Here is a 57,671-nt window from a genome sequence, read left to right as displayed (position 1 = left end):
GCAACCCGTTCTTCACGGCCGTGGGGCGCGGCGTCGAGGATGCCGCCTACCGGGCCGGCATGCGCGTGCTTTTGTGCAATACCGATGAGAACGTCGAGCGCGAGCGCATGTATCTGCGTCTGATGCAGGAGGAGCGTGTGACGGGCCTCATTCTCGCGCCGACGCTCGCCATGCTCGATCAGTTGCAAAAGAACCCGTTGCAGTTTCCCGCCGTCCTCATCGACCGGGCTGGCGCGGGTGGCCTTTACGATTCCGTCGTTCTCGACAACCGCGAGGCTGCGAACACGCTCGTGGAGCATCTTTTCGAAGAGGGCTATCGGCGCATCGGCGGTGTTTTCGGCCAGACGAGCGCGACGGGCTTGGAGCGCCGCGACGGCTATTGCGCCAGCATGAAGGCGAGGGGCCTCACCCCGGATCCGCGCCTCCTCCCGCCGACCGTCGACGCGGGCGAGAAGGCGATGAGCGAATGGCTGGCGGGGCCGGATGCGCCGGAGGCGATCATCGCCAGCAATGGCCTGCTGCTCATGGGTGTGGTCAAGGCAGCGCAGCGGCTGGGGCGTGCCATCCCGAGCGATCTCGCCGTTGCCGGCTTCGACAACGAGGACTGGACGGAAGTGGTCGGGCCGGGGCTGACGGTGATCGAGCAGCCGGTGCACGACATCGGTCGCAATGCCATGTCGCTTCTCTTCGACCGTTTGCAAAATCCGGGGCTGGCGCCTCGCAAGGTGGTCCTGTCCGGTCGCTGTATCGTGCGTGGTTCGACCTTGGCGTCAAAACCGGCGGCTCTCGCAGAAAACAGGTCCGCGCCGTTGACGGGCGCGGCTGCGATGAACCCTTGAGCTTCGTTTGAGCGCGAACTCAGGCGGGTTTGCGGACCACGAGGTCGATCAGGGCCGAGAGGCCTGAATGTCCCTTGCCCTCGTGGATTTCGCTGTCGTGCTCTGCAAGGCGGATGATCTCGAAATCGGCGAAAGCGGCCTCGATCAGCGAGCGCGTATAGAGGTGTTCGGGGTTGGGCGGTCCGCCCGTGCCGTAGTCGATCTGCTCGGGCCGGTAACCCTGCAAGAGCAGAATGCCGCCGGGCAGGAGAGCTCGCTTCATCGCCTTGAACAGTTGCGCACGCAGCGTCGGATTGGCAAACTGGATGAAGATCGCCACCACGCCGTCATAGGCGGAAGAGGGCCATTCCCATGCGGCGATATCCGCATGCACGTGGGTGAGCGAGACACCGCGTTCGGCTGCGAGGCGTTTCGATTTTTCGATCGCCACCGCTGACGCGTCGATCGCCGTGACTTCAAGTCCCTGCTCAGCCAACCAGACGCCGTTGCGCCCTTCGCCATCGGCGACCGAAAGAACCCGCATCCCCGGGCTTAGCAGATCCGCATGGGCGGCAAGAAAGGCGTTCGGCTCAGTGCCGAAGAGATAGCCGGGCTGACCATATCTTTCGTCCCACATCACTCCAGCGCTCCCTCGCTCACATTGGCGCTCGTTTCTATCTATTGCAGCGTAGCGGGGCTGCGAGGTGTCCGACGTCACAACGCTATTCGTCCGCTGAGCGAGGCGTTGCCCTTCCAGCCGAGCCCTTCGGAAATCCGCCCTGCCGCCTCGGAGACCAGCCGGATGAAGCGTTCGATATCCGTGTCGTCGGTTCGGAAGGCCGGTGCTGCGATATTGATTGAGGCAAAGACGGATCCATCGGCGGAAAACACGGGAGCCGACACGGCCACGAGCTGGTCGCTCACTTCGCCGCGGCTGATGCAGATTCGCATCTGACGGATCCGGTCGAGCTCCGCAAACAGGCGAGAACGGTCAGTGATCGTGTTGCCGGTGAAGGCTTTGAGTTCCTGCGGCAGAACCGATTCGCGTTCGTCTTCTGGGAGATAGGCCATGATCGCCTTGCTCGATCCAGCATAGAGCGGGCGGCGGCGGCCCACGACCGCATGCACGCGAAGATCGCGCGAAGGCTCGTATTTGGCGATGCACAGAGCCTCGCTTTTGTCGCGCAGGCGTAGCTGCACCGTCTCGTTCGTCTTGAGCCCCAGATCTTCCAGAATCGGATTGGCGAGTTTGACGAGATCGATCTGCGAGGAGGCGGAGGTGCCGAGGACCAAAATGGCGTTTCCGAGCCGCCACCGCCCGTCCGGCTCCTGCGAGACCAGTTCTCGCCGTTCCAGTGTTCGCAACAATCGGAAGGTTTTGGCCTTCGTCACTCCGGCTGCGCGGGCGATCTCAGACACCCCGGCTTCGGGATGCTCCGCGACGGTCATGAGAATGTTGATCGCATCGTCAACTGACTGAACAACATAGTTTTTTTCATTTTCCGCCATGGCTTGATCCCCCTCCGCTCAAGAAGCTTGCGACAACATGCCTCAAATTCCGGTTGCGGCACTCGCGTGTCTCACACAATGAAACACAGTTTCATTCTTATTGACAGCTCTCCTTTGCGCATGCGTTCCTGGTCAGCGTTCAAGCGTGGTCAAGGCATGGGCATCGCCGCCTGGTGTGGGTCCGGCCTTGTCGAACAAGAGGGGATTTATTCTTGGGTATCTCGACAATGGGATGGATCGGCCGGGGTGCTGCTGCCTTGGCCATATACGCGGTCGCTGCCGGAACGGCATCGGCCCAGGACAAGGAGCTGACGGTCGGCATGGCGTCGACGTTTGCGACCGTCGATCCGCATGAGGAATCGAACTCGCCGCACAACGCGATGAGCAGGCATATCTTCGACAGCCTGATCTATCGCGGCGGCGCTGCCGAGAACGAACCGCAGCTGGCGACGTCCTGGGAGATCATCGACAACACCCATTGGCGGTTCCATCTGCGTGAAGGGGTGAAATTTCACGACGGCACCGATTTCGACGCCGAGGATGTGATCGCCTCGGTGTTGCGGGCGCGTGACAAGCCGAGCCAGGCTTTCGCCTCCTATACGCGCAACATCACGGATGTGACGGCCGAAGATCCCCACACGGTGGTGGTGGAGACGAGCGTCCCGGATCCGATGATCCTCAATTCGCTGAGCCGTATTCGCATCATCAGCTCCGAACATGCCGACGACGATGTCGCCGCGTTCGACAACGGCACCGCGGCCGTCGGCACCGGCCCGTTCAAATTCGTTTCCTACACGCCGGGTGACCGGATCGTCATGGAGCGGAACGACGATTATTTTGGCGGTGCCTCCGAATGGAGCAAGGTGACTTTGCGCATGCTGCCGGACAACGGCGCCCGGCTCGCAAGCCTGCTCTCCGGTGATGCCGACCTCATCGAGACGCTTCCCGCGGAAGGCGTCGCGCGGGTGAAGAGCTCCGACAATCTCAAGGTCATCCGTGGCCAGTCGACCCGCATCGTCTATCTCGGCGTGGATGTCGCCCGCGATCAGACGCCTTTCATCACGGCAAAGGACGGCTCCAAGCTCGACAAGAACCCGCTCAAGGACGAGCGTGTCCGCAAGGCGCTTCTGATGTCGATCAACCGGCCGGCGATCGTCCAGCGCGTCATGCAGGACAACGGCACCGTCGCACACCAATTCGTCGCCGAGGGTTATTTCGGCCATTCAGACGATGTCGACGAAGTCTCCTACGATCCAGAAGGCGCCAAGAAGCTTCTGGAGGAGGCGGGTTATCCCGACGGGTTCCGCCTGACCCTGCACGGTCCGCAGGGGCGGTACGTCAACGACAGCGACGTGCTTCAGGCTGTCGGCCAGATGTTCGCACGCATCGGCATCGACACGAAGGTCGAGGTGATGCCGTGGTCGATGTACGCCGACAAATACTCCAACGGCGAATATTCCGTCTTCCTCGGCTCCTGGGGCGTCAACACCGGTGAAGTGTCGAACCCGGCGATCGCCATCGTGGCGGGTCGCGACGAGGCGAAGGGCACCGGCCGCTACAACGGCGGTGGCATCAATGATCCGGAGATCAACAAGCTCCTGGATGAGGCGACCTCGACGCTCGACGAGGACAAGCGTGAGCCGATCCTCCAGAAGGTCTCCGAGCTCACCTTCAACCACCATTATCTGCTGCCGCTGCACTACGAAAACGTCGTGCTCGGCGCCAGCAAGGACGTCGACTACAAGCCGCGCGGCGACAAATATCTGCTCGCCTACGAGGTGAAGTCGGCCAAGTGAGCCCCAAGGCTCGGCTTTAAATCACCGGGCGGGGCGCCTCTGCGCCACGCCCGCCAATTCTCCCCTTTCAGGACATAGGAATGCAGGAACTCGGCACCAGCGCTGCCGCTGCCCGCGCGCGCGCCATCTACGACTACGGCCACACGGCAATCTTTGCCTCCACGGCCGACCCCCGTTTTCACATGCTCTTATACGTGCCGCCGGCGGCGGCCGACGGCCGCCCGGTCGACCTCCTGGTCGCCGTGCATGGAACCGGCCGCACCTCCGCAATGGAATTTCGCGACGGCTTCGCCGAGTTCGGTCTCTACAACGACTGCGCCGTCCTGTGCCCGATCTTCCCGATGAACGTGCGCGGAGACGGTGCGCGCTCAGGCTACAAATATCTGATCGAGGGCGATATTCGCTACGATCTCCTGCTCATCTCCATGGTCGAGGAGATGGCGGCGAAATACGCCCAGGACTGGTCGCGTTTCGCGATGTTCGGTTATTCTGGCGGTGGACATTTCACCCACCGCTTCGCGCTCGTTCATCCCGAGCGCCTGTGGGCCGCATGCGTCGGCGCGCCGGGTTCGGTCACGCTGATCGATCCGGAGCGTGACTGGTGGGTCGGCACTCGCGATCTCGCGGAAAAGTTCGGCAAGCCTTTCAATCTCGAAGAGCTCGCGAAGCTGCCGGTGCAGATGGTCGTCGGCAAGCTCGATCTCGAAACCTGGGAAATCACCCACAAGCCCGGCTCGGCCTACTGGATGGAAGGGGCGAACGATGCCGGCGAGACGCGTCCGGAACGCCTGCGGTCGCTCGCGCGCTCATTCGAGGCTGTCGGCGTGAACGTCACCTTCGACGAAGTCCCCGGCATTTCACACGACCGCATGAAGGTGCTTGGCCATGTCAAAGCCTTCCTGACACGCACGCTGGCAGAGAGGCGTAGCCGATGAACAACGCAACAATCGTCGCCCCGCAGCCGGAGGCTGTGGAGGCGGGCGCGAATGTGCTGGAGCGCGGCGGCAACGCCGTCGATGCGGCGCTCGCCTGCGCGTTCATGCAGGGTGTCGTCGATCCGCAGATGGCAGGTGTCGGCGGTTTCGGCTCGATGCAGATTTATATGCCGGGGCGAGGCGTGCACGAGACGCTGGAATTTTACGCGCTCGCGCCGGCCGCGGCCACGCCGGACATGTGGCTCGACAAGCTGCTCGGCCAAAGCCGCGACGGTTTCGGCTTCATTCTCGAAGGCAACATCTCCGAGATCGGCTATCTCGCCTGCTGCACGCCGGGCTCTCTCAAAGGCTATGAGACGGCTCTTCGCGATTACGGCACGTTCGATTGGGCCGATCTGATCACGCCTGCCGCCGAAGTCGCGCGCACCGGTTTCATGATCCGCCCGCACATGCACTGGTACTGGTCGAAGGATCAGTCGGGAGACGGGCAAGCGAACACGATCGACAAGCTGCGTTTCTCCAAGACCGGCCGGAGCGTCTATTTCCACGAGGACGGAAGCCTGCGTGCCGTGGGCGAGATCCTGCGCAATCCCGACCTTGCGAACACTCTGGAGCGGATCGCACAAAGCGGCGGCTCCGATATCTACTATCACGGCGAAATCGCCGAAGAGATTGCCGCCGACTTCAAGGTGGGCGGCGGCCTCATTGGTCTGGAAGACCTCGCGAAATACGAGGTGACCAGATCTGAGCCGGTCTGGGGGCATTACCGCGGCCACAAGATTTCCACGAGTGCGCCTCCGGCATCCGGGTTCCCGATGCTGGAAATCCTGCACATCATGGAGCATTTCGACGTCGGGACCCTGCAGCATGCGAGTACTGAACATGTGCGCCTTCTCTTCGAGGCGATGAAGCGCATGACGATCGACAAGGACGCCCATATGGGTGATCCGGCCTATGTCGAGGTGCCGGTCGAGCGACTTCTCTCCGACGAGAATATCCGGGCCCATGCCGAGAGCATCCGCCGGGGCGAGCGTGCAAACGTTGAACGCCTCGACCTCTCGCAGCGCGACACGACCCATATTTCGGTGATCGATCGTGAGGGAAATGCGGTCGCCATGACCCACACGCTCGGCAGCCCGTCCGGTGCCATCACCGACGGCCTCGGCTTCATGTACAACGGCACGATGAGCCGCTTCGATCCGCGCCCGGGACGTCCGGGCTCGATCGCGCCACGCAAGCGTCGGGCGAGTTCGGCTGCGCCGACGATCGTGTTTCGCGACGGCAAGCCGTTTATCGTCATCGGCGCGCCCGGTGGCAGCTATATCGCCCCGACGATTGCCCAGGGCATCATGAACATGATCGATTTCGACATGTCGATTCAGGAGGCGGTGACGGCACCGCGCATCGTCGGCGTGTCGAACACGATCGACATCTGCAACCGCATTCGTCGTTCGGTGGAGTCGGATCTGCGTGCGGACGGCTACGAGGTCGAGCGTTCGCCGCAGACTTATGCCTTTGCGGCTCTGCACGGTATCCGGATCGACGACGGCGTGTCGAAGGGGGCCGCAGACCCGCAGCGGGATGGTATGGCCATCTCGATCACCTAGGCAGGCGGAGAGGCTGAATGGTCACTTCCATTATTCGGCGGTTCATCCAGGCATTGTTCGTCATCGTGGCGATGACGGTGATCGTCTTTCTCGCCGTCAACGTCATCGGCAATCCGGTCGACATCCTGATCAACCCGGATGCGAACCAGGCCGAGCGCGCGCGCGTGATCGCGGAATATGGCCTCGATCAGCCTCTCTGGCGCCAGTACATCGACTTCCTGGCGGGGCTGTTGCGCGGCGATTTCGGCAACAGCTTCGTCTATGGTCGCTCCGCTCTTCAGGTGATCTTGGAGCGTTTTCCAGCGACGCTCGAACTCGCTCTGTCGGCGCTGGTGATCGCGCTCGTCGTCGGTCTGCCGCTCGGCCTTTACGCCGGGCTGCGGCCGCGCAGCGTCGCCTCGCGGATCATCATGTCGGGCTCGATCCTCGGCTTCTCGTTGCCGACATTCTGGGTCGGCCTCATGTTCATCCTGCTGTTTTCCGTGCAACTCGGATGGCTGCCGTCGAACGGGCGCGGCGAGACCGTGGAAATCCTCGGCATGCGCTGGTCGTTCCTGACGGAGGACGGGTTGCGGCATCTCTTCCTGCCGGCCCTCAACCTCGCGCTTTTCAAGACTTCGCTCGTTCTGCGCCTGACCCGTGCCGGCGTGCAGGAGGTGCTGCCGCAGGATTACATCAAGTTTGCCCGAGCCAAGGGGCTGAGCGAGCGCCGGATCATTTCCGTGCACGTGCTCAAAAACCTGATGATTCCGGTCGTGACGATCGTCGGGCTCGAATTCGGCTCGCTCATTGCCTTCTCCGTGGTGACGGAGAGTATCTTCGCCTGGCCGGGCATGGGCAAGCTCATCATCGACAGCATCAACCTTCTCGATCGGCCCGTGATCGTCGCTTACCTGATGATGATGGTCCTGATTTTCGTCGGTCTGAATTTCATCGTCGATCTTTGTTACACGCTGCTGGATCCCCGCGTCCGGCTCGATGCCAAACGGTGACGCCATGGACCCTCAGCTTGTAGATCACATTGAAAATGCGGTGTCGGAGACTCAGACGCTGACCTCGGAACGCGGTCGCAATCAGCTCCGGGAGTTTTTTCGCTCTCCCGGCGCCGTGCTGGGGCTGCTCACGCTTTGCGTGATCATCATCGTGGCGATCCTGGCGCCGTATATCGCCCCGCAGAACCCTTACGATCTCTCGCAGCTCGACATCCTCGACAGCAGGTTGTCGCCCGGCTCGGAATCCTTCTCCGGGGTGCCCTACGTTCTCGGCACCGATGCGCAGGGCCGCGATATCCTCTCAGGCATTCTCTACGGCCTGCGGGCCTCGCTGATGGTGGGCGTGCTCTCGGCCTTCGCCGCCGCGATCATCGGCACCTCGGCGGGCCTTTCTGCCGCCTATATCGGGGGACGGGTCGAGAGCTTCATGATGCGGATCGTCGATCTGCAGCTGTCGTTTCCCACGATCCTGATGGCATTGATGATGCTTGCCGTGCTCGGCAAAGGCCTGGTGAACGTCATCCTGGCCCTGATCATCGCCGAATGGGCGGTCTATGCACGCACCGTGCGTGCGACGGCGCTCGTTGAGCGAGAAAAAGAATATATCGAGGCCGCACGCTGCCTGCGGCTACCAGGATGGCGCATCCTCTTCCGCCATCTTCTGCCGAACTGCCTCGCGCCCGTGATCGTCATCTCCACGATGCAGGTCGCCCGCGCCATCAGTCTGGAGGCGACCTTGTCCTTTCTCGGTCTCGGCGCATCCGTGACGGAGCCCTCGCTCGGCATGCTCATCTCCAACGGCTATCAGTACCTGCTCTCCGGCCTCTACTGGATCAGCTTCTACCCGGGCATTGCCCTTCTCGTGACGATCGTCGCCATCAACCTCGTCGGCGACAGGCTGCGCGATGTCCTCAATCCGAGGAACGTGTGAGATGGCCGCTCTGCTTGAAGTGAAGAACCTCGTCACCGAATTCCCGCGCCACGGCGCAGCGCCCGTGAAGGCCGTCAACGACGTCTCCTTTTCCCTCGAGAAGGGAAGGGTGCTCGGACTTGTCGGCGAGAGCGGGTCGGGAAAATCCGTCACCGGCTTTTCGATCATGGGCCTTGTCGATGCACCCGGCCGTGTCGCTGCAGGTGACATCTTCTTCAACGGTGAGAACCTCGCCGATCTCAATGCGGAGGAGATGCGGCGTTTGCGCGGGCGCCACATCGCGATGGTCTTCCAGGATCCGATGATGACGCTCAATCCGGTCCTGCGCATCGAGACGCAGATGACCGAAACGCTCCTTGCGCATGAGAAGATGGATCGCGCCGAAGCGCGGGCGCGAGCACGCGATGCGCTCGGCATGGTCGGCATTCCAAGCCCGGAAGAGCGGCTCTCCGCCTACCCGCATGAGTTTTCCGGCGGCATGCGCCAGCGCGTCGCCATCGCGATTGCGCTTCTGCACAGCCCCGAGCTGATCATCGCGGACGAACCCACGACAGCGCTCGACGTGACCATCCAGGCCCAGATCATTTCCGAGTTCCAGCGCCTGGCCGAGGAAAGGGATACGGCCGTGATCTGGATCACCCACGATCTTGCCATCGTCTCGCGGCTCGCCGACGACATTGCCGTCATGTATGCGGGCCGTCTCGTGGAGACCGGCCCGGTCGCACAGGTCCTGACCGATCCGCGCCATCATTATACGCGCGGGCTTATGGATTCCGTGCCGAGCCAGAACACCCGCGGCGCGCTTTTGAAGCAGATCCCCGGCATGACGCCGAGCCCGGCCAATCTTCCTTCCGGATGCAGCTTCCACACCCGTTGCGGAGGCGCCGACGGGCTTTGCACGAAGCTACCGCCCGAGATCTGGGAAGGGGAGAGGAGCTATCGTTGCGTACATCCCTTGGGCGCGCGTGCCTTGGACGCGATCACCGGGGAGGCCGTATCGTGAGCGAGACGAACGAGGTCATGGAGAAGGCCCCAAAGATGCCGCTGGTCCAGGCACGCGATGTGACTCGCCGCTTCGGTGCGACGCCCGATCTTGCCGCCCGCATTGCCATCAGCGCAGGCGCGGCGGAACCGCCGGCCGTCGTCTATGCGCTCGACGGCATCAATCTTTCGGTCGCGCGTGGCGAGGTTCTTGGGGTGGTCGGCGAGAGCGGCTGCGGGAAGTCGACGCTCGGCCGCATCGTGGCGGGCATTCTTCCCCCGACCGATGGCGAAATCCGCTGGAAGGGCGAGCCGCATCACAAGCTGAAGGGCCGCGCGCGCAAGGCGGCCGATCTTGCCGCGCAGATGATTTTCCAGAATCCGATGGCGGCTCTCAATCCGCGTATGCGTGTCGAGAGCATCGTCGCCGAGGCCCCTCGTGCGCACGGCCTCATCGAGGGAAGCGTCTCCGATTACGTCGATGAGCATCTGCGCATGGCCGGCTTTGATCCGGCGATGAAGAAACGCCTGCCGCACGAATTCTCCGGCGGCCAGCGTCAGCGCGTGAACATCGCGCGGGCGCTCGCCGTAAAACCGGAATTTCTGGTTTGCGATGAAAGCGTCGCCGCACTCGACGTCTCCATTCAAGCCCAGATCATCAATCTCTTCGTAAAACTGCGAGAAGAGCTCGATCTCACCTATATGTTCATCAGCCACGATCTCGGCGTGGTCGAGCATATCTCTGACCGCGTCGTCATCATGTATCTCGGTCGGATCGTGGAAGAGGCGCCGGTGGAGGAGATCTTTGCCCGCCCGAACCACCCTTATACGCAGGCGCTGCTCGCCGAAATTCCGCGCATCGAGCCGCGCAAGCGCCGCTTCGAGGCGATTAAGGGCGAGATTCCGAGCCCGTTATTTCCGCCAAAGGGGTGTCACTTTCATCCTCGATGCCCGTTCGCCCATGCGCGCTGCCGGGTCGAGGTGCCGAAGCTCAAGCCGGTTGCCGGCGACCATCTTTCTGCCTGTCATCTGAACGACGAGGCCGCCGCCGGGGCGTAACGATCGACTGACTTGACCTTCCAGTGGCTGGAAGCCCCATTTAGGGTGCGATCAGCCACGAGGATTGGTCTCATGAACGAGATTGCACCTGCAGCGAGCTTCAGCGAAGGCTCGTCTTCACGCCGATACCGTGTCGAGGGCATGACCTGCGCCTCGTGCGTGCGCCGGGTCGAGCAGGCGATCGCGGCGCTGCCCTCCGTCGACAAAGCCAATGTCAATCTGGCGACGGAGACGGCCGAGGTCGTTTTCTCCGGCGCGCCCGAGGATGGCGCCGTGGTCGCCGCGATCGAGAGCGCCGGCTACGACGTGCCGCGCGAGGATTTCGAGATCGCCATCGAGGGTATGACCTGCGCCTCCTGCGTGGGGCGGGTCGAACGCGCAATAGCGGTTGTGCCGGGCGTCGACGCGGTGTCCGTCAATCTGGCTACCGAACGCGCTTCGATTTCAAGCCGGGGCGGCCTCGATCGCGGGACGGTTGCGGCGGCGATCCGCGAGGCCGGTTATACACCGCGCCTGATCGAGAATGACGCTGCCGGGGCCGACCGCCGGGCCGAGGCCAAGGCGCGCGAATATGCTGCCCTGAAGCGCGATCTCACCGTCGCTGCGGTCCTGACGCTGCCGGTCTTCCTGGTCGAGATGGGCTCGCATGTCTCGCCGGCGATCCATGATTTCGTGCAGCAGACGATCGGTTCGGGCACCAATCATCTCGTGCAGTTCGTCCTGACGACGCTCGTGCTCTTCGGTCCTGGATTGCGATTCTTCCGCAAGGGCTTGCCGGCGCTCCTTCATGCCGCACCTGACATGAATTCTTTGGTCGTCGTAGGCGCCAGCGCCGCCTGGGGTTATTCGACCGTTGCCACTTTCCTGCCGCAGGTGCTGCCGGCCGGAACCGCGAATGTCTATTTCGAGGCGGCGGCCGGGATCGTGACGCTGATCCTCGTTGGCCGCCTGCTCGAAGCGCGCGCCAAGGGCCGCACGGGTGAGGCGATCAAGCGGCTGATCGGGCTGCAGCCGAAAACCGCCCGGGTCGAGCGAGACGGGCGTTTCCTCGAAGTGCCGCTTGAAGATGTCGCCGTCGGCGATGTCCTGCAGGTGCGGCCCGGTGACAAGATCGCCGTCGACGGAGCTGTGCTGAGCGGCATGTCCTATGTCGACGAATCGATGATCACCGGCGAGCCGATCCCGGTGGAAAAGGCCGAAGGCGCCGAAGTCGTCGGCGGCACCATCAACAAGACCGGCAGCTTCACCTATCGCGCCGAGAAGGTCGGCAGCGATACGATGCTCGCCAACATCATCCGCATGGTCGAGGCGGCGCAGGGCGGCAAGCTGCCAATCCAGGCGATGGTCGACAAGGTCACGCAATGGTTCGTCCCGGCCGTGATGAGTGCGGCCCTCCTGACTCTCCTCATCTGGCTCGTCTTCGGTCCGGAGCCGGCGCTGGGCTTCGCGCTCGTCAATGCGGTCGCCGTCCTCATCATCGCCTGCCCCTGCGCCATGGGGCTCGCAACGCCGACCTCGATCATGGTCGGCACGGGCCGGGCGGCCGAGTTCGGCGTGCTGTTTCGGCGTGGTGAAGCGCTGCAGACGCTGCGCGAGGCAGGCGTGATCGCGCTCGACAAGACCGGCACTTTGACGGAAGGCCAGCCCGAGCTCACCGATCTCAGCGTCTCTGAAGGGTTCGACGAGGCCGAGGTTCTGGCCCTGGTGGCGGCCGTCGAGGCGGGCTCCGAGCACCCGATCGCAGCGGCGATCGTGGCGGCCGCCGAGCGCCGGGGGCTGACGCTTGCAAAACACGACGCTTTCGAGGCGATCCCGGGCTTCGGCATCACGGCGCGGGTTGCGGGCCATGAGGTGATGGTCGGGGCCGACCGTTTGATGATCGAGCGCAAGATCGCGCTTGAGCGCGTTGCCGAGGACGCCGCGAGGCTCGGCGCGGAAGGCAAGTCGCCGCTCTATGCCGCAATCGACGGCGAACTTGCCGCGATGCTTGCGGTTGCCGATCCCGTTAAGGCGTCGACGCCGGACGCCATCAAGGCCTTGCACAATCTCGGGCTGAAGGTGGCGATGATCACCGGCGACAATCGCCGCACGGCGGATGCGGTTGCCAAGCGTCTTGGCATCGACGAAGTGGTCGCCGAAGTGCTGCCACAGGGCAAGATCGACGCAATCAAAGCCTTGCGGTCCGGTGGCCGCAAGGTTGCTTTCGTCGGCGACGGCATCAACGACGCGCCGGCGCTGGCGGAAGCCGATGTCGGTCTGGCGATCGGCACCGGCACGGATGTGGCGATCGAAAGTGCCGATGTTGTCTTGATGTCGGGCGATCTCGGCGGCGTTGCCAACGCGATTGCACTCTCCAAGGCGACGCTCGCCAATATCCGCCAGAACCTGTTCTGGGCCTTTGCCTACAATGTCGTGCTGATCCCGGTCGCCGCCGGCGCACTTTATCCTGCGACCGGCGTTCTTCTGTCGCCGGTTTTTGCGGCCGGAGCGATGGCGCTCTCAAGCGTTTTCGTCGTCACCAATGCGCTGCGTTTGCGCCGATTTTCGCCGCCGCTCGAGGTGAGCGGAAAACGCAAGGCGCCCGTCGCCAAGGCCCCGACGCGTGCCGAGCCGGAAACACCGTCGGCGCCGGCGCAATCTGTGTCCCAAACCCAGGCCATCCCGGCCAATGTCATGTCTGAAAAGGAGATTTCGATGCTGAAGCTCAAGGTTGAAGAGATGTCGTGCAAGCATTGCGTGGCAAACGTCGAGAAGGCCGTGAAGGGCGTCGATCCCGAAGCCAAGGTCGATGTCGACCTCGATGCCGGCACGGCCGCGATTGAGAGCTCGGCCGACGAGGCGGCGATCGAGGCCGCGATCCGCGAGGCGGGTTATCCGAACGAGAAGCTCGCCGCCGCCTGAGCGGAGCTTTTTCCCCCAATTGGCGTCTTCCGACCGGGGGGCTAGGTGATGCCAGACCCGGTCGGAAACCCTCTTCGCGTCGACGTTGCGCCTCCTCTTGATCGCATGGGGCGGACGAACGCGGCTTGACAGGCGAAAGACGATCTCGCTATCGAAGTGATATGTTATAAAATAACGTATCGTGAGGCGAGATGCTACAATCCAGGTCCAATGACGGGCGCCTGCCTGTCACCGTGCTGTCGGGTTTTCTGGGCGCCGGCAAGACGACGCTCCTCAACCATGTGCTCAACAATCGGGAGGGCCGGCGCGTCGCTGTCATCGTCAATGACATGAGCGAGGTGAACATCGATGCCGACCTCGTGCGCGAAGAAACGGCGCTGAACCGCTCCGAAGAGAAGCTGGTCGAGATGACCAACGGCTGCATCTGCTGCACGCTGCGCGACGATCTTCTCAAAGAGGTGCGTCGCCTGGCGGAAGAGAGGCGCTTCGATTGCCTGTTGATCGAAAGCACCGGCGTGTCCGAGCCTTTGCCCGTCGCGGCGACGTTTGAGTATCGCGACGAGAACGGACGAAGCCTCTCCGACATCGCGCGCCTTGATGCGATGGTCACGGTCGTCGACGCCATGCATCTCCTGCAGAATTACGGATCCTCCGATTTTCTCGCCGATCGCGGTGAGACGGCAGGAGAGGGGGATGAGCGCACGCTGGTCAACCTGCTGGTCGATCAGATCGAATTTGCCGACATCATCATTTTGAACAAGGTGTCGGACGCAAAGCCTGATCATCTCGAGGCCGCCCGTTCGATCGTGCATGGCCTCAACCCGGACGCAAAATTGATCGAGACGGATTATGGCCGGATCGCTGAAGCTGAACTCTTCGATACCGGATTGTTCGATTTTGACCGCGCCCACCAGCATCCGATGTGGTTCAAAGAGCTCTATGGCTTTGCCGACCATGTGCCCGAAGACGCCGAATACGGCGTGACGAGCTTTGTCTGGCGCGAACGTCGCCCGCTCATTCCCGAGCGCTTCAACGAATTCCTGCAGACGCCGCTGCCCGGCGTCATCCGCGCCAAGGGGCATTTCTGGCTCGCCACCCGCTCTCAGATCGTGGGCGAGTTCAGCCTCGCCGGCGCGGCGGCGACGGTGAGACCGCTCGGCTTCTGGTGGACTTCTGTGCCGCAGTCGCGCTGGCCGGATGATCCGGAATTCCGCCAGCGGATCTTGAGCTTTTTCGATCCCGTTTATGGGGACCGGCGCCAGGAGATCGTCTTCATCGGCATGCTGGGCGAGATGAGCCGCGAGCGAATTACGGCGATGCTCGAGCGTTGTCTTGCAGAACCGACCGAGGATGGTCGTTTCGATCCGAATGACTATCGGAATCTCCCGGACCCCTTCGAGGCGTGGGGATCGTCGCAGGCCGCCTGACGCTGGCGCATTAAAACGACACCGCTTTTCGAAGCGGTGTCGTTTGATTTCGAAGGCCCGCCGTTTCTCGGGCGGTGAAGTACCCGTTGTCGTGCTCAGCCGAAACGCTCGCTCGGGGCCGCGATCTGAGCGAGAAAGTCCCGCCGCAAATCGGCATCGTCCTTGAACTCGCCGATAAAGCGGCGGGTCACCATTGTGACGCCGGGTTTCCTGATGCCGCGTGTGGTCATGCACATATGGGCGGCCTCGACGACGACGGCGACCCCGCGTGGGCGCAGAACCTCCGCGATCGTGTTGGCAATCTGCGAGGTCAGAGTTTCCTGGATTTGCAGCCGTTTCGCGTAAACTTCCACGAGCCGCGCCAGTTTGCTGATACCGACGACACGCCGGTTCGGCAGATAGGCGATATGCGCCTTGCCGATGATCGGCACGATGTGGTGCTCGCAATGCGATTCCAGTCGCATGTTCCGAAGCACGATCATGTCGTCGTAATCGTCGGTCTCCTCAAAAGTTCGCGCGAGAAGCTCGGCCGGATCGGTGTTGTAGCCTTCGAAGAACTCCTCGTAAGCGCGCACGACGCGCGCCGGCGTGTCGATCAGGCCTTCGCGATCGGGATCGTCGCCGGCCCATTCGATGATGAGCCGGACTGCGGCTTCGACGGCGGCGCGATCGGGACGCGGCCGCCCGAGTGTCTTTTCTTGCGGCAGGGTCGCGGGGAAGCGTGTCATGTCTCTGAGGGATAGCTCTGGTGGTCAGGACACGAGATTGAAACGTTATAACGTTAAAATCAAGGATGATCTATTCATGGAAACCGGCTTGCAAAGGTCCCCAGGCGAGGAGGATCGAACCCGCCGTCGGTGGGGAGGTTGCCCTGACGCGAGCGAGCAGGCATTCTCCGCGCGATTTTTACGTGTCCTTTGGCGGTTGCGGCAGGGGCAGCCCGCCGAGAGCGGAGGCGTCGGTTATCGTAAACGAAAGCATAACGAGCCTCGGCGTATATAGGAGGGAACCGCAGTCCGGAGCGCGCATGTGCCGACGTCCGGCCTGAGTGGGAGTTGCGGTTCGCTCGCAAGGGCAGGGGAGAAGCTTGTTGATGAAGCCGAGCTTTGATGCGCGTCTGTTGACGGCGCGGAGACGCCTGAAGGGCTCCAAGCCTCTGCTCTTTTTGAGCGCCGTTGCCGGCATTGCCGCGTTGGTGGGGACGACGCCGCTCGTCGCCGAGAGGGTCGTACAAGCCTCCGCTCATCTCATCGCGGCAGGAGAGGTTTTTTCGGCGCCGATGATTGGCGAAGGCGCGCGGCTCAAGCCCGCCCCGCGGGGAGACCGCCTGTCCTCGGTCGCTCTGAAGCAGGGTCCGTCGCGCCGTCTCGGGCAGGGCAGCCCCAGGTTCGGGAGCCGCCTTTTTGAAGACGCCGACGTGAAACGCCCGGCCAACGGTCTTTTCGATACACAGCGTTTCGTCTGGCAGCCGAGGATGATTCCCCTGCCGGAAATCGTTGCGGGCTATCCGGGGCTTCTGGTTCCGACGAACGAAAGCGCGGCAGCACATTCGGCGACGGCCTTCGCGATGGTCACCCAGACAAGTGCCGAGGTGTTTGCGAGCCGTTGGGTGTCTGAGGCCTTTGAGCCCACGGCCGGTCCGTATCTCGCGGCCCTCATCGGGGGCGATCGAACGACGTCGTCTGACGAAATGGTTGCTGAAGCGGTGGCAGGTCTCGACCTCGTCCCCGCGCCGAGGCCTGATCTCGGCGAAATGGAGATCGCCAGCCTGGAGCCCGATGCGAGGCCGGCGCCCCCGACGGGTCTTGACGAAGCTCTGGATGCGCAGGCCGTTTTGAAGAAGGTGGCTGTGCCGGCCTCCCGCCCGGCGCCGGGTGCGATTGCGAGAGGTGGCCGGCCTGCAGCAAGCCTTGCTTATGCGGCGGTCGAAGATCCCGTCGCAACCGATTCATCTGACGGCTTTTTCAATAAGCTCTTTGCGCCTGCCGGCAGGGCCGCGCTTCCGGGACGGGACAGCGGCATTGCCGTCTACGAGATTCAATCGGCGACGGTCTATCTGCCCAATGGCGAACGTCTCGAGGCGCATTCTGGCCTTGCCAAGATGCAGGACGATCCCCGCTATGTGCGGGAAAAGAACCGCGGCCCGACGCCGCCGAACGTCTACGATCTCGTTATGCGCGAAAGCCGTTTTCATGGCGCGGAGGCCATTCGCCTGCTGCCCTCCGATGGCCGCAAGAAATATAATCGCGACGGGCTTCTGGCGCACCCCTACATGTATGCCGGCGGCGGCTCGCGTTCCCAGTCCAACGGTTGCGTGGTCTTCGCCAATTACGAACGCTTCCTGAAAGCCTTCAAGAAGGGCCATATCACCCGCATGATCGTCGTGCCGCGGCTGAAGGACCTCAACACCTATATGGCCGCGCTTTAGACCGCTGCCGGCTCATTGGTTGAGCCAGTAGACTCGCCGTGGTGCAGCCGCTTGAGCGGCGCGCCAGCCGCTGGCGACCCAGACCCGTTTAAGGCTCGTCTGCGTCAGTCCCTGGAGATGGCTGCGCCCGGGTTAGATGGGCGGGGGCTGGCCGTCAGCTTTCAAGATATTCTTCGACTGCCTTCTGCAGATGCTCGATCATGCTGTTGCGGAAGCGCGACCACGGAAGCGTTTCCGACAGAAGCAGATTGATGGGCAGGGACAGGACGGGCCGGAACGGTCGCCAGTCGACGTTTTCCGGTGCCATCAGCATGGCGAAGCGGTCGACGATGGCGACCCCCGAGCCCTGGGCGACCTGAACGGCCGCAACGATCGACATCGTCGCCTGGATGTCGACACGTCGGGTCTCGTCGTACTGCAGGAAGGCCTCATCGAGGAGCCCGCCGAAATGGTTCAGTGAGTTGAAGGAAATGAACGTCTCGTTGGCAAGGTCCGGCGGCGTGACGTGGCTGAGGGCCGAAAGACGATGCCCGCGCGGGAAGATGCAGATCATCTCGACCTGGCCGAGGCTTCGCATCGTAAGCGTGTGAAGATCCTGCGGTGACAGGCAGAGGCCGAGATCGGCCTGATGTGAGCGCACCATCTCCGCTGTCTCGGCGCCCGGCAGGAGATGCGAAACGATCTTGACCCGCGGATTTGCTGCGCGGAACGACGCGACCGCACGCGGCACGATCGCGGCGGCGAGTGAGGAGGAGGCGGCGATACGCAGAACGCCGCCGGAGCCGGCGCGCAATTCCTCTGCAAGAAGTCGAAGCGCTCCAAGATCTCGGAACACGCGGTCGGCATCGGGGAAGAGCATCTCCGCCTGCGGTGTGGGGTGAAGACGGCCGCGGATTCGCCGGAAGAGTCGGAGACCAAGTTGATCCTCCATGTGATGGAGGATCTTGCTCACCGTCGGCTGCGAAACGTTGAGAAGCTTGGCCGCGTCGGTGACGCTTCCCGTCTGCATGATCGTGCGAAAAATCTCCAGTTGGCGCGCGTTCATGGGTCTCCAGGAGGGCTTTATTCAGTCAGCCTATAGCCTCGGGCTATTGTTTGTCGACACATCGGAATTTGATCTCCTCTGTATCTCGCTCTTCAATCGCGACAACGAGACGCAGCGGTTTTGCATGTCATGGACGAACAGTCGCTCTTTCTTCGTGTCGCCGAACAAGATCGCGAGATCGTGCCTTTCTTTGTGAATGGGCGTCCAGCGACGGCGCTGTCTGGGGACACGGTGCTGACGGCTCTCCTGACCCATGACCATGAAGTGCGTCTGAGCGAGATCCTGGAGCAACCGCGAGCGGGTTTCTGCCTGATGGGGGCCTGTCAGGATTGCTGGATTTGGACTGAAGACGGCAAAAGAGTCCGTGCCTGCTCCACGATGATCGAACCGGATATGCGGTTGCGGACGCGTTCGCCATTCAACGGAGCGCGTCCAGAATGAGCTCGTCTCGGGTCGTCATCATTGGTGCGGGGCCGGCCGGAACGCGGGCTGCGGAAACGCTGGTCGCCGCCGGCTTGAAGCCGGTGGTCGTCGACGAAGCGCCGAGGAGCGGCGGCCAGATCTATCGCCGCCAGCCGCCGGGTTTCGGCCGCTCCCTGAAAAAGCTCTACGGATTCGAGGCCGGCAAAGCGGCCCGTCTTCATGACGCCTTCGACCGCCTTCAAGACAAGGTCGACTATCGGCCAGGGACGATGGTTTGGGGCACCGAGGGGCATAATCTCCACCTCGCTGACCGCGACGGCCGCCAAGATGTCATCGGCTTCGACGCCCTCATCCTCGCCACCGGCGCCGTCGACCGCATTGTCCCCTTCGAGGGTTGGACAATGCCCGGCGTCTATACCTTAGGCGGCGCCCAGATCGCTCTCAAATACCAGGCGTGCCTGATCGGGAGGAACGTCGCCCTCGTCGGTTCCGGGCCGCTCCTCTATCTCGTCGCCTACCAGTATCGCCGCGCCGGCGGGAACCTTGCCGGTATCTTTGATACGACGCCGCTCTCGCGCGAGCTTGCCGGTCTGCCGAGAATGGCCGCAAACCCCGCCAACACCGCGAAGGGGCTCTACTATTTCGCCTGGCTGGCGGCGCATGGCGTTCCCATGCTGCATGACGTTTCTCCCCTGCGCGCAGAAGGCGAGGGTCGTGTCGCCCGCCTCGTTTTGCGCGATCGCGCGGGGCGGGAGCGGACTTTCGCCTGTGACGCGATCGCGACCGGCTATCATGTGCAGTCGGAGACGCAGCTTGCCGATCTTCTCGGCTGCGATTTCGCTTTCGATGCCCGCGCCGGGCAATGGTTGCCGCGCCAAGACGAGATGGGTCGCTCTTCGGTGGATGGTGTCTATCTCGCCGGAGACGGCGCCTCGGTGCGCGGAGCCGATACGGCGGAAGCGACCGGTGCGCTTGCCGCGCTGGCATGCCTCCAGGATCAGGGCATGCCATTCGATGCGGCCGTGCGCAATCAGGCTCTCCAGGCCATGCGGCGAGGTTCGGCTTTCGCGGCGGCGCTGCGTGACGCCTTTCCGTTTCCCGAGCATCTCTACGAGAACATTGCCGACACGACGCTGCTGTGCCGCTGCGAGGAAGTCTCGGTCGGCACGTTCCGCGCTACCTTGCGGGACAAGGGCGCTGGTGAGGTCAATCGTGCGAAGGCGTTCTGCCGTGTTGGCATGGGCCGTTGTCAGGGGCGCATGTGCGGTGCTTCGGCCGCGCGTATTGCGGCGCAAACGCTCGGTGTCGAACTCGCTGCGGTCGGGCGCTTGCGGGGTCAGGCGCCGGTGAAGCCGCTGCCCACCGCCCTCCAGACGGAGGCGGGCGAATGACGGATGCGACGAAATACGATGTCGTCATCGTCGGCGGCGGGCTGATGGGCGCCTCCGCAGCCTTCTTTCTGGCGACGCGTTACAAATTCTCCGTCGCGCTCGTCGAACGCGGGCGCATCGGTGCGCAGGCGAGTGGCGTCAATTTCGGCAATGTGCGGCGCCAGGGGCGACCCTTCATCCAATTGCCGCTCGCCCACCATGCCCGCGACATCTGGGGCAGGCTGCCGGCACTGATCGGCGAGGATTGCGAATTCCTGCCGACTGGGCATCTGAAAATCGCCTTCGACGAGGATTCGCTTGCAGCCCTTGAGGCCTATAACGCCGAAGCCCGGCACTGGGGCCTGTCGCTGACGCTCGTCGGTGTGAACCGGCTGCGTGCGGACTATCCGTTTCTCGGGCCCGGTGCCGTCGGCGCCTCGTTCTCGCCAGAGGACGGACACGCCAATCCACGGCTCGCTGCACCCGCATTCGGGCGGGCGGCACGGCGGGCGGGCGCGCATGTCCTCGAGCAATGCGAAGTGATCGGCGCCACGCGCCAAAGTGATGGTTTCATCATCGAGACGGCGGACGGCCGCATTCTGCGCGCCCCGATCCTCATCAACAGCGCCGGGGCATGGAGCAATCGCTTCGCGGCCTCCTTTGGCGAATCCGTCCCGATGGAAGCCCGCGGCCCGCAGATGGGCGTGACGGAATCGCTTCCCTACTTCGTCCAGCCCGTGCTCGGGACGGGCGATTCCAGTTTCTACATGCGCCAGGTGAAGCGCGGCAGCGTCGTCTTCGGAGGCGGCGTGCATGTTGCGGTCGATCTCGCCGATCCGAGGCCACGGCCGCGTCCCGCACATCTCCTCACACAGCTCCGTTCGCTCGTCAGGTTTCTTCCTTCTATGGCTGGCGTGCAGGTGGTGCGCACCTGGAGCGGCGTCGAAGGCTATCTGCCGGACAAGCTGCCCGCGCTCGGCTGGAGCGCTAAGACCCCGGGTCTTCTGCACGCTTTCGGCTTCAGCGGTCATGGTTTTCAGCTCGGTCCAGGCGTCGGATCCGTCCTCGCAGATCTCGCCGCGACCGGCGACACGAGCGTCCCGATCGAGCCTTTCTCGATCGAAAGGTTCGCGGACAACGAACCCGCGAAAACCTCACCTGTAGCGCCTTCTTCGGGGAGCGCCCGGTGAGATCTCCTCACGAGCAAGAAAAAGGGGAACGATCGATGCAATGGATGAGGATGCTGGCCTTCGCTGCCGGTGCATTCTGCGCAGCTCTGATGGTGGCAACGCCGCCGGTGGCTGCACAACAGCGCGGCGGCACCATGGTGATCGCCTTGAGCGGCGAGCCGAGTGCGCTCGTCGGCTTTCTGCATACCGATACCGGTGGCCACAGCATTGCCGCCAACATCTTTAGCGGCCTCGTTGGGCTCAACGAAGATTTCGAGCCGGTGCCCGAACTCGCCCGTTCCTGGGAGATCTCTAAAGACGGTCTCACCTACACCTTCCATCTCGATCCGAATGCCCGTTTTCACGACGGCGTGCCGGTGACGGCAGAGGATGTGGCCTTCACCTTCAACGACGTCGTCGCGAAGTACCATCCAAGCCGCGGCTCCTGGTGGCCGAACGTGGAATCGGCGACGGCGGAAGACGAGCACACCTTCGTCATGAAGCTGAAGAAGCCATTTCCGCCGCTTCTCACCCTTCTTGCCTATCAGCTGCGGAGCGGCGCGGAAATCCTCCCGAAACATATCTACGAGGGCTCCGATCCGATGACCAATCCGGCCAACGAGCACCCGATCGGCAGCGGCGCTTTCAAGTTCGTGGAATGGTCGAAGGGAAGCCATGTCGTTCTTGAGCGCAACGATGATTACTTCATGGAAGGAAAGCCGTATCTCGATCGGCTCATCTTCCAGTTCATTCCGGATCCGAACACCCGCATTCTTGCTTTCGAGCGGGGCGAGGTCGACTTCATCGACTACACGGCGGTGCCCCACAACGAGGTCGCGCGGCTTGCCAAGGATCCGCGCTTCAAGCTGCTGACCGGCGCGGATGCCATCGCCGTGCAGGGCATGTGGCTTCTCAACGTCCGCAAAGGGCCTCTCGCCAAAAACGAAGTGCGGCAAGCGCTCTCCTACGCGATCGATGTCAACGAGATCTCCGACAAGGCGCTCTTCGGAGCCGGCCGGCCTGCCCACAGCTTCCTCAACAGCAATCTGAAATGGGCCTTCAACGGCAGCTACGATGTCTACGACCGCGATGTCGAAAAGGCGAACGAGCTCCTCGACGAAGCGGGTTATCCGCGCGGCGACAACGGCATCCGTTTCACCATCAACATCCTCTGGGCTGCGGGACGCCCCTATGACGGCAAATCGGCGGAGATCATCCGGGATCAGCTGCGCGACGTGGGCGTCACTGCGGATGTGAAGACCTACGACCGGCCGACCTTCATCGAGAAGGTCTTCGATCAGTGGGACTTCGATACGGCGATGCAGCTTTACAGCACCGGCCCCGATCCCGCGATCAGCGTGGTGACCCGCTATCACACCAAGCAGATCAACCATTCCCCTTTCACCAATGCCATGGGCTACTCGAACCCGGAGCTCGACAAGATCTTCGACGAGGACGCCTCGGAGGTGAACGAGGAGAAGCGCAAGGAGAATTGGGACGAGGCGCAGAAGATCCTGATGCAGGACCTACCCGCGATCCCCGTCTTCGAATTCCCCGACGGGCATCTCGCCAACGCCCGGCTGATGGACGCGGTGACCGGTCCCTACGGTTACTTCCAGAGCCGGCATAACGCCTGGTTCAAGGATTGAGGCGCGGGCGGATCATGGTCGAGGCCACCTCCAAAGCAAATGGCGGCGACGCCGTCGCGACAGATGTCGCGGCGGCAGGGAAGGCGAGAGCCAAGCGCGGCATTCGCTTTCGCTATGCCCGCTATGTCGCGCGGCGCCTTCTGCAGGCGGTGCCGATCATCGTTGTCATCGTGCTCATCAACTTCACGCTGATCCAGGCGGCGCCGGGTGACCCCGTCTATGCCCTGATCGGTCAAATGGAGACGACGCCCGAATATATCGCTCAGGTGCGCGAGGAATTCGGTCTCGACGAGCCGCTACCGCAGCAATTTCTCTCTTATATCGCCAAGATCGCCACCTTCGATCTCGGCTATTCCTTCCGTTTCCGTCAGGACGTCTCCGGTCTCATCTTCGAGCGGGTGCCGGCGACGTTCCTCCTGATGGGCACGGCCCTCGTTATCAGTAGCCTGCTTGGGATCGGTCTCGGCGTTATCGCGGGGCGCCGTCCTTTTGGATGGACCGACAATGCGGCGACGATTTTCGCGCTTGCCGGCTTTTCCATGCCGGTCTTCTGGCTCGGCCAGCTCGTGCTTCTCGTTTTCGCGCTCAAGCTGCCCTGGTTCCCCGTTCAGGGCATGGTGTCGCTTCGTGCGCCGAGCCACGGCTGGGGCTATATCGCCTCCGTGCTCCACCATCTGGTGCTGCCGGCGACCGTCTATGGCATCTACCATCTGACGCTCATCTTTCGCATGACGCGCATCAAGATGATGGACGTGCTCGTGCAGGACTTCATCACCACCGCGCGGTCCAAGGGCGCGGGGGAGAGGCGGGTGCTTTTCGTGCACGCCCTGCCCAATGCCATCCTGCCGGTCATCACCGTCATCGGCTACAATTTCGGCTTCATGCTCGCCGGCTCCGTTCTCGTGGAAACGGTCTTTGGCTGGCCGGGTCTCGGACGCCTCATGTACGAGGCGATCAACGCCCGCGATTATCCGCTCCTTCTCGGCCTCTTCGTCGTGATCTCGCTCTTCGTGATCATCGCGAACGTCCTCACCGACATCATCTATGCGCTCATTGATCCGCGCATTCTCTACCGCTGAGAGGTGGCGATGACGATCGAGACATCCAGCTTCACCGTTGCCTCCCAGCCGAGCGGCCTGCGCATTTTCTTCCGCAACCGCGCTTCGGCAGTCGGCACGGCCGTCCTCATTCTTCTCGTGCTCCTGGCTGTGCTCGGCCCGGTTCTGTCGCCCTACGATCCCTTGAGCATCGGCGTCGGCGAGACGATGGCGCCGCCGTCACTCACACATATCTTCGGAACGGACGAACTCGGGCGCGATATCTTCAGCCGTGCGAGCCTCGGTGTCGGCGTGTCCCTCTTCGTCGGTTTCGTTGCGGCCGCCATGTCGAGCACGATCGCCATCCTGATCGGCTGTATCTCGGGCTATTTCGGCGCTTTCGTCGACGACGTCCTGATGCGGATGACGGAGATCTTCCAGGTCATCCCGCGCTTCTTCCTGGCGATCCTCCTCGTCGCCTTCTTCGGGGCGAGCATCGTCAACATCGTCATCGCCATCGGCCTCTTGAGCTGGCCGGAGAGCGCGCGCGTCATCCGTGCCGAAGTGATGAGCTTGAAGAACCGGCAATACGTCTCCTCCGCCCGTATTGCGGGGGCGAGCACTGCGAGCATCATATTCGGCGAGATCCTTCCGAATGCGCTCGGCCCAGTCATCGTCAATGCCACCCTCCAGGTCGGCCAGGCGATGCTTCTGGAAGCGGGGCTGAGCTATCTCGGCCTCGGCGATCCGAACCGCATCAGCCTCGGTCTGATGCTGCACCAATCGCAGGAAATCATGCGCACGGCCTGGTGGGCCACGGCGCTGCCGGGAAGCCTGATCTTCTTCGCCGTCCTCGCCGCCAATCTCGTCGGCGATGGCCTCAATGACCTTTTCAATCCCCGTGCGCGAGCGAGGTGAAGCCGTGACCGACGTCCTTCGCATCGATGATTTGACTATGCATCTGGAGACCGAACTCGGGACGGTTCGTGCCGTGGAAAACCTCTCGCTCCGCGTGGACGAGGGAGAGGCGGTTGCTCTCGTGGGTGAATCGGGCTGCGGCAAGTCGATGACCGCGCTCTCCATCATGCGCCTTCTGCCGCCTTATGCACGCTTCCGTTCCGGCTCGATCCGAGTGGCGGGCAAAGACCTGGTGACCGCGCCCGAACGCGCCATGCGCCAGATCCGTGGCGGCACCATCGGCATGATCTTTCAGGACCCGCTGACCTTCCTCAATCCGTTGAGACAGGTGGGCGAGCAGATCGCGGAAGCGGTCAGGCTCCATACCGGGGCAGGGCGGGTCGAAGCGGATGCCCAGGCGCTTGAAGCCTTGCGGCGCGTGCGCATCGCCGATGCTGAGAACGTCGTGCACAATTACCCCCACCAGCTCTCCGGCGGTATGCGCCAGCGCGTTCTGATCGCGATCGCGGTCGCATGCCGGCCGTCGCTTCTCATTTGCGATGAGCCGACGACGGCGCTCGACGTGACCATCCAGGCGCAGATCATGGAGCTGATCGACAATCTCCGCCATGAACTCGGCACGGCGGTCCTGCTCATCACCCACGATCTCGGCCTCGTGGCGCAATATTGCAGCCGGGTCTACGTGATGTATGCCGGCCAGGTCGTGGAGGACGCCGGCGTCCGAGAGATCTTCCAGCACCCGCGCCATCCCTACACGCAGGCCCTCCTGCAATCGTCGTTGCGACCGGACCGGGTGAGCGAGGATTTCGCCGTCATCGACGGTCAGCCACCGCAGCTTCTGGCGCCGCCGCCCGGCTGTCGCTTCCATCCGCGCTGCCCGCGCGTGTTCGATCCCTGTCCATCCGCAATGCCCGGCCTGGATCGGGCAGGAGAGGGCCGCGCCATGGTCCGTTGCCACCTGGAGGAGGCGCATCAATGACCAACGCTCTCCTCACCATCCACGAGCTCAAGGTTCATTACGAGACGAGCGGTGGGCTTTTCAGTGCCGGCAGTCTGCCCGTGCGGGCCGTCGACGGCGTGAGCCTCGAATTGAAACGAGGCGAGCTTCTTGCCCTCGTGGGAGAATCCGGCTGCGGCAAGTCGACGATCGCGCGCACGCTCGTCGGCCTCACCGAACCGACCGCTGGCGACATCATCTATGCCGGGCAGAATGTCGGCAATTTCAGTCCCCAGGAACGCCAGAATTTCCGCCGCTCTGTGCAGATGGTCTTCCAGGACCCGTTCGATTCCCTGAACCCGCGCAAAACGGTGTTCTCAACGATCGCGCAGCCCCTGCGTATCCATAAGATCGTGCCGCGTGCCGAGCTCAAAGCCGAAGTCATCCGCCTTCTCAACGCCGTCGGGCTGTCGCCTGCCGAAGCCTATCTCGGGCGCTATCCGCATCAGTTTAGCGGTGGCCAGAGGCAGCGCATCTGCATTGCCCGGGCCATCGCCTCGCGGCCGAAGATCATCATCGCCGACGAGGCGGTGTCCGCGCTCGACGTGTCCATCCGGGCGCAGATCCTGACGTTGTTCCGCAAGCTGACGCAAGAGCTCGATCTCGCCTCGATTTTCATCACCCACGATCTCAGTGTCGTGCGTTCGCTCTGCGAATCCGTCGCCGTGATGTATCTCGGGCAGGTGGTCGAGCGCGGCCCGACGGAGAGGGTTTTCACCCGACCACAGCATCCCTACACGCGCGCCCTTCTGCAGGCGAGCCCGATCGCCGACCCGGATGTGGCACGGTCCAGACGGGGTTTCCTGCTCGAAGGCGACGTGCCGTCGCCGGCCAATCCGCCTGCGGGCTGTCGTTTCCATACGCGTTGCCCGATCGCGCAGCCGAAATGCGCCTCCGAGCCGCCGGCATTGCGGTCGATCGAGGGCGTTGAGGCAGCGTGCCATTTTCCGGAAGGCTGGCGGCAGACCGAAAAGGTCTCGCGGGCGGAGGAGGCGGTGCAGTGAGGACGACGGCGCGCTTCGGCGAATGGGCTGCGGAGACCTCGCGAGACTGGCCGGCTGCCTGCCTGAAGGAGGCGCGGCTCTGCCTGATCGATACGATCGGCTGCATGCTTGCCGGATCTGTCGAGCCGGCGAGCGAGAAGGTCGTGACGACGGTTGCCGCCTGGGGAACGGGCGAAGCGACCGTCCTCGGAGAAACGAGGCGCTTGCCGCCTCCCTTTGCCGCCTTTGCCAACGGAACGGCCGCGCACGCGCTCGATTACGATGACGTTCTCGACCCGGCGATGGCGCATCCGAGCGCGCCGCTGACGGCGGCGCTCCTCGCGCTTGCCGAGGAGGAAGATCGGTCCTGGGACGAATGTCTTGACGCGTTCCTGGTCGGCTTCGAGGTGATGGCACGGCTCGGCGAGGCGATGAACCTCGCGCATTACAACAATGGCTGGCACAGCACGCTTTCGCTCGGAGCGCCCGCGACGGCTGCTGCGGTTGCCCGGCTGATCGGTCTCAATGCGGCGCAGACGGCCTCGGCGATCAGTCTCGCAACCAGCATGGCCGGGGGCTCCAAACAGCAGTTCGGCACAATGGCTAAGCCCATTCATGCAGGCCTTGCCGCGAAAAACGGTTTCATGGCTGCGCGGCTGGCGCAGAGCGGCGTGACGGCGGCGGAGGAAGCCATCGACGGGCCGTGGGGCATCGTCGCCATGACGGCGGGCGAGGCGGCGCCGGGCACCAGGGTGATTGACGAAAAACTCGGCGGCGAGCCTGCGATCTCGGAGTATGGCGCCTGGCGCAAGCTCTACCCGTGCTGCGGGAGTACTCACCGCCCGATCGATGCGCTTCTTGCTATGCGCGCGGAGGAGGGGCTGGCGGCCGAGGATGTCGTCGAGGTTGAGGCGGTCGTCTCGTTCGCAGCAGCCACCAATCTCCGCTACCGGCTGCCGCAGAATGTGGCCGAGGCGCGCTTCAGCCTGCCCTACTGCGCGGCGGCGGCACTGATCGACGGCCGGGTCGATACGAGGACATTTACGGCCGAGGCGATCCGACGAAACGACGTCCTGGCCCTTGCTGAACGGGTGACGGTGACGCGGGACGCGGCGCTTTCGGGGACGGGTGCCGTGTCTGAAACGCCCGAACGGGCGCGCGTGCGGGTGACGAAGAGAGGCGGGGGCATGTGTGAGCGCATCGTCTCGGTTCCGACGGGCCACCCGCAGCAGCCTCTGAGCGAAGACGCTCTCAAGACGAAATTCCTTGCCTGTGCGGCGCGCTCGGCGCTCGCGGTGGACGCCGAGGCGATCTGGCGCGCCGTGCACGGTCCTCCGGGCGTGGGGCGCGTCGCGGAGATGATGAGGCACATCCAAGTGCATCACTGACAGCGCGCCAAACGAGAAACTCAAGATGGATGCCGACCAGAGCGCCGGTCTGCCGAAGGGCGGGCGGCGAAGGGACCGGCTTTGACGACAAGGAGACGTAACGATGAGCTATCGAGTCGGTGTCGATATCGGCGGGACCTTCATCGATTTCTGCTTTTTCAACGAGCAGACGGACGACATTTTCACCCTCAAAGTCCTTACCACGCCTTCGAAGCCGGGTTCGGAGGTTATGGAAGGGCTTAAGATCGCGCAAAGCCGCCATGGCATCGAGCCCTCCGAGATCACGAGCTTCGTCCACGGCACGACCGTCGGCGTGAACACTCTGATCCAGGGGGTCGGCGCGCGCCTTGCGCTCTTCGCCACCGAGAATTTCGAAGACGTTCTCGAGCTGGCGCGCCTGCGCATGCCGGAGACCTACAATCTGCAATCCTCTCGCCCGGACCCGCTCGTGGCGAAAGACCTCGTCTTCTCCATCCGCGAGCGCATGCGCAGCGACGGCAAGGTGTTGCGGGCGCTCGATCGCGACAGCGTTGTGGAAGCGGTCGCGCGCGCCAGGGAGAAAGGGGCGGAGGGCATCATCGTCGCCCTCATCAACGCGTATCGCAACGCCGATCACGAACGCGAAGTGGTGCGCATCGTGCGAGAGGTGGCGCCGGAGCTCTTCGTCTTCGCCTCCACCGACATCTGGCCGGTGATCCGCGAATATGAGCGCACCACGACGGCCGTCATCAATGGCTACGTGCATCCGCGCGTCGCCCATTACATCTCCTCGTTACAAGCGGCCCTGCGCGAGCATGCGGTACAGCCGGAACCGCTGGTGACCAAGTCGAACGGCGGCATCATGAATGCCGAGCTCGGCAAGGAGAACTGCGTCAGCATGCTGCTCTCCGGCACGGCTTCGGGCGTCATGGGCGGTGCCTTCGTCGCAAGTCGGGCCGGTTGCTCCGATGCGCTCACCATCGATATCGGCGGCACCAGTGCCGACGTTGCGGTGATCATCGACGGCAAGCCGCAATTCGCCGCCGGCGAGAAGGTGGGGCCGCATTCTCTCTACGTTCCCGCAGTCGCGGTTTCCTCGATCGGAGAAGGCGGCGGCTCTGTCGCCTGGGTCGATGATTTCGGCGTCCTCAAGGTCGGACCGGAAAGTGCCGGTTCCGATCCAGGCCCTGCCTGCTACGGGCGCGGCGGCACGAAGCCGACGATCACGGACGCGTTCGCCGTTTGCGGCCTGATCGGCCATGACAGCCTCGCCTATGGCAGCATCTCCATCGACGTGGACAAGGCACGCGCGGCTGTCGGCACGATCGCTGACAGGCTCGGCTGGAGCCTGGAAGCGACGGCGCAGGCGATCATCAACGTCGCGATCTCCGGCATGTATCTGGAGATCAACAAGCTGATCGCCCGTCACGGCATCGACGTTCGAAGCTTCACTCTCGTCGCTTTCGGCGGTGCGGGCCCGATGCTGGCGCCCATGCTGGCACTCGAACTTGGCATCCGCCAGGTGCTCGTGCCGACGACGCCCGGTGTCGTCAGCGCGCTCGGCGGCCTTGTCTCCGACATCCGCAACGACTTCATCGCAAGCCATTATCTGACCGTGGCGTCAAACAATATGGAGGCGATCCGCGCGGGATTTGAGGAGCTGAAGCGCGAGGCGCTCCTATGGCTGCGCGAGGAACAAAAGTTCAAAGGCGAGCCGACTTTTCTTCTCTCCGCCGACATGAATTACGCCGGCCAATCCTTCGAGATCGAAACCGACCTTGAGGCAGACTGGCTCGAGGGGGAGGACGTGACGGCGATCATCGACGCCTTCCACGCCCGCCATGTGCAGCTCTACGACTTCCATGACGCCGATGCGGAGGTGAACATCGTCAATCTGCGTCTCGTCGTGACGGCTGCCGGCCCGCGTCCCGAGTTGAAGAGCGTGCCCGTCTCTCCGGCGCCTGCGGAGCCCGCCCGCCACGTCCCGGCGATCTTCGCCGACAAGAAGGTGCAGGCCGGGCTTTACCTTCGTCACGACCTTGTTCCGGGACATTCTTTCGAAGGCCCTGCGATCGTCATCCAGTCCGACACCACGACCTGCGTTCCTGAAGGCTTTTCCGCCTCTGTCGACGGCTTCGGCAACATCATGCTGCAGGCGACTGCGGAAAAGACCCTCATCTGATTGGCCCGGGAGAAAAACATGACCGACAAGGCTACTCTGCAGATCCTCGCCAACCACTTCCGGGCCGCCTCGGAAAGCATGGCCTATACGCTCTACCGCACGGCCCAATCCGCCTTCGTGAAGGAGACGGAGGACTTCACCATCGCGCTCGTCACGCCGGAAGGAACGACCTTCTCGGTGCCGCTCGATTACGGCGCGACCTGGTATCCGGGGCTCGATTACGGACCGGGGATCGAACGGATTTCCGAGTATAACGAGGGCGACGTCTGCCTCACCAACGATCCCTACAGCGGCTTTCTCGCCACCCACACGCCCGATATCCACATGTGGAAGCCGATCATCGTGGACGGGCAACTCGTCTGCTTCGCTGTCGGCCACATCCACAACACCGATATGGGTGGAGCCGTCCCGGCCAGCCTGTCGCGGACGCTGACCGAGATCCATCAGGAGGGCATCCGCTTCCCGCCCTGCAAGCTCTACGACAAGGGGGTCCTGAACCAGGAACTCCTCGACATCATGATGACGAATGTTCGTCAGCCCGAACAGAACTGGGGAGACCTCAAGGCCTTCGTAGGCGCGCTCAACACGGGCGAACGGAAAGTTCGCGAGATCGTCGCCAAGTTTGGCGTGGAGGCGGTGACGCAGGGCATGCACGACATGCTCGACTATGGTGAAAGCCAGGCCCGCGAAATCCTGCGTTCGATGCCGGACGGGGTCTATGAATTCTCCGATTATTGCGACGAGGATTCGCTCAACGGCTATCCTTGCCGGCTGGCGCTGAAGCTGACGATTTCAGATGGTGAAGCGGAACTCGATTTTACCGGCACGGACACCCAGCTCACCTCGTCGTTGAATGTGCCGACGGGCGGCAATCCGCGCCACACGCTGATGCTCGTCGGTGTCTATTACATCCTCTACAGCCTCAATCAGAACCTGATGTTGAACGCCGGTTTGACGCGTCCCTTCACCTGCATCTTGCCGGAGGGCAGCGTCGTCAATCCGGTCTTCCCTGCGGCGGTCGGCATGCGCAGCCTGACTTGCGGACGGCTGCGCAGCCTGATTTTTGGAGCGTTCGCACAAGCGATTCCGGAGCGGATGCCGGCGGCGCCGGCCGGATCGAGTTCGATCGTCAATGTCATGACGACGGAGCCGAAGACGGGGAGGCGCATCATCGCCGCGATCGATCCGATCGTCGGCGGCTCGGGCGGCATGCCGACACGCGATGGAACGGATGGTTCCGGTGCGGACGGCGCCTATCTCAAGAACACGCCGGTGGAGATCAACGAGGCGGAGGTGCCGATCGAGATCATCCGCTACCGGCTTGCGCCCAATTCCGGCGGCGCCGGCCGCTGGCGTGGCGGGCTCGGCACGATGCTCGAGTTCAAGGTTTTCTCCCCCCACACCCGCATCACCATCCGCAATCGCGACCGCAGCCGCTTCCGCCCTTGGGGAATCCTCGGCGGCAAGGCCGGCAAACCCTCGGATTCGATCCTCAATCCGGACACTCCCCGCGAGACGATCCTCGGCAATCAGGATTTCGTCATCGCCGAACCGGGCGATGTGTTTCGTATCTTCTCGCCTGGCGGGGGAGGGCGCGGCTCGCCTCTCGACCGGGAACCCGCCCGCGTCTTTCGAGATGTCGAACGCGGCTTCCTATCGGAGAAGCTCGCTCTTGAGGAGTACGGCGTCGTGATTGTCGCCGGCGCCGTCGACGAAGCGGCCACCGAGACACGCCGCGAGGAGAGGCGCGCGGAGACGGACACCACCGCCTTCTTCGACTTCGGCCCTGAGCGCGAGGAATATGAGAAGGTGTGGACCCGCGAAGCCTACGACGCGCTGACGGAGATCATGTTCTCCCTGCCGGTCGAATGGCGCTTCTTCATCAAGCATCGCATCTTTCGAGCGCTCGAAGAGGCCGGAGACACCGAGCACGGCAGTGCCGAACTGGTGCGTCGGGCCTATGAGGGGCTTCTCGACGAGCTTCCTCAAATCCGGGAGGCGGTGCCCGCTTGAGCGGGGGAGATTTGCAGAAGGCGGAGAGGCGAGGCGAGGCAAGTGAGGCGCCGCCTCCCGTCTGGCTCCTCGTTCTCGTCACGGCGACGGGACCGCTTGCGCTCCATATCCTGGTCGGCGCCGTGCCGGGGCTGCAACGTTCTTTCGGCGGCGATTATGGACGGCTGCAGCTCACGCTCACCGTCTTTCTCGCCGGGATCGGTGTCGCCCAGCTCGGCTATGGCCTCTTGTCGGAGCGCTTCGGTCGGCGGCCTGTGCTGCTGGCGGGGCTCGGCCTTTACACCGTAGCGAGTGCTGCCTGCGCGCTCGCGCCTACGATCGAAGCCCTTCTCGTCTGCCGGACGCTTCAGGCCGTCGGTGGCTGTGCGGGCATGGTCATGTCGCGGGCGATCGTGCGCGATCTGTTCGGACGGAGCCGCTCGGCGAGCCTTTATGGCTATATCACCATGGCGATGGCACTCGCTCCGGCGGTTTCTCCGACCATCGGCAGCTATTTCGACCTTTGGCTCTCCTGGCGCTGGTCTTTCGTGTTCTTGAGCCTTTTCGGGGTGGTGGCGACCATAGGGGCGGCCTGGCTCCTGCCGGAGACACGGCGAGTCACCTCAGAGCTCGATCTTTCCGGTTGGTTCCGCGCCTATGGCCGTCTCGCCATCCGCCCGGCCTTCCTCGCCTATTCGCTCAACACGGCCTTCACGATGGCTGCTTGGTACACCTTTATCGCCGGCATGCCGTTTATCCTCGTGGAGGTGGAGGGCCTGCCGCAATCGACCTACGGGCTTCTCGTCATGCTCGTGCTTTCCGCCTATGCGATCGGCAATTTCCTGTCCGGACGGTTTTCGGCACGCTTCGGCAGTGACCGCATGATCCTCTGCGGCGGGATCGTCTCCCTTGTCGGCGCCAGTCTCCTCACAGCCTTCGCCGAGAGCGGGACGGGCGGTCCGCTTGTCTGGTTCCTGGTCATGTCGATCAATGTTCTGGGAAACGGGATCACGCAGCCCAACGGTATCGCGAGCGCCCTCAGCATCGATCCGCCGCGCGCAGGCGCGGCAGCGGGTTTTCTCGGGCTCCTGCAGATGGGGGTGGCCGGGCTCGCGACGGTCCTCGTCCTGCAGCTTGGCACGCCGAGCGTCCTGCGGCTCGCGGTTTCCATTCTCGTCCTGATCCTCGCGTCGCAGGTGGCCTTTGCGGTCGCCCTGTGGACGGGACGAGGCACTTCCGACCTCTCACATGCCGAATGAGACAGGTTCTCCACTTTTCGTTGGCATCTGCGTCACAATCCGCTTCGCGCAGCCCCCCTTGCAGAGGATTCTGCCACGCACGCCGTCACTTCGTCATGTCCTGTCGGCATGGCTCGGCTAGCGTCGCGCAGCCCCCCTACCGTCTCCGCGAGGCCTCCCATGTCCCTGAGTTTTGATCCGGCAAGTGTCGTCCTGCCTGTCGGCCACCATATCGGTGGGCGCCTGATGCCGGCCGACGGACAGATGGCGGTCAATCGTGCCTCCGACGGTGTCGCGGTCGCGGGTTGCCCGATTGCCGACGCCTCCCTTGTCGATGTGGCTGTCGCGGCGGCGAAGGAGGCTTTGAAACAGAGCGGTTGGGCGAAGGCGCGGCCGCGCGAGCGTGTGAAGGCGCTGCACGCCTGGGCCGATCTCATCGTCGAGGAAGGGGAGGCGCTCGGACGGCTTGAATCCATCGTCTCGACGCGTCCGATCGCTCAGTCGATTTCAGGCGATGTCGCGACGACCGCCGAGCAGATCCGCTTTTTCGCTGAATTTGCCGACAAGGAAGGGGGTGTCGTCGCCCCGACGAGCGCCGATCGCTTCGGCATGGTGGACAGCGAGCCTTATGGCGTCGTCGGTGCCATTGTGCCGTGGAACTTTCCGATCTCGATGGCGGGCTGGAAGCTCGGGCCGGCGCTCGCAGCCGGCAACGCGGTGGTCCTTAAGCCATCGGAGATGACACCCTTCAGCGCGCTGATGCTGGCCGAACTCGCCGTGCGTGCCGGGATCCCCGAAGGTCTGATCAACGTCGTTCTCGGCGATGGCGGGACGACGGGCAATGCGATCACCGGTCATCCCGATATCGCCAAAGTGTCTTTCACCGGCTCCTCCAGGGCGGGTGCTGCAATCATGGCGAACATCGCTGCAACCGGCATCAAGCCGATGACGCTGGAACTCGGCGGCAAAAGCCCCCAGATCGTCTTCGCTGACGCCGATCTCGACCTTGCGGCAGATTGCGTTGCACGCGGCATTCTTTCCAATGCCGGCCAAGTCTGCGTCGCCGGCTCGCGGCTTTTGGTTGAGGCGAGTGTGGCCGAGCCGTTCGTCGAGAAGGTGCGCAAGCACTTCGATGCGATCAGGCCGGGTCCGACCTGGGACGAGGGGACGAGCTTTTCTCCGATCATCTCGGATCGCCAGATCTGCCGGATCGAGACGATCGTCGAAGAAGCGCGCAAAGACGGAGCTGAGGTCGTCGTCGGGGCGAAGCGCACCGGTCCGGGTGAGTGCTTCTATCATCCGACCATCCTTGCAGGCGTCGATCAGACCTCACCCGCCGTGGTGGAGGAGATTTTCGGACCCGTCCTGACCGTGCAGACGTTCACCGACGAGGACGAGGCTGCGGCCCTGGCCGATCATCCGACCTATGGCCTGTGTTCCGGTATCTATACGAAGGATCTGTCGCGGGCGGTTCGCCTGTCCCGCTCGGTCCAGGCAGGAACCGTGTGGATCAACCGTTATGGCCGCTCGCAGGACCACATCCTGCCGACAGGCGGCTACAAGGGCTCCGGCCTCGGCAAGGATCTCGGCCGCGAAGCCTATCTCGCCAATCGACGGACGAAGTCGGTGTTGATCGACCTTTGAAGAACGGAAATGACATGAACGCAGGTAAGACCTACGACATCGCCCTCGTGCCGGGAGATGGAATCGGACCGGACGTGACGAAAGCCGCCTGGGCGGTTGCCGAGGCTGCAGCCGAGAGAGACGGATTCGCTCTCGCCGGCACGACCTATCCCTGGTCCTGCAACTATTACCTGGAGACCGGGCGGATGATGCCGGAGGACGGCATCGAAAAGCTGCGCGGCCACGATGCCATCCTGCTTGGCGCTGTCGGCTGGCCTGCGACCGTCCCCGATTCGGTGTCGCTGCATGGCCTGCTCCTGCCGATCCGGAAGGCCTTCGATCAGTATGCCAATATCCGCCCGCATCGGCTTTTGCCGGGCGTGGAAGGTCCTCTCAAGGCTGAGAGCTTCGACATTCTGTGCATCCGCGAAAACACCGAAGGCGAGTATTCGGGCGCGGGCGGGCGCGTGCATCAGGGCATGCTTCAGGAAGTGGCTGTGGAGACGGCAATCTTCACCCGCACCGGCGTGGAGCGGATCCTGCGCTTTGCGTTCGAGGCGGCGAAGGTGCGGCGCGGACGTGTCGCCTCGGTGACGAAGTCGAACGCGCAGAAGCACTCGATGGTGTTCTGGGACGAGATCACGCGTCTCGTGGCGGCCGATTATCCGGACGTTGAGGTCACCTCCTACCACATCGATGCCATGGCGGCGCGCATGGTGATGGCGCCTGAGACGCTCGACGTCGTCGTCGCCTCCAATCTTTTCGGCGACATTCTCACGGATCTGGGTGCGGCGATCCAGGGTGGTCTCGGCTTCGCCGCCTCCGCGAACGTCAATCCGACGCGCTCCGCTCCGTCCATGTTCGAGCCCGTCCACGGTTCGGCCCCGGATATCGCCGGGAAAGGTCTTGCCAATCCTCTCGCGGCGATCTGGTCGGCGGCGATGATGCTGGATCACCTCGGCGAAGCGCAGGCATCGGCGCGCATTTTGAAGGCGATGGAGGCCGCCACCACGCGCGGCTTCGGCATTCGGCCGGGCGCCCAAACGACGGATGCGATCACGGACGCCGTTCTGACGGCAATCAACGAGGAATGATGATGGACGGCAATATCTCTCAGAGCCTTTTGCGGCAGGCGGGGCTCATCGACGGGGCTTGGGTGGAAGCCGATCAGGGCGCCACGATCGAGGTGATCGATCCGGCGACCGGCGCCGCTATCGGCACGGTTCCGGATATGGGCCCGGCCGAGACGCGGCGGGCGATCGAGGCGGCGGAGAAGGCGTTTGCGTCCTGGCGGCGCACGACACATGCGGAGCGTGCCGAAAAGCTCCTTGCCTGGTACGCGCTGATGCTGGCGCACGAGACGGAACTCGCGACGCTACTGACACGCGAACAGGGCAAGCCGCTCGCCGAAGCGCGTGGCGAGATCCGTTACGGCGCCTCCTTCGTGCGCTGGTTCGCCGAAGAAGCGCGCCGAATTGGTGGCGAGACGATCCCCTCACCGACACCGGACCGGCGCATCCTGGCGCTGAAGGAACCGGTCGGGGTGGCCGCGATCATCACACCGTGGAATTTTCCGAACGCCATGATCACCCGCAAGGTGGCGCCGGCACTTGCGGCAGGCTGTACCGTGGTGGTGAAGCCGTCCGAGTTCACGCCATTCTCGGCGCTCGCGCTCGGCGTCCTGGCCGAGGAGGCGGGTATCCCGGCGGGCGTCATCAACATCGTCACCGGTATGCCGAAGGACATCGGTGGTGAGCTCACCGGCAGCGAGATTGTGCGCAAATTGAGCTTCACCGGTTCGACGCGCATCGGCTCGCTCCTGATGGCGCAATCGGCCCCGACAGTGAAGCGGCTGAGCTTCGAACTCGGAGGCAATGCGCCGTTCCTCGTCTTCGACGACGCTGATCTCGATCTCGCGGTCGAGGGGGCTATTGCCTCCAAGTTCCGGAACGGCGGTCAGACCTGCGTCTGTTCGAACCGCATCCTCGTTCAGGCGGGTGTCCACGACGCTTTTGTCGAGAAGCTGTCGCGGCGCGTTTCGGCAATGCGTGTGGGGCCGGGCCTTCAAGAGGGCACCGATATCGGTCCGATGATCAATCGCGCCGCCTTGGAGAAAATCGAACGCCACGTGGAGGACGCGCTCGCGCGGGGTGCGAAGCGTGCGCACGATCCGGTCGAACTGCCGGACGGCCCGCAATACGTTGCGCCTCTTGTCCTGACGGAGGCGAATACGGACATGCTGCTCGCCTCGGAGGAGACGTTCGGACCGGTTGCACCGATCTTCCGCTTCGAGCGCGAGGAGGAAGCGGTCGCGACCGCAAACGCCACGCCCTTCGGGCTCGCGTCCTATTTCTACACGCGCGATCTCGCGCGCGCCTTCCGCGTCGGCGAGGCGCTCGATTTCGGCATCGTCGGGCTCAACACCGGCCTCATCTCGACGGAGGTCGCGCCTTTCGGCGGCGTCAAGCAGTCGGGCCTTGGGCGTGAAGGTGCGAAGCTCGGCATCGAGGAATATCTCGAAACCAAGGCCTTTCACATCGGCGGCCTCGGCTGAAAAGGCTCTGAGAAGCGGGAGCCTCGCACGAGGCTCCCGTCACTGGATCCGGTCGAGAGCCCGGTAGTATAGGCCGACAAGCGGCAAGAACCAGGGCTTGCCGAAATGGCCGGGAACGGCCTGCCAGTCGACGCCCTTCATCGGATTGCGGTCGTCACGACCTAGAATCACGTCGGCCATGATGGTGCCGAGATGGGTGGAAAGCTGAGCGCCGTGGCCTGAATAACCCATGGCATAATAGACCCCATCGGCTTCGCCGGCGCGGGGGAAGCGGTCCTTCGTCATGCCGACGAGGCCACCCCAGCAATAATCGATGTCGATATCGGCAAAGGCAGGGAAAATCTCCGCCAGGTTCTCACGCAGGATGCGACCGGACTTTTCGTCTGACGTAGCATCCGAGACGGCGGAGAAACGGGCGCGGCCGCCGAAGATCAGCCGATTGTCCGGCGACAGGCGGAAGTAATGGCCGATGTTGCGCGAGGTGACGCAAGTCCTGTTGCCGGGCATGACCGCCTCTGCCTCTCCTGGGCTGAGCGGACGGGTCGCAATGATGAAGCTGCCGACCGGGATGACCCGGCGGCGGAAATAGCTGAACGGTCCGCTCGTATAGGCACCGGTCGCAAGGAGAACACGCTCCGCGGCCAGAGTGCCTCGCGGTGTCGTCAGCAGGTGACCAGAGGCCGTCTTCGTGCGGTCGAGGACCGGTGCCTCTTCGAAGATCATCGCGCCATGGCGGTCTGCGGCCTCGGCGAGGCCGTGGACGAAGCGGCCCATATGCATCATGGCGCTCTTCTTGAAGAGCATAGCGCCATGGAAGGCGTCGGAGCCGATCTCACCGCGAAGGTCTTCTTTCGACAGGAGGGCGGTTTCCGGATCGACTTCGCTGTGCACCGCCTCGAAGTTCTTCGCGATCCCTGAGAGATGTTCCGGCTTGGAGGCGAGCTTCAGCTTGCCGGCACGGCGGAAGCTGCAATCGATCTTTTCCTCCGCGACGATCCGCTCGATCGTATCGATCGCATCGTCGAAAGCGCGGTAGAGCGCTTTCGCCCGGTCCGCGCCGAGTGCTTCCTTTGCCGCCGGATAGGAATGGGCAAGGCCGTTGTTGAGATGGCCGCCGTTGCGACCTGAGCCGCCATAGCCGACGTGCCGCTCTTCGAGGACGGCCACGGAAAGCCCGGCCTTTGCGAGGCTGCGGGCGGCCGACAGGCCGGTGAAGCCTCCGCCAATGACGGCGACGTCGTAACGGCCTTCGACGGGGCCTCGCGCGCCGCCGGAGAAGCGGGGCGCGGTGTCGTGCCAATAGGATTTGAGCTGCATCGTCGCGGGTCCTGGAACGCGGCTCAGAGACCGACCACAGCCGGCAGACCGGAAATGTCGGCGATCTCGGTGTAGCCGTAATAGGGATTCGCCGGTTCGTGGCCGCGGTTCACCCAGACTTTGTGTTCGATGCCGAGATCATGCGCCGACATCAGGTCGTAACGGAATGACGATGAGCAATGCAGGATCTCATCGGGGCTGCAGCCGAGCTGATCGAACATGTATTCGAAGGCGCGGAAGCGCGGCTTGTAAGCATTGGCCTGCTCGGCCGTGAAGACATGAGCGAAAGGCGCGCCGAGCTTCTCCACATTCGACATGATCTGAGAATTCATGGCGTTCGACAAAACGACCAGAGGATATTCCTTGGCTACCTTCGCAAGGCCGGCCGGCACGTCCGGATGCGGACCCCAGCTCGGCACGGCTTCGTAAAATGAGCGGGCCTCCGCCAGATCGAAAGCGACGTCGTTGCGTTTGCAGGTGCGCTCGTAGGCGCTGACGAGCACCTCTTCATAGGGCTTCCAATCGCCCATGATCTCGTCGAGCCGGTAGGCCGAAAAATTGCGGATGAAAGTGGCGAGCTTCTCCGGCGACAGCCTTTTCCCGAGGATTTCCTTGGCTTTCTCGGCCATCTGGAAATGGGTGAGCGTACCATAGCAGTCGAAGGTGATGTATTTCGGGCGGAACACGGGCATGGCCTTTCTTCACTGCGGCGAAAACGGCGCGTTGTGGCTATCCTGATGTGAGCGTAGCGGCGATTTCGCGCGCGTTTTCGTGGTCCGCCCCGCAAGCAAAGCAGATTCTTCCGAATGCCGGTCCCCACACGGCAAGGCCTGCCGGTCCTTTTCTGCCAGTCTTGATTACGACGCGCGATCGTTTCCAAAGGATGGCGTCCTATTGCGCTCCTGCTGGGGAAGGCCCACCGATGTCCGCCGAACGTATGCTCTCTGCCCTTGTCGCTTTCCGCTCCGTCGTAGGAACGCGCAACGGGGCGCTCGTGGACTATATTCGCGACTATCTCGCCAGCTACGACATCGGCTCGGCCGTGATCTCCGGGCCGGAAGGCGACCGCTTCAACCTCTTCGCGACGATCGGCCCCAAACATGTTCCGGGCTACATTCTCTCCGGCCATGTCGATGTCGTGCCGGCGAATGAGACGGGATGGGCATGCGACCCGTTTCGCTTGCGCAATGTGGAGGACAGGCTCGTCGGTCGGGGCGCCGTCGACATGAAAGGTTTTGTGGCGGCCGTTCTCTCCGCTGTCCCGGCCCTGGCGGCGTTGGAGCTGAAGCAGCCGATCCATATCGCACTCTCATACGATGAGGAGGCGGGCTGCCGCGGTGTGCCGCATCTCATCTCAAAGCTGCCGACTTTGTGCGCTCCGCCTCTCGGCTGCATCGTCGGCGAGCCTTCGGGCCTGAAGCCCGTGCTGCGCCACAAGGGCAAGGCCGCGATCCGCATCCGGGCGCAAGGGGTCGCTGGCCACAGTTCCCGCCCGGATCTCGGTCAGAACGCCATCCACGCCTTGTTGCCGGCACTGAAGGCCGTCGCCGACGAAGCGGCGATCCAGGAAGAGCGCGGCCCGAGAGATCCGCATTTCGCGCCGCCCTACAGCACCTTGCAGATCGGCGTGGTGTCGGGAGGCGAGGCGCTCAACATCATCCCGAGCCATGCGGAGGCGGATATCGAGGCGCGGGCGGTGCCGGGGCTCGATCCTCTGGGGTTGCTGCAGGGCGCGCTTGAGGAGGTTGAAGCGAGCGAGGCTCTCGCGGCTGAGATTATCGCGAGCTATCCGGCGCTGTCGTTGGACGAGGACCATCCACTCGCTACGCTTGCCTCGGAGCTCTCCGGGCATGCCCTCGTCGAAGCCGTCAGCTACGGGACAGAGGCTGGTCTTTTCCAGGCTGCCGGAGTTCCCTCGATCGTCTGCGGGCCGGGCGACATCTCCCGGGCGCACAAGCCGGAAGAGTATATCACCGTCGATGAGCTCAACGAGGCCCGCGCAATGGTGCTCCGGCTCGGACGCAGGCTTGCGGCGGGGGCCACATCCGAGGACGTGGCGCAGGCTTTCTGAAACGTCTCAGAACGCCCAGGGGGAGGCGGCCCGCTCGGTAGAAGCTGCGGCAGGGGATCAGCGGGACGGCCGGATGTGTCGCCGGTGGCGGGCGCGTCGGGCACATCGTTCTCTCCTGGGCTGCTACCCATTGGGAGAACCAAGGATTCTGTTGCGAGAGATGACCGATATTCTGCTTGAACCGTTTTCCGATGCCCATCTTGAGGCGGGCTTCCGCCTGTCGCAGGCTGAGAATTGGCCGCACCGAACCGAAGATTGGGCGATGGTCGCCGCTGTCTCGCAAGGCTTCGTTGCAACGAAGGGCGGGCGTGTCGTCGGCACGGCATTCACCACGCCTTTCGGGCCGGATCTTGCAACGATCGACATGATCATCGTCGACAGAGCTGTGCGCGGCCAGGGACTGGGACGCCGGCTTATGGAGGCCGTGATCGAGACGTCCGGCTCGCGCAATCTGCGCCTTGTGGCGACGGAGGACGGTCTCCCCCTCTATAAGAAGCTCGGATTTGAGGAGCGCGGAGGGATTGTCCAGCACCAGGGCGCGGTCCCTTCGCTCCGGCGTTCTGAAATCCTGCCCGTCGATGTCGAGGTGGCGCGTGACGGGGATTTGGATGCGATCATCGACCTCGATCGCGCAGCCTACGGGGGCGATCGCCGCGCGCTTGTCGGGCAGCTTTTTGCCGCCGGCGCCGAAGCCGTCGTCTTGCGCGAAAAAGGATGGGTCACGGGCTTCGGAATCTGTCGCCCATTCGGACGCGGCCGGGTCATCGGGCCCGTGGTTGCCGCGAACGCCGAGGCGGCCAAGCGCCTGATCCTCTCCCTCATTGAGCGGCACCCCGGAGAATTTCTGCGTATCGACACCCGCCGCGACACCGGCCTTTCACCCTGGATCATAGAGCTCGGTTTCCCTGAAGCTGGATCAGGTGTGGCGATGGCGCGTGGTGAGCCGCCCCGCGTGGCTCGCGACGGAGAACCTACGACTTTCACCCTTGTTTCTCAGGCCTTTGGCTGACGTTTCCGGAGAACGACATGCTTTCAAATTCATTGATCGAGGCCGATCGCGAGCACCTGCTGCATCCTTTGAGCTCGTTTCGCGGGCATGAGCGGGAGGGCGTGCGTGTCATGGCCTCGGCAAAGGGGGCGTGGCTGACGGACCGAGAAGGACATCGGCTTCTCGATGGTTTTGCCGGTCTGTGGTGCGTGAATGCGGGCTACGGGCACGAGAGCATCGTTGAGGCCGCCGCCGAGCAGATGCGCCGGCTGCCATACGCGACGGGCTATTTCGATCTGGGCTCCGAGCCGGCGATCAAGCTTGCCGAGGCGCTCGCCGAGAGGGCACCGGGCGATCTCGACCATGTTTACTTCACGCTCGGGGGGTCGGACGCCGTCGACAGCACGATCCGCTTCATCCGCTATTACAACCACGCGCGCGGCACGCCGGAGCGAGATCAGTTCATCTCGCTGGAGCAGGGGTTCCACGGATCCTCGACCGCAGGCGCGGGCCTCACGGCGCTCAAGGGCTTCCACACGGGCTTCGGCGTGCCTTACGAGTGGCAGCACAAGATCCCGTCTCATTACCTCTACCGCAATCCGGTCGGCAGCGATCCCGAGACGGTGATTGCCGCCTCGGTCGCGGCACTGACGGCCAAGGTTGACGAGATCGGCAAAGACCGCGTCGCGGCTTTCTACGCCGAGCCGATCCAGGGCTCAGGCGGCGTACTGGTGCCGCCGCCCGGATGGATGAAGGCGATGGCGCAGACTTGCCGCGAACTCGGCATTCTCTTCGTGGCCGACGAAGTGATCACCGGCTTCGGTCGCACGGGGCCGCTTTTCGCCTGCGAGGAAGAGGGGGTGGTGCCGGACTTCATGACGGTCGCCAAAGGGCTCACCGCCGGCTATGCGCCGCTCGGCGCGGTCTTCATGGCCGATCATGTCTATCAGACCATCGCCGATGGGGCAGGCGATGTCGCGATCGGCCATGGCTACACCTATTCCGGCCATCCGGTGAGCACGGCCGTGGGTCTGGAAGTTCTGAAGCTTTACGAAGGTGGGCTACTGGACAATGGCCGTCGGGCAGGGAAGCGGTTGATGGCGGGCCTTGAAAGCCTCGGCGAACATCCGCTTGTCGGCGATGTGCGCGGTCGTGGCATGTTGGCCGCCATCGAATTGGTGACCGACAAGGGTGCAAAGACACCGCTTCCCGCTGCGGCTGAAGCCGGCAAACGTGTTTTTGATCGTGCTTACAAGAACGGGCTGATCGTCCGCGCCTTCGCACAGGGCGTCATCGGCTTTGCGCCGCCGCTTTGCTGCAGCGATGAGGAGATCGACGAAATCGTGGCGCGCACGCGGCGCGTTCTCGACGAAACACTGGCCGATGCGGATGTGCGCGCGGTCATGAAGGACGCCTGAGCGATGGCACTGCTTTATCTTTCGCATAAACAGCGTGGCGAGGTCTGGAAGCCGATCTTCGCGCGCGAATTGCCGGAACTGGAATTCTACGATGGCCTCGAGGCGGTGCGTGACCCCTCGAAGGTGCGTTTCATCGCGACCTGGAACGCTCCGGCCGACCCTTTGAAGACCTATCCGAACCTTGAGATGATCCTTTCGGTCGGTGCCGGTGTCGACCAGTTCGACTTTCGCGCTCTGCCGGAGCATGTGAAGGTCGCCCGCATGGTCACGCCAAGCATCGCCGAAATGATGCGCGACTATGTCGTTCTCGGTGTCCTGGCGATGCACCGGCAATTGCCGCGTTACATTGCCCAACAGAGGGACAAAACCTGGAGCGCCGGCCGTGTCGATCTTGCGCGGAGGAAGACCGTCGGCGTGATGGGGCTGGGTCAGCTCGGAACGGCTGTGCTTGAGGCGCTTCGCCCCTTCGGCTTCAAACTTTCTGGCTGGGGGCGCTCACCCCGCGCGCTTGACGGGGTGCAGACTTTCGTCGGGCGGAACGAGCTTCCGGCGTTCCTGGCTGGGACCGATATTCTCATATGCCTTCTGCCGCTGACGGAGGAAACCGAGAACATTCTTGACGCGCATCTCTTTGCGGCTTTGCCGAAGGGCGCCACGCTTGTGCATGCCGGGAGAGGTCGGCAGCTCGATCATGATGCGCTTCTAGATGCGCTTGATACCGGCCATCTCGAGGGTGCTTTCCTCGATGTGACCGAGCCTGAGCCTTTGCCGGCCGAGCACCCGTTCTGGAGCCATCCGCGCCTCGTTCTGACGCCCCATGTCGCCACGATGACCGATTTCGAAGAGGGGGCCTTGGCCGCAGTCGAGTGCCTGCGCGCACACGAGGAAGGTCGACCGATCCCCGGCCTGGTCGACAAAGCGCGCGGCTATTGAGAAGTGCTTCAGCAAAATCCGACTTGCTGCGAAAATCGACAGATTATGCTGTGATGTTGCCCGCATTCGGAACCTCATACAGGGTCCACCTGCGAGACTGCATTCCTGGAAAGAAAGCACATCATAGTCGACGGAGTACAAAACCGGGCTGATTTCTGACCAAAGCAATCGCCCGGCGGCGTTGAATGCACCGGTGCCACATCGCGGAAGATTATGCTGCCAGATGGCGGAGTCTCTCGTGGGCGTTCAAGGCGGAGGAAGGCGTGACCCGCAAACTGGCGACTTTCAAAGTCCTGACCTTCGATGTCGTGGGCACGCTCATTGACTTTGAAACGGGCATCAAAAACGGGCTCGCCAGCCTTGCGGCAGAGGTAGGTGCGACGCTCGATGGCGAGGAGGCTCTCGCTATCTACCGTGAGAGCCGCCGGGGTCCGGGTGCCGGTCGATTCCCTGACGACGTCGCTCGCTGCTACGACGAGATTGCCGCGAAGATGCACCTCCCGCGCGGTGAGGAATATGGCGCCCGGGTCGTCGAAGCCGTCGCCTCTGCACCGGCCTTTTCCGACAGCCGCGGGGCTCTTGCGAAATTGCGCCGTCGCTTCCGGCTCGTTGCCATGACCAATGCGCAGCGCTGGGCCTTCGAGCGCTTCTCGGACGAACTCGGTAAGCCATTTCACAGGTCCTTCACGGTCGATGACACAGGGACTGAAAAGCCCGACCCGGCCTTCTTCGAGGCGGTGCTCGCCGATTTGAAGGGCGAGGGGATCGAGAAGGCCGACATCCTGCACGTGGCCCAGAGCCAGTATCACGATATCGGCGTCTCTCGGCAGCTCGGCCTCACCAATTGTTGGATCGAGCGCCGTCACGGCCGGAAAGGCTATGGCGGCACGATCGCCCCTGAGCGGTTCACCGAGCCGGACTATCACTTCACGTCCCTGGCTGCATTGGCGGAGGCCGTCGACCAGCCCTGACCTGTTTCAAACCGCGCTAAGACGGGATGCCACCTCTTTGTCACCGGAAAGGACCGACGCATGAGCCAGAATGACCGGACGAGCTGGGACGTCACGAATTGGACGAGGCGCGACGATGCGATGGTGGAGGAGGCCATCCGACGAGGCGCTTCACGCCGCGATCTCTTGCGTCTTCTTGCGGCGAGCGGCGTGGCGATGGCGGCCGGAAGCGCCATCATGACACGTGCGACGGCGGCCTTCGCCGCGACCCCGAAGAAGGGCGGCTCGATCACGGCCGCCGGCTGGTCTTCCTCGACGGCTGACACACTCGATCCCGCAAAGGCCTCTCTCTCAACCGATTATGTGCGGTGCTGCTCCTTCTATAACCGGTTGACCTTTCTCGACGAGAAGGCCGCGGTCCAAATGGAGCTCGCTGAAAGCGTCGAGTCCGACGATGCCAAGACGTGGAAGATCACCCTGCGCCCGGACGTCACGTTCCACGACGGCAAGACGCTGACGACGGACGACGTCATCTACTCGCTCCAACGCCATAAGGATGAATCTGTCGGCTCCAAGGCGAACGCCATGGCCCAGCAGATGGAAACCTTCAAGAAGGTCGATGACCGGGTTCTGGAGATCGTGCTGAGCGCCCCCAACGCCGACCTGCCGATCATTCTGTCTCTGCACCACTTCATGATCATCGCCGACGGCACGACCGACTTCACCACGGCGAACGGGACCGGCGCTTTCAAGTGCGAGACCTTCGAACCCGGCGTCAAATCGGTCGGCGTGCGCAACGAGAGTTACTGGAAGGAGAATCTTCCCTATCTCGATTCCATTGAGTTCATCGCGATCCCGGATGAAACAGCGCGGGTAAACGCGCTTCTGTCGGGTGACATTGCACTTGCGGCCATGGTCAATCCGCGCTCGATCAGGCGGCTGGAGACGATTGATACGGTCACCCTGTCAAAAACCACGTCGGGCAATTACACCAATCTCAACGTCCGCCTCGATATGGCGCCGGGCGACAAGAAGGATTTTGTCGACGGTCTCAAATACCTCGTCAATCGCGAGGTCATCGCCCGCTCCGTCATGCGTGACCTGGCCGTCATTGCAAACGATCAGCCGGTGTCGCCGAATGACCGCTATTACAATGAAGATTTGAAGCCAAAGGATTACGATCCGGAAAAGGCGAAGAAGCTCTTCGAGAAGGCCGGCGTGCTGGGCCAGTCGATCCCGATCGTCGCCTCGACGGCCGCCACCTCGTCGATCGACATGGCGATGGTGGTGCAGCAAGCGGGCGCAGAGATCGGCATGCCGTTCGAAGTGCAGCGCGTCCCTTCCGATGGCTACTGGTCGAACTACTGGCTGAAGGCGCCCGTACACTTCGGCAACATCAATCCGCGGCCGACGCCGGATATTCTTTTCTCTCTCCTCTACACCTCCGACGCGCCGTGGAACGAGAGCCGCTACCAGTCTGAAAAATTCGACAAGATGCTGGTGGAGGCGCGCGGCACCCTCGATGAGGCCAAGCGCAAGGAGATCTACGACGAGATGCAGGTGATGGTGTCGGAAGATGCCGGCACCATCATTCCGGTCTGGATCGCCAATGTCGATGCCTTGTCTTCGAAGCTGAAGGGCCTGCAGCCCAATCCGTTGGGCGGCATGATGGGTTACGCCTTCGCCGAATATGTCTGGCTCGACGACTAAGAGAGCTGAAGGCCGAGCCATCCTGCAAGCCTGGATGCTCGGCCTATCGCGCCCGAAGAACGAAGGAGAGAGAGCTGCATGAATTCCATGATTGCCGGTCTTATCATCCGTCGCGTTGGGATTATGCTCGTCTCCCTCGTCATTGTTGCGTTTGCTGTCTTCGCGGCCACGGAGCTTTTACCGGGCGACGTCGCACAAATCCTTCTCGGACAGTCGGCGACGCCGGAGGCGGTGGCAGGGCTTCGCAAGGCGATGCATCTCGACCAGCCAGCGATCCTGCGCTTCGGGCACTGGCTCGGTGGTCTGGTGACGGGCGATTTCGGACGGTCCTATGCCAACAACCGCGACGTGGCAGACCTGATTTCCGGGCGCCTCGTGAACTCCCTGAAGCTCGGAGCCGTCACCACGCTCTTTTCCGTGCCTCTGTCGCTTTTTCTCGGTGTGACGGCGGCCATGTTCCGCGGCTCGTTCTACGATCGGCTCGTATCGGTCTTCACGGTGACCGTGATCTCCGTTCCGGAATTCATGGTCGCGACCCTCGCCGTCTTGATTTTCGCTGTCTATCTCGGCTGGCTGCCGGCGCTCTCCTTCGCCAATGAAGTGCACGGTCTGGGTGAGCTCCTGCGTGTCTATGCCATGCCGGTGATCACATTGAGCTTCGTCGTCTCGGCTCAAATGATCCGCATGACCCGCGCCGCCGTGATCGATACGATCAACACCCCCTATGTCGAGATGGCGCTCCTCAAGGGGGCAACGCGGCGACGAATGGTCATGAGACATGCGTTGCCGAACGCGCTCGGTCCGATTGCGAACGCTATGGCCCTGTCGCTCTCCTATCTCCTCGGAGGCGTGATCATCGTGGAGACGATCTTCAACTATCCGGGCGTTGCCAAGCTGATGGTGGATGCCGTCGCGACCCGCGATCTTCCCCTCATCCAAACCTGCGCGATGCTGTTCTGCCTGAGCTATCTGTTGCTGATCCTGATTGCCGACGTCGTTGCGATCGCGTCCAACCCGAGGCTGCGCCAGTGAAAGCTCTCGCCGCCTCCGCCAGACGCCGCACAGGATTTCATATCAACACCGTAGGAACGATCGGCGCCGCGATCGTCCTGTTCTGGATCGTGATTGCAATCTGCGCCCCGCTACTCGTGCCCTATCCGGTCGGCAAGATCGTCGATTTCGATTTCTTCGGACCGATGTCGCAGAAATTCTGGCTCGGGACCGACTATCTCGGCCGGGATATCCTCTCGCGCATCTTGATGGGCGCGCGCTACACGGTGGGCATCGCCTTCGCTGCGGTATCGCTCGCCTGTTTCGTCGGCGTGGCGCTCGGGATGATCGCCGCTGTCGTGGGCGGCTTCTTCGACACGGCCCTGTCGCGCTTTCTCGACGCGCTCAACGCCATCCCCTCGCTCATGTTCGGGCTTGTGGTCGTTGCCGGCGTCGGCAGCTCCATCCCCGTGCTGATCATGACGCTGGCGCTCATCTATGCGCCCGGCAGCTATCGTTTCGCCCGTTCGCTCGCCGCCAACACCAACACGATGGATTTCGTGACGGTCGCGCGGGCGCGGGGGGAGGGCACCGTCTACATCATTCGCGAGGAAATCTTGCCGAACATCATCGGCCCGGTGCTGGCCGATTTCGGCCTGCGCTTCGTCTTCATCGTGCTGCTTCTCTCCGGCCTGTCTTTCCTGGGCCTCGGCGTGCAACCGCCGAATGCCGATTGGGGCGGCCTGGTGCGTGAGAACCTCGCCGGCCTGCCATACGGTGCGCCTGCCGTCATCTTCCCTTCGATCGCGATTGCGAGCCTCACCATCTCGGTCAACATGCTGATCGACAATCTGCCGACCCGCATCCGCGATCGGAGCGCATGATGGGCAATATCGTCGAAATTCGTGATCTCGCCGTCGCCGCGAAGACCGATTCCGGACGTGTCGTGGATATCATCAAGGGTGTCGACATCGAGGTAGCCGAGGGCGAGGTGGTCGCTTTGATCGGCGAAAGCGGCTCCGGCAAAACCACGATCGCATTGACGCTTCTGGGGTACACGCGCCCGGGCTGCAGGATCACCCGCGGCAAGGTGTTGGTTGCCGGCCGCGACATGGTGGCGATGAGCGAGGCAGAGCGCCAGCACGTGCGCGGCCAGCAGGTCGCTTATGTGCCGCAATCGGCCGCGGCGGCCTTCGATCCCTCCCAGACCATCATGGAACAGGTGGTGGAGGTCTCCCGCATTCATCAACTGATGCCGCCGGAGGATGCGCGCCGCAAGGCCGTCGACCTCTTCCGGGCGCTGTCGCTGCCCAATCCGGAGACGATCGGCGCGCGCTATCCGCATCAGGTGTCGGGCGGACAATTGCAGAGGCTGGCGGCGGCGATGGCGCTGATCGGCGATCCCGAGGTGATGGTGTTCGACGAGCCGACGACGGCTCTCGACGTGACCACACAGATCGAAGTCCTGCGCGCCTTCAAGTCGGTCATCGCCGATCGGAATATGGCCGGGATCTATGTCTCGCACGATCTTGCCGTCGTCGCGCAGATCGCCGACCGCATCGTCGTTCTGAAGGGCGGCGAAGTGCAGGAAGTGGCCGAGACGGAGAAGATCGTCCACACTCCGCAGCACGCCTATACGAAAGAGCTCATCGCAGCCTTTCATCCCGTCGAGCGCGCGCCGGCGGATCCGCGTGCCATGGCGCAGAGAAACGCCATTCTGGAGGTGAAGAATCTCAGCGCCGGTTACGGACCGACCGGCTCCGACAGCCAGCCAAGCTTTCTCGCACTCAAGGACGTCACCTTCCGACTTGCGGCGGGGGAGAGCCTCGGGATCATCGGCGAATCTGGCAGCGGGAAGTCGACGCTGGCGCGCGTCATTTCGGGGCTTCTGCCACAATCCTCAGGCAGCGTGACGTTCGAGGGGCGGGAACTTGCGAAAAGTGTGAGCGGGCGCAGCCGTGAAGAACTGCGCAAGATGCAGATCGTCTTTCAGCTCGCCGACACCGCTCTCAACCCCAATCGGCCGGTGCGGGCAATTCTGGGTCGGCCGCTCACCTTCTATCACGGCGTGAGAGGGCGTCAGCGGGAGGCGGAGGTCGACCGGCTGCTCGATATGGTGCGCCTGCCGGCCGCCTTGAAACACCGTCTGCCGAGCGAATTATCGGGCGGCCAGAAGCAGCGCGTCAACCTGGCGCGCGCCCTGGCCGCGAAACCTGAGCTGATCCTCTGCGATGAGATCACGTCGGCGCTAGATACAGTGGTGGCGGCCGCCATCCTGAAGCTCCTCGATGAATTGCAGCGAGAGCTCGGCCTTTCCTACATGTTCATCAGCCACGATCTGTCGACGGTCGAGGCGATCTGCGACGAGGTCGTGGTGATGTATCAGGGAGAGAAGGTGGAGGAGATGCCGACGAACCGCATGAAGTCCGGTGCCGAGCATCCCTATTCCCGTCTTTTGATATCCTCTGTGCCACAGCTCGACACCAACTGGCTCGATCGCCTCGAGCAGGACAACGAGCTGATGCAGGCCGTCGCTGGGCGCTGAACGACGCTGCTTTCCTCAGGCGTGAAGCTTGTCGCGGAACAGCGATGTCAGCGGCAGATGCGCCTTGATGAAGGGCGATTTGATCACCACGAAGCTGAAATACTTGTCGATCCCGATGTCGTCGTCGATGAGCTTTTCCATGATCGTCTGGTAATGCACGATGCCGGCCGTCACGAATTTGACGAGATAATCGTAACCGCCCGAGACGAGGTGGCATTCCACGCAGGAATCGATCTTCTCCACCGTCGCCTGAAAGCGCGAAAAGTCGGTATGTCGGTGATTTTTCAGGGTGAATTCGGTGAAGACGGTCAGCGTCTCCCCGATCTTGCTCACATCGATCTGGGCCGAATAGCCGGTGATATAGCCGGCAGCCTGCAGCTTCTTCATCCGGGTCAGGCAGGGGCTTGGCGATAGATTGACGAGCTCGGCCAGCTCGACATTGGTGATACGTCCGTTCTTCTGCAGCTCGCAGAGGATTTTCACATCGATCATATCGAGTTTCATGCGCGAATTGGTGGGCAGGGGGGCCTCCTCCGGCGTGCACGGCATAAGATGCCGGCAGATTGCGCCGAGTTGAGCCTCCTGACAACCAGCCTGCGCGTGCATGGCGGAAATACAAGCTGCCGCCGTTTGCATATTTCGCAGCATGTTCTGCTGCTGAAGCGGGAGATTGTCGCCTATCCGAACCGATCGCGATGCTAGATTCGGAGCGATTGGAGAGATTCATGCCTGTTCCATTGCTGAGCGTTCCCTCATCCCCGAAACTGCCGGCGGCCGCCGATGTCGTCGTGATCGGAGGCGGGATCATCGGGGCGACGGCGGCATATTTTCTGGCCAAGCGGGGCGTCGCGGTCGCCCTCCTGGAGAAGGGGATGATCGGCGCCGAGCAGTCGAGCCGGAATTGGGGCTGGTGCCGGCAGCAAAACCGTGACGCACGCGAACTGCCGATGGCGACCAAGAGCCTGGCACTGTGGGACGAGCTCGCTGCGGAGCTCGGACCGGGTCTCGGGTTCAGGCGCTCCGGCCTCCTATATCTCTCAAACGACGAGAAGGAGATCGAAGGCTGGGCGGAATGGTGCCGCTTTGCCGCGACGATGGGCGTAACGAGCCATCCTCTCAGCCGAGAGGAGGCCACATCGCGGGGCGCCATCACTGGAAAATCCTGGAAGGGCGGCGTCTTTTCTCCCTCGGATGGGATTGCTGACCCCGCCCGCGCGGCACCGATGATCGCCGAAGGCATCATCCGGTTCGGGGGCACGGTTCATCAATCCTGTGCCGCCCGAGGCATCGAAACGGAAGGCGGGCGCGTCTCTGCGGTTGTGACAGAAAAAGGCGTTATCCGGACGCGGCAGGTGGTGATGTCGGGTGGGGCCTGGGCCTCCTCGTTTTGCCGGCAGCTCGGCGTGGTTTTTCCGCAGGCGTCGATCCGCTCCTCCGTTCTTTCCGTGGAGCCGGGAGCTGAAGGGCTTCTCGACGCACTGCATACGGCGGAGGTGACCGTGACGCGACGCGGAGATGGCGGCTACACGCTTGCCGTCTCGGGCATGGCGAAGACGGATCCGACGCTGCAGCAGCTGCGCTTCGCCCGGCACTTTCTGCCGATGTTCGCCAAACGTTGGCGCAGTCTGTCGCCGGGTGATCTCACGGCATTGCGGGCCGGGCATGAAACGCTCAGGCGCTGGTCCCTCGACCGGCCAACGCCCATGGAGAGGATGCGTATTCTCGATCCCGCACCGTCCATGCGCGCGACAGAGCAAACCTTGTCGCGGGCGCGAAAGTTGCTGCCGCCTCTAAAGGCGGTGTCGGTGCAGGCCCGCTGGGGCGGCTATATTGACAGCACGCCCGACGGTGTGCCGGTCATCGACCCGAATGTGGGACCGGAGGGGTTTCTGCTGGCCGCCGGTTTTTCAGGCCATGGTTTCGGGATCGGTCCGGGGGCCGGGCATCTCATCGCCGACCTCGTCACCGGAGAGGAACCGATTGTCGAGTACAAGCAATATGCGCTGTCGCGGTTCGCGCGCGGGTCCGGCGGGAAGGTCGCCGAATTCTGACAAAGGCTGGCGTTCGTCGCTTGGCGGGTTGGGGGCCGTCCCCCGGTCCGGAGGCGAGTATGCGGACGCCCGAGGCTGCGCCTAGTCGCCGTCCTCCCAGCGCTTTTCGGCGCGCCACAGAGCCGTGCTGTCAGCATAGCCGAGCGCCTGAGCGAGGCGTGACCGGTTTACGCCCTCGGCTGCGTTGTGCCGGCGCAGAAGGGACTTCCTGTAGTCCTGCACCAATTTGCGGATGGATGTGCCTTCGTCGGCGAGGCGGCGCTGAAGCGTCCTCGGCGGGATGCCGAGCTCTCGGGAGACGGTGGTGAGCGTGATATTCGTGAAGCCGAGATGGATGGCGATCAGCGCCAGGACACGTTCGGAATAGGTGGTGGGAGCCACGGTTTCGACGAAGAGGTCGTTGATATGCCGCTCCAGGACGCTGGCGAGAGCAGGATCCTCCTTGCGATAGACGCGGCGGGCGCCGGCAAGGTCCATCACCAACCTGTTGGTCGACTGCCCAAACACGACAGGTCCCTGAAAGATGCGCTCCAGAGGTTTCTGATCGCGCGGGGCGCCGTGTTCGAAGTGCACCTCGAGGGGCCGCCAGCTGCTTGAAAAGCACTGCCTGACGAGATGGCAGGTCGTCGCCAGGGTGAACTCGCTGTCCTGCCGGCGCGGGGAGAGCGACGTGTCGGTGATTCCGTAGGACCATATCAGCGTCTCGTCTTCGCAGGAGACGGACGAATGGCTGGCGCCCTGCAGGGCGGCCATCGAACGGCACAGGCGCTTGAAGGCGCCTTCGATGGTCGAGGTCATCGAGAAGAGCATGCCCATCGGTCCGAGATCCGCGGGCTTGATCGACACCCCGAGCTCAGCGCCGAGAAAAGGATCGCGAACCACGACCGCGGCCTCTTCGAAAGCGGCGAGATAGCGCGCGATCGGGACGACAGCATAGGGATCGTTGAGCTGGGCGCGCAATATACCGTGGCCTGCCAGTAAAACGTCGGTCTTGGCCGTGCGCTTGTCGAGTTCTTGAATGATCGGCGCCAGTGCGGAGGCACGAATTGATGCAATCACTGGCATGCGACTGTCTAAGTGTAGGGCATTTGCCGTCGACATAATCGTCAAACCCCCTCTCGGCGCGAATTATCGATTCATTGGCGTAACATGCAATATCGGTACCAATTTCTCCCTCGTAGCTTTGGCGAATAGCAGTTCCAATGAGGGGTGATATGACGTTGGAAATCGCCAATCCTGTCGCCAGTCCGAGACTGGCAAGGAATTCGGTGGGGCTTGCCCATATCGTATTCTTCGTCGTCGCAGCCGCCGCTCCTTTGACCGCCGTCGTCGGAGCTTCACCAGTTGCTTTCGCCTTCGGCAACGGCGCCGGCGTTCCCGGCGCCTACCTTCTGGCGGGGCTTTTGTACCTGGTCTTCTCGGTGGGATTCACGGCGATGAGCCGCCACGTCGAGGGGGCGGGTGCATTTTATGCCTATATCTCCCAGGGCATCGGCCGACCGACAGGCGTCGGCGCGGCCCTGATGGCGTTGATCACCTACAGCGCCGTGCAGATCGCCATCTACGCGCTCTTCGGCGTCTTCGTTGCGGCGGGGCTCGCGCCCTACGGCATCGAGATGCCCTGGTGGGTCTGGTCGTTCGCTGCCCTGGCCGTGGTCCATCTCTGCGGGCAGCGCAACATCGCGTTCTCGGGCAAGATCCTCGGCGTCTGTATGGTCGCCGAGATCGTCATCCTCTTGCTGCTCGATGTCGGGATCCTCATCCAAGGCGGCGGCCCGGAAGGCATTGGACTGACCTCTTTCGCGCCGGCCACCGTCCTGTCGCCAGGATTGGGCGCGGCCCTCGTCTTCGTCATCGGCTCATTCATCGGCTTTGAGGCGACCGCCATTTTCGGCGAAGAGGCTGAAAACCCTGAGACGACGATCCCGAAGGCGACCTATGTCGCCGTCCTTCTCATCACCTTGTTTTACGCGTTTTCGACCTGGGCGATCGTGCAGCATTACGGCGCTTCGCAGGTGCAGGCGGTCGCCGAAGCCGGGCTCGACAATTTCTTCTTTGCCGCCATGGATGCGGTGCTCGGGCGCTGGGCCAGCGAGACCATGAACATCCTCCTGATTACGAGTTTGTTTGCCTGCGTGCTCTCGTTTCACAACACGCTCAACCGCTATTTCTTTGCTCTCGGTCGGGAAGGGCTTGCGATGCGGGCCCTCGGTCGGGTGCATGAAAAGCATCTGTCGCCGCACATCGCCGGCGTCGTCCAAAGCGTGAGCGCGGCCGCCATCCTTCTCGTCTTCGTCGTCTCGGGAGCCGACCCCTATGCCGTGGTCTTCTCCTGGATGTCGGCTCTCGCGGTAATCGGCATCTTGTCGGTGCAGGCTTTGGTTTCGGTGGCGATCGTCCTGTATTTCCATCGCCATCCTGACCAGCATGGCCGCTGGACCACGCTGGTGGCGCCGAGCGTCGCCTTCGTGGGTCTGCTCGGAGCCCTTGCTCTGGTGATCAACAATCTCTCGCTGCTTTCGGGAAGCGACAGTCCCGTGGTCGCCTCGTTCCCCTATGCGATCGTCCTCGTTTGCCTGGCCGGCATCCTCTTCGGCTATCGCATCAAGGCGAAGCGACCCGACCTCTATGCCGGCCTCGGGCGCATGCTCGACTAGGCCGCCCGGAAAACCGGCAGGCGTTCCGCGGTTGGAGCGCTGCGTCTGCCGGCTTTCGCCTCTTCCTCTCTCCCTTCAATCCACCGTTTCTCGTCGCACGGTGCTGAGGCGCCTGCGCGACGCGAGCTCGAACGCAAGGACCAAACCGATGACCGGTCTGCCGAAAATCGATTTCCTCTACCTCTCCGAACAAGACATGATCCGGGCCGGCGTGACCGACATGCCCGCCTGCGTCGACTGCATGGAAGAGATGTTCGCCCTGCTTCATCAGGGAGATTACCGGATGGCCGGTCCCAACAGCGACAGCCACGGGGCCATGGTCGTCTTCCCGGAAAATTCGCCCTTTCCGAACATGCCGAAGCCCACGGCCGACCGCCGTTTTATGGCGATGCCGGCCTATCTTGGTGGCAATTTCTGCACCGCGGGCGTCAAATGGTATGGTTCGAACATCGCAAACCGCGACAAGGATCTGCCCCGTTCGATCCTCATGTTCACGCTCAACGATGCCGATACGGGAGCTCCGCTCGCCTATATGTCGGCCAATCTGCTTTCCGCTTACCGCACCGGAGCGGTGCCGGGCGTCGGGGCGCGTCACCTTGCGCGCAAGGATTCAAAAGTCGTTGGGATCCTCGGGCCTGGGGTGATGGCGCGCACCGCGCTTGCGGCCTTCATCGCCGCCTGTCCGAATATCGACACCGTTCGGGTCAAGGCGCGCGGGCAGAAGAGCCTCGATGTCTTCATCGCTTGGGTAAAAGAGCATTATCCGCAGATCACCAAGATCGAGATCGTGGACGATCTCGAGGCGGTCGTCCGCGATTGCGATATTGTCACCTATTGCGCCTCCGGTGAGGTCGGCGATCCGGAGACTTATCCGATCGTCAAGCGCGAATGGGTGAAGCCGGGCGCGTTCCTGGCGATGCCGGCCCTTTGCGAAATCGACGAAGCGATGAAAGCTCCCGACGTCCGCAAGGTCCTCGACAACACCGGTCTTTACGAGGCCTGGTACGAGGAGGTCCCGAAGCCCGCGCATCGCACCATCCCGGTGATCGGCGTGAAGTTCATGGATATGCTCGCCGAGGGCAGCATGAAGCGCGAGGAACTGGAGGATCTCGGCGCGATCGTCGCGGGCGATGCGCCAGGGCGGACCAACGATGAGGAGGTCATCCTGATGTCGGTCGGAGGCATGCCGGTCGAGGACGTGGCGTGGGGCACCGTGATTTACCGCAACGCGGTGGAAAAGGGCATCGGCCAAAAGCTCAACCTATGGGACGAGCCGGCGCTGCGCTGAAGCGCCTCCAACATATCCGCCCGCCATCGAATAAAGCTCTGCACGAAATCGAGGGACGTCGGCTTGCGGCGTCCCTCCGTGCGCGAGCGAGAGCGGGCTCATTGCGTTCGGCCGCTGCACGGGGATGAGCCCCGGCAATGGTCCCTCAGAAGGATATCCCCCATGGCCCCCACGATCACGCCGGTTGAAACGGCGCCGGGTTTCCCGCCTCGCACCAGCGTCGTCATTATCGGCGGCGGCATCGTCGGCCTGACGGCCGCCCTGACGCTCGCCGAAAAGAACATCCCCGTCGTCGTTTTGGAGAAGGGACGGCTCGCGGGCGAGCAATCGTCGCGAAACCTCGGTTGGGTCCGCAAGACGATCCGAGCTGCGCCGGACGTGCCGCTAGCGATCGCCGCGGATCGTTTGTGGGCAGAGATGGCAACCCGGGTCGGGGCCAATGTGGGCTATGGGCGCACCGGCATCATGTATCTCGACCGCACCGAAGCGGATGTGGCCGGGCATGAGGACTGGCTGAAATCGGTGAGCCATCTGTCTCTCGATTCGCGTCTCGTCACACCTTCAGAGATCGATGAATTGGTGCCGGGCGGTGAGGGCAAATGGGCGGGCGGCCTTTATACGCCGTCCGACGGCCATGCCGATCCGACTCTGGCTGCGAGCGCGATCGCGAAAGCCGCGATTTCAAAAGGCGCCGTCGTCGTGGAAAACTGCGCCGTGCGCACCTTGTCTTTGGAAGCGGGCAGGGTCGCCGGTGTCGTGACCGAGCGCGGAGAGATCCGCTGCGACCACGTCCTTCTCGCCGGGGGGCTGTGGTCGCGCCGC

At 63.1% G+C, this 57,671-nt stretch carries 47 protein-coding genes (2 of these 47 cut by a window edge); 39 read left to right on the top strand and 8 right to left on the bottom strand.

Annotation, left to right across the window (positions count from 1 at the left end):
- Positions 1 to 839, top strand: the 3' portion of a protein-coding gene (locus tag BLP76_RS13315; protein WP_092814096.1) for a LacI family DNA-binding transcriptional regulator. It extends 208 nt beyond the left edge of the window; the window shows 839 of its 1,047 coding nt (coding positions 209-1,047); its start codon lies off the left edge, out of view; its stop codon occupies positions 837 to 839.
- 19 nt (positions 840 to 858) lie between these two features.
- Here the strand turns inward: BLP76_RS13315 and BLP76_RS13310 are convergent, their stop codons facing one another.
- Both BLP76_RS13310 and BLP76_RS13305 read right to left on the bottom strand, forming a co-directional pair.
- Positions 859 to 1,455: an SAM-dependent methyltransferase gene (locus BLP76_RS13310; protein WP_092814093.1), complete on the bottom strand. Its 597-nt coding sequence runs from the start codon at positions 1,453 to 1,455 to the stop codon at positions 859 to 861.
- 77 nt (positions 1,456 to 1,532) lie between these two features.
- A complete protein-coding gene (locus tag BLP76_RS13305; protein ID WP_092814090.1) occupies positions 1,533 to 2,327 on the bottom strand; it encodes an IclR family transcriptional regulator in 795 nt (264 codons plus the stop codon).
- Positions 2,328 to 2,554: 227 nt separating this feature from the next.
- On the opposite strand from BLP76_RS13305, the gene BLP76_RS13300 reads away from it, so the two are divergent.
- The 9 genes from BLP76_RS13300 (at position 2,555) to BLP76_RS13260 (ending at position 14,956) form a co-directional block, all read left to right on the top strand.
- Entirely contained in the window at positions 2,555 to 4,123 is a 1,569-nt protein-coding gene (locus tag BLP76_RS13300) for an ABC transporter substrate-binding protein (RefSeq protein WP_092814087.1), read from the top strand.
- 80 nt (positions 4,124 to 4,203) lie between these two features.
- Positions 4,204 to 5,058, top strand: coding sequence for an alpha/beta hydrolase family protein (locus BLP76_RS13295; RefSeq protein ID WP_092814084.1), 855 nt, complete (start codon positions 4,204 to 4,206; stop codon positions 5,056 to 5,058).
- Positions 5,055 to 6,665: a gamma-glutamyltransferase gene (gene ggt, locus BLP76_RS13290; protein ID WP_092814082.1), complete on the top strand. Its 1,611-nt coding sequence runs from the start codon at positions 5,055 to 5,057 to the stop codon at positions 6,663 to 6,665. The genes BLP76_RS13295 and ggt overlap by 4 nt, the downstream gene beginning before the upstream one ends.
- Before the next feature lie 17 nt (positions 6,666 to 6,682).
- Entirely contained in the window at positions 6,683 to 7,657 is a 975-nt protein-coding gene (locus tag BLP76_RS13285) for an ABC transporter permease (protein WP_092814079.1), read from the top strand.
- A 4-nt stretch (positions 7,658 to 7,661) separates the two neighbouring features.
- Positions 7,662 to 8,588: an ABC transporter permease gene (locus tag BLP76_RS13280; RefSeq protein WP_092814076.1), complete on the top strand. Its 927-nt coding sequence runs from the start codon at positions 7,662 to 7,664 to the stop codon at positions 8,586 to 8,588.
- Between the two features lies 1 nt (position 8,589).
- Positions 8,590 to 9,591, top strand: coding sequence for an ABC transporter ATP-binding protein (locus BLP76_RS13275; RefSeq protein WP_092814073.1), 1,002 nt, complete (start codon positions 8,590 to 8,592; stop codon positions 9,589 to 9,591).
- 17 nt (positions 9,592 to 9,608) lie between these two features.
- Positions 9,609 to 10,628: an ABC transporter ATP-binding protein gene (locus BLP76_RS13270; RefSeq protein WP_092814361.1), complete on the top strand. Its 1,020-nt coding sequence runs from the start codon at positions 9,609 to 9,611 to the stop codon at positions 10,626 to 10,628.
- Positions 10,629 to 10,700: 72 nt separating this feature from the next.
- Positions 10,701 to 13,529, top strand: a complete 2,829-nt coding sequence (locus BLP76_RS13265) for a heavy metal translocating P-type ATPase (RefSeq protein ID WP_092814070.1) — start codon at positions 10,701 to 10,703, stop codon at positions 13,527 to 13,529.
- 191 nt (positions 13,530 to 13,720) lie between these two features.
- Positions 13,721 to 14,956, top strand: a complete 1,236-nt coding sequence (locus tag BLP76_RS13260) for a GTP-binding protein (RefSeq protein WP_092814067.1) — start codon at positions 13,721 to 13,723, stop codon at positions 14,954 to 14,956.
- A 95-nt stretch (positions 14,957 to 15,051) separates the two neighbouring features.
- Here the strand turns inward: BLP76_RS13260 and folE are convergent, their stop codons facing one another.
- Positions 15,052 to 15,684, bottom strand: a complete 633-nt coding sequence (gene folE / locus BLP76_RS13255; protein ID WP_092814064.1) for a GTP cyclohydrolase I FolE — start codon at positions 15,682 to 15,684, stop codon at positions 15,052 to 15,054.
- Positions 15,685 to 16,049: 365 nt separating this feature from the next.
- On the opposite strand from folE, the gene BLP76_RS13250 reads away from it, so the two are divergent.
- Complete coding sequence (locus BLP76_RS13250; RefSeq protein ID WP_244514579.1) at positions 16,050 to 17,384, top strand: DUF2778 domain-containing protein; 1,335 nt, start codon at positions 16,050 to 16,052, stop codon at positions 17,382 to 17,384.
- 154 nt (positions 17,385 to 17,538) lie between these two features.
- On the opposite strand, the gene BLP76_RS13245 is transcribed toward BLP76_RS13250, so the two are convergent.
- A complete protein-coding gene (locus tag BLP76_RS13245) occupies positions 17,539 to 18,429 on the bottom strand; it encodes a LysR substrate-binding domain-containing protein (protein ID WP_092814061.1) in 891 nt (296 codons plus the stop codon).
- A 129-nt stretch (positions 18,430 to 18,558) separates the two neighbouring features.
- Here BLP76_RS13245 and BLP76_RS13240 point away from each other — a divergent pair, with 129 nt between their 5' ends.
- From BLP76_RS13240 to BLP76_RS13170, 15 genes are all read left to right on the top strand, one after another.
- The gene (locus BLP76_RS13240; protein WP_092814059.1) at positions 18,559 to 18,870 is read left to right on the top strand and encodes a (2Fe-2S)-binding protein; all 312 of its coding nucleotides are present in this window, start codon (positions 18,559 to 18,561) and stop codon (positions 18,868 to 18,870) included.
- The gene (locus BLP76_RS13235; protein WP_092814056.1) at positions 18,867 to 20,243 is read left to right on the top strand and encodes an FAD/NAD(P)-dependent oxidoreductase; all 1,377 of its coding nucleotides are present in this window, start codon (positions 18,867 to 18,869) and stop codon (positions 20,241 to 20,243) included. The genes BLP76_RS13240 and BLP76_RS13235 overlap by 4 nt, the downstream gene beginning before the upstream one ends.
- Positions 20,240 to 21,412: an NAD(P)/FAD-dependent oxidoreductase gene (locus BLP76_RS13230; protein WP_092814053.1), complete on the top strand. Its 1,173-nt coding sequence runs from the start codon at positions 20,240 to 20,242 to the stop codon at positions 21,410 to 21,412. The genes BLP76_RS13235 and BLP76_RS13230 overlap by 4 nt, the downstream gene beginning before the upstream one ends.
- Positions 21,413 to 21,447: 35 nt before the next feature.
- Entirely contained in the window at positions 21,448 to 23,040 is a 1,593-nt protein-coding gene (locus BLP76_RS13225) for an ABC transporter substrate-binding protein (RefSeq protein ID WP_092814051.1), read from the top strand.
- 14 nt (positions 23,041 to 23,054) lie between these two features.
- On the top strand, positions 23,055 to 24,119 hold the full coding sequence (locus tag BLP76_RS13220; protein ID WP_092814048.1) for an ABC transporter permease: 1,065 nt from the start codon (positions 23,055 to 23,057) through the stop codon (positions 24,117 to 24,119).
- Between the two features lie 9 nt (positions 24,120 to 24,128).
- Positions 24,129 to 24,995 (top strand): ABC transporter permease, encoded by an 867-nt coding sequence (locus tag BLP76_RS13215; protein WP_092813992.1) that lies wholly within the window; start codon positions 24,129 to 24,131, stop codon positions 24,993 to 24,995.
- Positions 24,996 to 24,999: 4 nt separating this feature from the next.
- On the top strand, positions 25,000 to 25,974 hold the full coding sequence (locus tag BLP76_RS13210) for an ABC transporter ATP-binding protein (RefSeq protein ID WP_244514578.1): 975 nt from the start codon (positions 25,000 to 25,002) through the stop codon (positions 25,972 to 25,974).
- A complete protein-coding gene (locus tag BLP76_RS13205) occupies positions 25,971 to 26,996 on the top strand; it encodes an ABC transporter ATP-binding protein (protein ID WP_092813986.1) in 1,026 nt (341 codons plus the stop codon). The genes BLP76_RS13210 and BLP76_RS13205 overlap by 4 nt, the downstream gene beginning before the upstream one ends.
- The gene (locus BLP76_RS13200) at positions 26,993 to 28,363 is read left to right on the top strand and encodes an MmgE/PrpD family protein (protein WP_170130459.1); all 1,371 of its coding nucleotides are present in this window, start codon (positions 26,993 to 26,995) and stop codon (positions 28,361 to 28,363) included. Before BLP76_RS13205 ends, BLP76_RS13200 begins: the two co-directional genes overlap by 4 nt.
- Before the next feature lie 103 nt (positions 28,364 to 28,466).
- Positions 28,467 to 30,524 (top strand): hydantoinase/oxoprolinase family protein, encoded by a 2,058-nt coding sequence (locus tag BLP76_RS13195; protein ID WP_092813980.1) that lies wholly within the window; start codon positions 28,467 to 28,469, stop codon positions 30,522 to 30,524.
- 18 nt (positions 30,525 to 30,542) lie between these two features.
- Positions 30,543 to 32,537: a hydantoinase B/oxoprolinase family protein gene (locus tag BLP76_RS13190; RefSeq protein ID WP_092814355.1), complete on the top strand. Its 1,995-nt coding sequence runs from the start codon at positions 30,543 to 30,545 to the stop codon at positions 32,535 to 32,537.
- Positions 32,534 to 33,775 (top strand): multidrug effflux MFS transporter, encoded by a 1,242-nt coding sequence (locus BLP76_RS13185; protein ID WP_092813977.1) that lies wholly within the window; start codon positions 32,534 to 32,536, stop codon positions 33,773 to 33,775. Before BLP76_RS13190 ends, BLP76_RS13185 begins: the two co-directional genes overlap by 4 nt.
- Positions 33,776 to 33,934: 159 nt before the next feature.
- Positions 33,935 to 35,398 (top strand): aldehyde dehydrogenase family protein, encoded by a 1,464-nt coding sequence (locus tag BLP76_RS13180; protein WP_092813974.1) that lies wholly within the window; start codon positions 33,935 to 33,937, stop codon positions 35,396 to 35,398.
- A gap of 14 nt (positions 35,399 to 35,412) precedes the next feature.
- Entirely contained in the window at positions 35,413 to 36,471 is a 1,059-nt protein-coding gene (locus tag BLP76_RS13175) for a tartrate dehydrogenase (RefSeq protein ID WP_092813971.1), read from the top strand.
- 2 nt (positions 36,472 to 36,473) lie between these two features.
- Positions 36,474 to 37,931, top strand: a complete 1,458-nt coding sequence (locus tag BLP76_RS13170) for an NAD-dependent succinate-semialdehyde dehydrogenase (protein ID WP_170130460.1) — start codon at positions 36,474 to 36,476, stop codon at positions 37,929 to 37,931.
- Positions 37,932 to 37,970: 39 nt separating this feature from the next.
- On the opposite strand, the gene BLP76_RS13165 is transcribed toward BLP76_RS13170, so the two are convergent.
- Both BLP76_RS13165 and BLP76_RS13160 read right to left on the bottom strand, forming a co-directional pair.
- Positions 37,971 to 39,248 carry an NAD(P)/FAD-dependent oxidoreductase gene (locus BLP76_RS13165; protein WP_092813964.1) on the bottom strand — a complete coding sequence of 426 codons (1,278 nt, stop codon included), beginning with the start codon at positions 39,246 to 39,248 and terminating at the stop codon, positions 37,971 to 37,973.
- Between the two features lie 23 nt (positions 39,249 to 39,271).
- Positions 39,272 to 39,940 carry a haloacid dehalogenase type II gene (locus BLP76_RS13160; protein ID WP_092813961.1) on the bottom strand — a complete coding sequence of 223 codons (669 nt, stop codon included), beginning with the start codon at positions 39,938 to 39,940 and terminating at the stop codon, positions 39,272 to 39,274.
- Positions 39,941 to 40,170: 230 nt separating this feature from the next.
- Here BLP76_RS13160 and argE point away from each other — a divergent pair, with 230 nt between their 5' ends.
- The 9 genes from argE to BLP76_RS13115 all read left to right on the top strand — a co-directional run bounded on the left by argE (position 40,171) and on the right by BLP76_RS13115 (position 50,853).
- Positions 40,171 to 41,319: an acetylornithine deacetylase gene (gene argE / locus BLP76_RS13155; protein WP_092813958.1), complete on the top strand. Its 1,149-nt coding sequence runs from the start codon at positions 40,171 to 40,173 to the stop codon at positions 41,317 to 41,319.
- A gap of 160 nt (positions 41,320 to 41,479) precedes the next feature.
- Positions 41,480 to 42,328: a GNAT family N-acetyltransferase gene (locus BLP76_RS13150; RefSeq protein WP_092813955.1), complete on the top strand. Its 849-nt coding sequence runs from the start codon at positions 41,480 to 41,482 to the stop codon at positions 42,326 to 42,328.
- 17 nt (positions 42,329 to 42,345) lie between these two features.
- Complete coding sequence (locus BLP76_RS13145; RefSeq protein ID WP_092813952.1) at positions 42,346 to 43,725, top strand: aspartate aminotransferase family protein; 1,380 nt, start codon at positions 42,346 to 42,348, stop codon at positions 43,723 to 43,725.
- 3 nt (positions 43,726 to 43,728) lie between these two features.
- The gene (locus tag BLP76_RS13140) at positions 43,729 to 44,658 is read left to right on the top strand and encodes a 2-hydroxyacid dehydrogenase (protein ID WP_092813949.1); all 930 of its coding nucleotides are present in this window, start codon (positions 43,729 to 43,731) and stop codon (positions 44,656 to 44,658) included.
- A gap of 263 nt (positions 44,659 to 44,921) precedes the next feature.
- Complete coding sequence (locus tag BLP76_RS13135; protein WP_092814352.1) at positions 44,922 to 45,629, top strand: HAD-IA family hydrolase; 708 nt, start codon at positions 44,922 to 44,924, stop codon at positions 45,627 to 45,629.
- A 60-nt stretch (positions 45,630 to 45,689) separates the two neighbouring features.
- A complete protein-coding gene (locus BLP76_RS13130; protein ID WP_092813946.1) occupies positions 45,690 to 47,318 on the top strand; it encodes an ABC transporter substrate-binding protein in 1,629 nt (542 codons plus the stop codon).
- A gap of 78 nt (positions 47,319 to 47,396) precedes the next feature.
- A complete protein-coding gene (locus BLP76_RS13125) occupies positions 47,397 to 48,350 on the top strand; it encodes an ABC transporter permease (RefSeq protein WP_092813943.1) in 954 nt (317 codons plus the stop codon).
- A complete protein-coding gene (locus BLP76_RS13120) occupies positions 48,347 to 49,192 on the top strand; it encodes an ABC transporter permease (RefSeq protein ID WP_092813940.1) in 846 nt (281 codons plus the stop codon). The genes BLP76_RS13125 and BLP76_RS13120 overlap by 4 nt, the downstream gene beginning before the upstream one ends.
- Positions 49,192 to 50,853: an ABC transporter ATP-binding protein gene (locus tag BLP76_RS13115; protein WP_092813938.1), complete on the top strand. Its 1,662-nt coding sequence runs from the start codon at positions 49,192 to 49,194 to the stop codon at positions 50,851 to 50,853. Before BLP76_RS13120 ends, BLP76_RS13115 begins: the two co-directional genes overlap by 1 nt.
- A 15-nt stretch (positions 50,854 to 50,868) precedes the next feature.
- On the opposite strand, the gene BLP76_RS13110 is transcribed toward BLP76_RS13115, so the two are convergent.
- Positions 50,869 to 51,357 (bottom strand): Lrp/AsnC family transcriptional regulator, encoded by a 489-nt coding sequence (locus tag BLP76_RS13110; RefSeq protein WP_092813935.1) that lies wholly within the window; start codon positions 51,355 to 51,357, stop codon positions 50,869 to 50,871.
- Between the two features lie 221 nt (positions 51,358 to 51,578).
- On the opposite strand from BLP76_RS13110, the gene BLP76_RS13105 reads away from it, so the two are divergent.
- Positions 51,579 to 52,904, top strand: coding sequence for an NAD(P)/FAD-dependent oxidoreductase (locus BLP76_RS13105; RefSeq protein WP_092813932.1), 1,326 nt, complete (start codon positions 51,579 to 51,581; stop codon positions 52,902 to 52,904).
- An 81-nt stretch (positions 52,905 to 52,985) separates the two neighbouring features.
- Here BLP76_RS13105 and BLP76_RS13100 read toward each other — a convergent pair whose 3' ends face one another.
- On the bottom strand, positions 52,986 to 53,969 hold the full coding sequence (locus BLP76_RS13100) for an AraC family transcriptional regulator (protein ID WP_244514577.1): 984 nt from the start codon (positions 53,967 to 53,969) through the stop codon (positions 52,986 to 52,988).
- 149 nt (positions 53,970 to 54,118) lie between these two features.
- On the opposite strand from BLP76_RS13100, the gene BLP76_RS13095 reads away from it, so the two are divergent.
- From BLP76_RS13095 to BLP76_RS13085, 3 genes are all read left to right on the top strand, one after another.
- Positions 54,119 to 55,561, top strand: a complete 1,443-nt coding sequence (locus BLP76_RS13095; RefSeq protein ID WP_092813926.1) for an APC family permease — start codon at positions 54,119 to 54,121, stop codon at positions 55,559 to 55,561.
- Between the two features lie 148 nt (positions 55,562 to 55,709).
- Positions 55,710 to 56,849 carry an ornithine cyclodeaminase family protein gene (locus BLP76_RS13090; RefSeq protein WP_092814349.1) on the top strand — a complete coding sequence of 380 codons (1,140 nt, stop codon included), beginning with the start codon at positions 55,710 to 55,712 and terminating at the stop codon, positions 56,847 to 56,849.
- A gap of 162 nt (positions 56,850 to 57,011) precedes the next feature.
- Positions 57,012 to 57,671, top strand: partial view of an NAD(P)/FAD-dependent oxidoreductase gene (locus tag BLP76_RS13085; protein ID WP_092813923.1) — the 5' portion only. 633 nt of this gene lie beyond the right edge of the window; only the first 660 of its 1,293 coding nucleotides appear in the window; it begins with the start codon at positions 57,012 to 57,014; its stop codon lies off the right edge, out of view.

The organism is Afifella marina DSM 2698 (assembly GCF_900102695.1).
GTDB lineage: Bacteria > Pseudomonadota > Alphaproteobacteria > Rhizobiales > Afifellaceae > Afifella > Afifella marina.
Note: the sequence above shows the minus strand (reverse complement) of the source record. Positions and strands in the feature narration are given on the sequence as shown.

Bases quoted from the DNA above. Each gene is read 5' to 3' on its own strand.
- BLP76_RS13125 (WP_092813943.1), top strand. From the start codon at position 47,397: ATGAATTCCATGATTGCCGGTCTTATCATCCGTCGCGTTGGGATTATG.
- BLP76_RS13240 (WP_092814059.1), top strand. From the start codon at position 18,559: ATGGACGAACAGTCGCTCTTTCTTCGTGTCGCCGAACAAGATCGCGAG.
- BLP76_RS13305 (WP_092814090.1), bottom strand. From the start codon at position 2,327: ATGGCGGAAAATGAAAAAAACTATGTTGTTCAGTCAGTTGACGATGCG.
- BLP76_RS13270 (WP_092814361.1), top strand. From the start codon at position 9,609: ATGGAGAAGGCCCCAAAGATGCCGCTGGTCCAGGCACGCGATGTGACT.
- BLP76_RS13245 (WP_092814061.1), bottom strand. From the start codon at position 18,429: ATGAACGCGCGCCAACTGGAGATTTTTCGCACGATCATGCAGACGGGA.
- BLP76_RS13115 (WP_092813938.1), top strand. From the start codon at position 49,192: ATGGGCAATATCGTCGAAATTCGTGATCTCGCCGTCGCCGCGAAGACC.
- BLP76_RS13110 (WP_092813935.1), bottom strand. From the start codon at position 51,357: ATGAAACTCGATATGATCGATGTGAAAATCCTCTGCGAGCTGCAGAAG.
- BLP76_RS13105 (WP_092813932.1), top strand. From the start codon at position 51,579: ATGCCTGTTCCATTGCTGAGCGTTCCCTCATCCCCGAAACTGCCGGCG.
- BLP76_RS13160 (WP_092813961.1), bottom strand. From the start codon at position 39,940: ATGCCCGTGTTCCGCCCGAAATACATCACCTTCGACTGCTATGGTACG.
- BLP76_RS13310 (WP_092814093.1), bottom strand. From the start codon at position 1,455: ATGTGGGACGAAAGATATGGTCAGCCCGGCTATCTCTTCGGCACTGAG.
- BLP76_RS13275 (WP_092814073.1), top strand. From the start codon at position 8,590: ATGGCCGCTCTGCTTGAAGTGAAGAACCTCGTCACCGAATTCCCGCGC.
- BLP76_RS13220 (WP_092814048.1), top strand. From the start codon at position 23,055: ATGGTCGAGGCCACCTCCAAAGCAAATGGCGGCGACGCCGTCGCGACA.
- BLP76_RS13140 (WP_092813949.1), top strand. From the start codon at position 43,729: ATGGCACTGCTTTATCTTTCGCATAAACAGCGTGGCGAGGTCTGGAAG.
- BLP76_RS13095 (WP_092813926.1), top strand. From the start codon at position 54,119: ATGACGTTGGAAATCGCCAATCCTGTCGCCAGTCCGAGACTGGCAAGG.
- BLP76_RS13190 (WP_092814355.1), top strand. From the start codon at position 30,543: ATGACCGACAAGGCTACTCTGCAGATCCTCGCCAACCACTTCCGGGCC.
- ggt (WP_092814082.1), top strand. From the start codon at position 5,055: ATGAACAACGCAACAATCGTCGCCCCGCAGCCGGAGGCTGTGGAGGCG.
- BLP76_RS13205 (WP_092813986.1), top strand. From the start codon at position 25,971: ATGACCAACGCTCTCCTCACCATCCACGAGCTCAAGGTTCATTACGAG.
- BLP76_RS13300 (WP_092814087.1), top strand. From the start codon at position 2,555: ATGGGATGGATCGGCCGGGGTGCTGCTGCCTTGGCCATATACGCGGTC.
- argE (WP_092813958.1), top strand. From the start codon at position 40,171: ATGTCCGCCGAACGTATGCTCTCTGCCCTTGTCGCTTTCCGCTCCGTC.
- BLP76_RS13195 (WP_092813980.1), top strand. From the start codon at position 28,467: ATGAGCTATCGAGTCGGTGTCGATATCGGCGGGACCTTCATCGATTTC.
- BLP76_RS13250 (WP_244514579.1), top strand. From the start codon at position 16,050: ATGAAGCCGAGCTTTGATGCGCGTCTGTTGACGGCGCGGAGACGCCTG.
- BLP76_RS13100 (WP_244514577.1), bottom strand. From the start codon at position 53,969: ATGCCAGTGATTGCATCAATTCGTGCCTCCGCACTGGCGCCGATCATT.
- BLP76_RS13090 (WP_092814349.1), top strand. From the start codon at position 55,710: ATGACCGGTCTGCCGAAAATCGATTTCCTCTACCTCTCCGAACAAGAC.
- BLP76_RS13215 (WP_092813992.1), top strand. From the start codon at position 24,129: ATGACGATCGAGACATCCAGCTTCACCGTTGCCTCCCAGCCGAGCGGC.
- BLP76_RS13180 (WP_092813974.1), top strand. From the start codon at position 33,935: ATGTCCCTGAGTTTTGATCCGGCAAGTGTCGTCCTGCCTGTCGGCCAC.
- BLP76_RS13260 (WP_092814067.1), top strand. From the start codon at position 13,721: ATGCTACAATCCAGGTCCAATGACGGGCGCCTGCCTGTCACCGTGCTG.
- BLP76_RS13170 (WP_170130460.1), top strand. From the start codon at position 36,474: ATGGACGGCAATATCTCTCAGAGCCTTTTGCGGCAGGCGGGGCTCATC.
- BLP76_RS13150 (WP_092813955.1), top strand. From the start codon at position 41,480: ATGACCGATATTCTGCTTGAACCGTTTTCCGATGCCCATCTTGAGGCG.
- BLP76_RS13295 (WP_092814084.1), top strand. From the start codon at position 4,204: ATGCAGGAACTCGGCACCAGCGCTGCCGCTGCCCGCGCGCGCGCCATC.
- BLP76_RS13130 (WP_092813946.1), top strand. From the start codon at position 45,690: ATGAGCCAGAATGACCGGACGAGCTGGGACGTCACGAATTGGACGAGG.
- BLP76_RS13265 (WP_092814070.1), top strand. From the start codon at position 10,701: ATGAACGAGATTGCACCTGCAGCGAGCTTCAGCGAAGGCTCGTCTTCA.
- BLP76_RS13175 (WP_092813971.1), top strand. From the start codon at position 35,413: ATGAACGCAGGTAAGACCTACGACATCGCCCTCGTGCCGGGAGATGGA.
- BLP76_RS13285 (WP_092814079.1), top strand. From the start codon at position 6,683: ATGGTCACTTCCATTATTCGGCGGTTCATCCAGGCATTGTTCGTCATC.
- BLP76_RS13145 (WP_092813952.1), top strand. From the start codon at position 42,346: ATGCTTTCAAATTCATTGATCGAGGCCGATCGCGAGCACCTGCTGCAT.
- BLP76_RS13225 (WP_092814051.1), top strand. From the start codon at position 21,448: ATGCAATGGATGAGGATGCTGGCCTTCGCTGCCGGTGCATTCTGCGCA.
- BLP76_RS13165 (WP_092813964.1), bottom strand. From the start codon at position 39,248: ATGCAGCTCAAATCCTATTGGCACGACACCGCGCCCCGCTTCTCCGGC.
- folE (WP_092814064.1), bottom strand. From the start codon at position 15,684: ATGACACGCTTCCCCGCGACCCTGCCGCAAGAAAAGACACTCGGGCGG.
- BLP76_RS13280 (WP_092814076.1), top strand. From the start codon at position 7,662: ATGGACCCTCAGCTTGTAGATCACATTGAAAATGCGGTGTCGGAGACT.
- BLP76_RS13230 (WP_092814053.1), top strand. From the start codon at position 20,240: ATGACGGATGCGACGAAATACGATGTCGTCATCGTCGGCGGCGGGCTG.
- BLP76_RS13235 (WP_092814056.1), top strand. From the start codon at position 18,867: ATGAGCTCGTCTCGGGTCGTCATCATTGGTGCGGGGCCGGCCGGAACG.